Source organism: Curtobacterium sp. MCJR17_020, assembly GCF_003234365.2.
GTDB lineage: Bacteria > Actinomycetota > Actinomycetes > Actinomycetales > Microbacteriaceae > Curtobacterium.
Genome location: NZ_CP126260.1, coordinates 906767 through 964437, shown reverse-complemented (window position 1 = coordinate 964437; position 57671 = coordinate 906767). Strand labels below are relative to the sequence as shown.

Below are 57671 nucleotides of genomic sequence, written 5' to 3'. Positions count from 1 at the left end.
TGAACGGGATGATGTCGATCTCGTGGATCACCGAGTCGTGGATGAGCATCGACTCGCTGAAGTTCGGCGGCGTGGTCGGGTTGCGGTGCGCGTGGTGCAGCGCGAGCAGGGCACCGTTGGCCCCGGACTCCCGCAGCGCGCGCAGCTCCTGGTAGCCCTTGTCGAAGCGGCGCATGAAGCCGACCTGGATCTTCGGACGGACGGACGTCGCCTGCTCGAGCTCGACGATCCGCAACGAGTCCTCGGCCGAGGTCGTGAGCGGCTTCTCGCACAGGACGGCGAGACCGCGCTCGATCGCCGGCACCAGGACCGGCTCGTGCAGGAAGCCGGGCGTCGCGACGATGACGGCGTCGATCGGGGTGGCGTCGAGCGCCTCCTCGAACGATGCCGCGGTGATCGCGCCGGGCGCCTTCGCCGCGGCGGCGGTCGCGCGGCCGGTGTCGGGGTCGACGATCGCGACGACGTCCGCGCCGGCGATGGTCGAGGTGATGCGACGGATGTGGTCGCTGCCCATGGCGCCCGCGCCGACGACGGCGACGCGGAGGTTGTCAGTGGTGCTCATGGCGGTGCTCCTGGGGTAGATGACGCTGCGTGGACGGCTGTTGGGGCCGGTCAGGACACGCGGGCGGCGGACGTGGAACCGAAGATGTGCTGGAAGGTGCGCTCGGCGATCGGGCCGGGGGCGTCGACCGAGCAGCCGTACATGTCCTGCTCGACGATGCCGAAGACGTCCGGGTTGATCATCGCGACGGCCTCGATGATCGGGCCGAGCTCGGGGGTACCGTGCGGCGGCTCGGTCATGATCCCCTGCGACACGGCGGTGGCGAACGGCACGTCGTTCTTCAGCACGTCGAACAGCAGGTCGGTGTCGACCTGCTTGAGGTGCAGGTAGCCGATGCGCTCCGGGTGCGCGGCGATGAGCTTGAGGTTGTCGCCGCCGTAGTACGCGAAGTGGCCGGTGTCGAGGCAGAGGTTCGTGTACGCCGGATCCGTCTCCGACAGGAACCGCACGGTCTCCTTGTAGGTGCCGACGTGGCTGTCCGCGTGCGTGTGGAACTGCTGGTGGACGCCGTACTCCTCGAGCAGCGCCTTGCCGAGCTGGTCGTGGCCCTTGCCGAGGCGGTCCCACTGCTCGTCGGTCAGGGTGCGCGACTCGAGGACCTCTTCCGTGGCGTCCGAGCGCCACAGGTCCGGGATCGTCACGAGGTGCTGGGCGCCGAGCTTCGCCGCCAGACCCGCGACCGCCACGGCCTGGTCCCAGGCACGCTGGAACTGGTCCTCGCCCTTGTGGAAGCCGGTGAACACCGTGCCGGCGGAGAGCTTCAGCCCGCGCGACTCGAGCTCGTCCGACAGCTGCGACGGGTCGGTCGGCAGGTAGCCGTACGGTCCGAGCTCGATCCACTCGTACCCGGCGGCGGCCGCTTCGTCGAGGAAGCGCTTCCACGGCACCTGGTTGGGGTCGTCGGGGAACCAGACGCCCCACGAGTCGGGGGCGGTGCCGATCCGGATGGCGTCGGTTGCGGTGGCGGTGTCGGTCATGACGTCGTCGTCTGCTCTCTGGGTGTGGTGCGTGTGGTGGACGGTGGTGCTCAGCCGAGCAGCGGGCGCTGGGCGGCGACCTGCTGCTCGTACTCGGCGCGGGCGGTCTGCGTGCTCGACAGCGTCGAGGTCTGCGCGACCGGCACGTCCCACCAGCCGTCGCCCTCGGGGGCGTAGACCAGCGGGTCCGAGTTGATGTGCACGAGGGTGGTGTGGTCGTTCGCCTTCGCCTGACGCAGCGCGGCCTTGAGGTCCTCGATGCTGTCCGGGCCGGGCTGGACCTCGATCACGTCGACGCCGTACGACCGCGCGTTCGCCGCGAGGTCGACGGGCAGCGGGTCGCCGTTGTCGAACGACTGCGTCTCGTCCAGGTAGCGGTACTTCGTGCCGTAGCGCTCGGACCCGACGGTCTCGGACAGGTGCCCGATCGACGCGTACCCGTGGTTCTGGATGAGCACGACGATGATCTTGATGCCCTCGGCCACGGCGGTGACGAGCTCGGTGTGCAGCATGAGGTAGCTGCCGTCGCCGACCATGACGATCGCGTCGCGGTCCGGGGCGCCACGACGGACGCCGATGCCGCCGGCGATCTCGTAGCCCATGCACGAGAACGCGTACTCGACGTGGTAGCCGAGGGCGTCCTGCACGCGCCAGAGTTTGTGCAGGTCGCCGGGCAGCGAGCCGGCCGCCTGGATGACGACGTCGCGCGGGTCGGACACCGCCTGCACGGCGCCGATGATCTCCGGCTGACCGGGCAGGTCGGCGCCGGACGGCGCGAACGCGCCGTCGACGGCTGCGTCCCACGCCGCCTTCAGCGACGCGATCTCCGCAGCGTAGGCGGCGTCGACGACGAACGCGGGCTCTGCGGGTGACGACCCGGACGACGCGAGCGCCGCGGTCAACGCGACCAGGGCCTCCCGGGCATCCGCGATCAGCGGCAGCTGCGAACCGTGCTTGTACGCGTCGAACGCGGCCACGTTGACGTTCACGAACGTGACGTCCGGGTTCTGGAACGCGGTCCGCGACGCGGTCGTGAAGTCGCTGTAGCGCGTGCCGATCCCGATCACGACGTCCGCCTGCGCGGCGACCGCGTTCGCGGCGGCCGTGCCGGTCGCGCCGATGCCACCGAGGTACTGCGGGTGGTCCCAGACGAGCGAGCCACCGCCGGCCTGCGAGGTGCCGACCGGGATGCCGGTGGCCTCGACGAAGGCCGCGAGCTCGCGCTCCGCGCCGGAGTACAGCACGCCACCGCCCGCGACGATCACCGGACGCTGCGCGCCCCGGATGGCGGCGACCGCACGCGCCAGCGGCCCGTGCTCGGGCAGCGGCCGACGGATGTGCCACTCGCGCGGCTGCAGGAACGCGACGGGGACGTCGAACTCCTCGGCCTGCACGTCCTCGGGCAGAGCGATCGTCACGGCACCGGTCTCGGCCGGGTCGGTGAGCACGCGCATCGCGGCGAGGGCGATCGAGAACAGCTGCTCGGGGCGCTCGACGCGGTCGAAGTAGCGCGACAGCGGACGGAACGCGTCCGTCACCTGGATCGAGGTGTCGTGCGGCAGCTCGATCTGCTGGAGCACCGGGTCGGTGGTCCGCGTCGCGAACGTGTCCGACGGCAGGAGCAGCGCGGGCAGCCGGTTCGTCGTCGCGAGCGCCGCGGCGGTGAGCATGTTCGCGGCGCCCGGGCCGACCGACGCCGTCGCGGCGAAGGTCGCACGGCGGCGGTGCATGCGGGCGAAGCCGACGGCCTCGTGCACCATCGCCTGCTCGTTGCGGGCCTGGTGGTACGGCAGCAGGCCGGGCTGTTCGACGTGGAGCTGCTTGATGGCCTGTCCGACGCCGGCGACGTTGCCGTGCCCGAAGATGCCGAAGATCCCCGGGATGGTGCATTCGCGGACGTCGCCGTCGACGGTCCACTGGTTCGCCAGGAACTCGACGAGTGCCTGGCCGACGGTCATCCGGCGCGTGGTGGTGGTCACGCCTGCTTCCTTTCGTAGGGCAGGCGCGGGTCGAGCTGCTCGCTCTCCCACACCTGGCGGACCCAGCCGTGCGCCGGGTCGTCGGTGATGTTCCAGACGCGCTCCGGGTCGGGCCCGGCCATCACGTTCAGGTAGTACATGTCGTAGCCCGGAGCAGCGACGGCGGGGCCGTGCCAGCCGTGCGGCACCAGCGCGACGTCGCCGGTGCGCACTTCGCGGAACTCGTCGATCGGACGGTCGTCCGATGCGTACGTGCGGTGCAGCGCGAACGGGTCGGCGGTGGTCGGAGCCGAGACGCCGCGGGCCACCGCGGACTCGTAGTAGTAGATCTCCTCGAGGTTCGACTCCTGGCCCGGCACGTTCGTGTCGTGCTTGTGCGGCGGGTACGACGACCAGTTGCCGGCCGGCGTGATCACCTCGCACACGATGAACTTGTCGGCATCGAGTGCGGCCGGGGTGCCGAAGTTGTGCACCTGGCGGCTGGACTGCCCGGCACCGCGGAGCTCCACCGGCACGTCCTGCCGGGCCACGTACGTGGTCGGCTTGACGGTGTCGGTGGGCGCCTCGGCGACCGCGAACCGGCCTGCGCCGGTGATCGTCGCCGCGGTGCCGGACCCCAGGTACAGGACGTCGGTGGGGCCCTCGAAGACGCTCGCGCGCCCCTGCAGGGCCTGCTCGCCGTCACCGGCGGCGCCCGCGTGGGTCACGTGGAACGACCCGGCGAGCGGCACGACGATGCGTTCCACGGCGTCGGCCGGGAGGCGCAACTCGCGCGTACCGGTCGGGTCACCGTCCGTCAGGGTGCCGGTCCGGAGCCCGGTGTGCGCCCATCCTGCGATGCGACCGTCGACGACGTCGGTCCAGCCGGCCTCCGGCCGGCTCCCCTTCGGGATGAACCACTGGTCGTGCTCGTGCTGTTCGTTCGCCATGCTGCGGCTCAGTTGTTCGACGGGAAGCCGAGGTTGATGCCGCCGTGCGACGGGTCGAGCCAGCGGCTCGTGATCGCCTTCTGGCGGGTGAAGAAGCTCACGCCGTCGGCGCCGTACGCCTTGTGGTCACCGAACAGCGAGTTCTTCCAGCCGCCGAACGAGAAGTACGCGACCGGCACGGGGATCGGGACGTTGATGCCGATCATGCCGACCTGCACGTCGCGCTGGAAACGACGCGCCGCCCCACCGTCGTTGGTGAAGATGGCGGTCCCGTTGCCGTACGCACCCGAGTTGATGAGCTCGAGGCCCTCGTCGTACGTGGCGACGCGGACGACGCTCAGCACCGGGCCGAAGATCTCCTCGGTGTAGACGCGGCTCGTGGTGGGGACCTGGTCGATCAGCGTCGGGCCCAGCCAGAAGCCGTTCTCGTCGCCGTCGGGTCGGACGGTGCGGCCGTCCACCACAACCACCGCACCGTCCTGCTCTGCGACCTCGATGTACGAGGCGACCTTGTCGCGGTGCTGCTTCGTGACGAGCGGGCCCATGTCGCATCCGCGACGACCGTCGCCGATGCGCAGGGTGGCCGCGCGGTCCTTGATCTTCTGGATGAGCTCGTCCGCCACGGGCTCGACGGCGACGACGACCGAGATCGCCATGCAGCGCTCACCGGCGGAGCCGAAGCCCGCGTTGATGGCGTTGTCCGCGACCAGGTCGAGGTCGGCGTCCGGCAGCACCAGCATGTGGTTCTTCGCGCCGCCCAGGGCCTGCACGCGCTTGCCGTGCTTCGTGCCGGTCTCGTAGACGTACTGCGCGATCGGCGTGGACCCGACGAACGAGATCGACTCGACGTCGGGGCTCGTGAGCAGGCCGTCGACCGAGAGCTTGTCGCCGTTGAGGACGTTGAAGACACCGTCGGGCAGACCGGCCTCGGAGAACTTCTCGGCGAGCCAGATGGCGGCGCTCGGGTCCTTCTCGGACGGCTTCAGCACGACGGTGTTGCCCGCGGCGATCGCGATCGGCAGGAACCACAGCGGCACCATCGCCGGGAAGTTGAAGGGGCTGATGATGCCCACGACGCCGAGCGGCTGCCGGATCGAGTACACGTCGATGCCGGTCGAGACCTGGTCGGAGAACTCGCCCTTGAGCAGGCTCGGGATGTTCGTCGCGAGCTCCACGACCTCCTGCCCACGGGCGATCTCACCCAGGGCGTCGTCGATGACCTTGCCGTGCTCGCTCGTGATGATCTCGGCGAGCTCGCCCTTGTCGCGGTTCAGGATCTCGCGGAACGAGAAGAGGATCTGCTGGCGCTTGGTGAGCGACAGGTTGCTCCACGCCGGGAACGCCGCCTTGGCACTCGCGATGGCGGCCTGGATCTCGTCCTCGTTCGCCAGGGCGACCTGCTTCGTCGCGACGCCCAGGGCCGGGTCGTACACGGGGGCGCTGTTGCCCGACGCGGACTCGACGTGCTTGCCGCCGATCCAGTGGCCGACGGTGGTGGTGGCGGTCTCCGTGGTGGTCATGCGTTGCTTCCTTCGAGTGTGGTGGCTTCTTCGTGCGTGGTGCCGGCGTTCGCGGTGCCGGCGCTCCCGGTGTGGACGAGGCCGGCGGCCACGTCGACCGCGGTGGCGACGTCGCCGTCCGGCGGGTAGAGCAGGGTCCGGCCGACGACCAGACCGCGCACGCCGGGGAGTGCGAGGGCGTCGGCCCACTTGGCGTACGTCTCGAGCGGCTTGCTCGACGGGTCGCCACCGAGCAGGAGCGTCGGCAGCGTCGTCGCCGCCATCACCCGCTCCATGTCGTCGACGACCGGGATCTTCAACCAGCTGTAGGCGCTGGACTCCCCCAAGCCCGCGGCGATCGCCATCGAGGTGATGACGGCGTCGGCGGTCAGGTCGTTCACGACCCGGCCGTCCTGCCACGCGGACATGAACGGCTCGAGCATGATCGGCAGCTGGAGTGCGGCGGCCTCGCTGACGGCGCGGGCCGTGGCCTCGAGCGTCGGGGCCGTGCCCGCGTCCTCGAGCGCGATGCGCACCAGGAGCTTGGCGAAGTCGAGCCCGGAGTCCTTGATCGCCTGCGCCGAGTAGGCGGTGTAGCGGTCGTCCATCTCGAACGTCGCGCCGCGCAGCCCGCCGCGGTTCATCGACCCGACGACGACCTTGCCGTCGAGGGCGCCGAGCAGTGCCAGGTCCTCGAGGATGTCGGGCGTCCCGAGCACCCCGTCGACGCCGGGGCGACCGAGCGCCGTGACGAGCCGCTCGAGCAGGTCGTAGCGGTCGGCCATGGCGGACTCGTCGTTCCGGACCGCCAGGGCACCGCGTGCCGGGTGGTCGGCGGCGACGATGAAGAGCTTGCCGTCGTCGGCGAGCAGGGAGCGCTTGTGCCGAGCGTCGAGCACGGACCGCACCAGTTCGGGCTGTCCGGCGCGGATGTCCCGGAGGCGCTGGAAGTCAGCGGGGCTGATCTCAGGCATGGGTCTTCTCCTCGGTGTTGGTCGCACCCGTGCTCGTGTGCGTCGTTCCCTCGGCGGGGTTGTCGGTCAGGAACTGCTCGATCTCGTCGCTCGTGGGCATCGCCGTCGAGCACTCGAACCGGGTCGCGACGATGGCGCCGGCGGCGTTGCAGAAGGCGAGGATCCGCTCGAGGCCCCAGCCCTGCAGCAGGCCGTGGGTCAGCGCGCCGCCGAAGCCGTCACCGGAGCCGAGCCCGTTGACGACGTCGATGTGGTGCGGGCGGAACTCGACGAACTCGTCGCGGGTCTTCGCCAGCACGCCCTTGGGGCCCTGCTTGACGATGGCGACCTCGACCCCGCGCTCGAGCAGGGCGTCGGCAGCGCGGACCGGGTCGGTCTCACCGACGGCAACCTCGCACTCCTCGCGGTTGCCGACGGCGACCGTGGCGTGTTCGAGGGCGACGGCGACCTCGCGCGTCGCGGCCTCGGGGCTCGACCAGAACATCGAGCGGTAGTCCAGGTCCAAGACGGTGTGCAGTGCTGTCGGGGCGTCGGCGGCGCTCCGCGCCTGGAACGCGGTGTGGTGTGCGCTGCGGCTCGGCTCTTCGCTCAGGCCGGTCACCGTGGTCCAGAAGATCTTCGCCCGCTCGATCTCGTGCAGCGGCAGGGACTTCGCCGTGATCATCAGGTCCGGCGCCTTCGGGGCCCGGTAGAAGTACAGCGGGAAGTCGTCCGGCGGGAAGATCTCGCAGAACGCGACGGGGGTGTTCAGCCCCTCGACCGTCTCGACGAAGGCGTTCGCGACGCCGAACTCCGGCAGGGTGCGGGCGATGTACCGGCCGAACGGGTCGTTGCCGGTGCGGGTGATGATCGCGGCGTCCGCGCCGTGGCGAGCGGCGGCGATGGCGACGTTGGTCGCGCTGCCGCCGACGGACTTCGAGAACGTCGTGACGTCTTCGAGCGGGCCGGTCTGCTGCGGGTAGATGTCGACGCTGACGCGTCCCATCGTGATCACGTCGTAGGCGTGGGGAGCGGGGTTCGTCATGCGACGTGGTGGACCTTCCGTGCGGCTTCATCGGCGGACGTTCACGACTGTACACCCTGTTTGCCCTAATGTCATGACATGGGATTCGAGGCCTGCTGCGCTGGTCCCGTGTTGCCGGTCACGCCGGTTCTGCGGGCGCGTCGGTGTGCCGGGAGGCGCGGTGTCGGTGGGTCCTGCCAAGGTCACGACATGCAGATCCTCGCCCTGGTCATCGGTCTCGTGATCGGCATCGCCGTCGGTGCGGTGGTCGCCTGGTCGCTCGCACGGTCGCGCGCCGGCGTCGACGCCGCAGCGGCGCGCGCGAGCGCCGAGGCGCTCCGCACGCGGCTCGACGAGGTCCGCCGCGACGCCGAGGAGCGCCTCGACGCACAGGACGCCCAGTACCGCCGCCAGGTCGACTCCCTCGAACGCCGCGCCGCCGAGCTCGAGCACCTCGTGCAGCGCATGCACGGCGCCGACTCCGCCCGGAACCAGAACGAGTCGAAGGTGCTGTCCGCGCTCAGCCCCGTCGCGCAGACCCTCGACGTGATGCGCACGAAGATCGCCGAGCTCGAGCAGTCCCGCAGCGAGCAGTACGGCGCCCTGTCCGCGCAGCTGCGGTCGGCCGCCGAGTCCGAGGAACGTCTGCGTGCCACGGCCGACACCCTGGCCAGCGCCCTGTCGTCGAACAGCACCCGCGGGGTGTGGGGCGAGACGCAGCTGCGCAACGTGGTCGAGGCCGCCGGGTTGCTCGAGCGGGTCGACTTCGACGTGCAGTCGTCGGTCATCACCTCGGCCGGCACAGCCCGACCCGACATGGTCGTGCACCTGCCCGGCGGCAAGACCATCGCCGTCGACGCCAAGGTGCCGTTCAGCGCCTACCTGCAGGCCGCCGAGATCCCGGCGACCGCCACCGGAGCCGAGGGGGCCCGCCGCGACGCGCTCATCGGGCAGCACGTCAAGGCGCTCCGCGCGCACGTCGACGCCCTGGCCGCGCGCGAGTACTGGACCGGCTACGACGCCTCCCCCGAGCTCACCGTCGCCTTCATCCCGTCCGAGTCGCTCATCTCGAGCGCCCTCGCCGCCGACCCCGGCCTGCTCGACCACGCCTTCCGCAAGCGCATCGCACTCGCTTCTCCCGTGACCCTGTGGTCCGTGTTGAAGACGGTCGCGTTCTCGTGGCAGCAGGACGTCGTCTCCCAAGAGGCGCACGAGCTCTTTCGCGTCTCGCGCGAGCTCTACGGCCGGCTGTCCACTATGGCGGGGCACGTCGACAAGCTCGGTCGTTCGATCCGGGGCTCCGTCGTCGACTACAACCGGTTCGTGGGCTCGCTCGAACGGCAGGTGCTGCCGAGCGCCCGTCGGTTGTCGCTGCTCGACGAGTCGAAGGTGATCGCGGACCCGGCGTCGATCGAGGACGAGCCGCGGTTGCTCACGGCGCCGGAGCTGGTGGGGGCGGTCGACGAGGACTGACCGTCACCCCGTGGATCAGGCCTCGGCAGCTGCGGTGATGTAGCGCGGCGGGATGACCAACGCCAGCGTGACGCGGTCGTGGCCTTCCGAGAACTCGATGCCTTCCCGGTGCGCGCGACCCGCATCGACCCGCAGCAGGACGGGAGCGGGAGACTTGCGTCGACCCGCTTGCATCGCCAGCTCTCGATCAGTCGTCAGATGCGCGTACTGGCGCCCCATGGGCAAGAGACCATCGCGCAGGATCGACTCAGCCGCCGCGGGAGAAGTCGCGTGCCAGAGCACCGGTCGCGGCACGATCGTTGGCTTCACGATGCGCTCGTCGGTCGAGTGGCCGTACTGTGCGCGGATCAGGTCACCCTCCACCGCGAAGCGCTGCTTGTCAGACTCGGCGACGATGCGGCGCAAGTCCTCCACCGTTGCGTCCACGCCCGACCGCGCCAAGGCTCCGGCGAGATCTGCGAGCGGGACGCTCCCGTCGGCGCCGAGCTCCAGCCCGTACGCACCCGGTTCGTGCCGCAACGCGTGCGACATCGCCTTGCTGATCGACGTGTCCTTTCGGGGCATGCCTCAGTCCTCTTCCTGCTCCGCGAGCCACACTGCTCGGTGCTCCTCCATTTCCTCCCACCAGACGTCGAACGACGTCCACTGACCCCGGTACTCCGTCCCGGGGGAAGCGAACGTGTGGATGATCAGGACAGGAGGGTTGCCCGAACGGTCGCCACCGTCGAAACAGAACACGTCGTCCGTGTCCTGGTGCTTCGCGAAGGGCACGAGGGAACGGGTCGGATACTGCTCCCCAACGATGTCAGCCCAGTTCTTTGTCTGGCTCTCGTACTCAGACGTCCACATGAAGGGATCGATGTCGGGAAGCGGGTCTTGTGCAAGGGCACGTTGGAAGCGCTCGGGGTACTGGAATCCCTCGGGCGCGATCAAGCGCGCCTCGACTTGCCGTTCCTCGACGGTTGTTAGTCGACGTTCCCTCACTGTGGTGCTCCGGTGAGCTTCGGGAGGTCGTGAGACCCAGCTGGATTCGCTTTCGACCAATTCGTGCCTTGCGACTTTATCCGAACCTCAGCGGCCTCGCCCCACGTTCTGGGCTCGGCGTGACCACGCTTCGTGAAGCGTTCAACCTCTCTTGCGGTCAACGGTTCGTGGTGTTCGTGTGCGCGCGCCTGCACTGGCGTTTCGGTCTCCCGCGCGGCTCTGATCCGAGTGTTGTCCATGCTGGTGCTCGCGCCGTCCGGCATCTCCACCACGTCGACCGGGTCTCCGCGCCAACCGCCGTCGCGCATGCTGCTGGTGATGTCGTCGTAGTTGTACGGCTCACCGGTGGTGCGGTCGATCTTGTTGAAGGAGACAGACTTCTGCGAGAACCGAACAGCACCAGGTTCGAACGGCCGAACGACTCGCTGCAGTGGCGTGAACAGCTTTCCCAGCTTGGACGTCGCATTGAAGGCATTGACCTGTTTCGCGATCACGTCACGTCCACGTGCGAATCGACTACCGACGTGCAACAGTGAGGTCGCCCGTCCACCCTTACTCGCCATCCGCATCGCCCGAGCCGTCACCCCTAGGCCACCTGCTAGTGGGACGCAGTCGAGCAAGGAGAACGCGAGGTCCCACCCGTCGGCTTCGCCCTTGCTCATCTTGTACAACGTGTCCGCCAACACCACGAGCGCGATCGCCGCGATGATCAACGTCCACGGCCCCGGGATGATCATCGCGATGATCCCGCCGACCGCGACGACGACCTTCGCGACCGAGACGATGGTCTCCCACGCCTCGGACCCGAAGATCTTGTCCCACGTGGACTGCTTCCCCAGCCCCGCGTCGGCCGCTTCACCGATCTTGGTGGCGGTGCGCTGCTCCGCGTCCTGCCAGTCGCCCTTCGCGTCGGCGACGAGCCGCTTCGCCGCGTCGATCCGGGACTGCGCCGCCGCGATGTCGCCCTGTGCCGAGGACACGGAGCCCTGCGCGACGGAGGCGTTGTCGGACGCTGCCCGCAACTGCGCCGGCGACGGCACGTCCACCCCGTCCGGCACCTCGGAGCCGGCCGGGTACTTCTCCGCGACCTTCGACAGGTCGGACGATGCCGACTGGTAGTGCGACAGGGTCGACTGCGCGTCGGCGAGCCGGTCCTGCGCCGCGGCGAGGTCCCCGGAGGCGTCCTTCGCGTCCGCGAGCGCACCATCAGCCCGGTACTGGGTGTCGTCGACGGTGTCCGCCCACCCCGACAGGGCGGTCGCGGCGAGTTCGTAGGAGTCGACGAGCTTGGTCAGGTCCGACGGGGTGTCCTCGATCGCGTCGACGAACACGTCGGCCGCTTCACCCTCCCAGTCGGTCAGCCACCCGGAACCCTTGACGGACTTCAGCCGGGTCGAGGCGTCATCGGCCGCGTCGGAGATGCGCTGGTACTCCCGCGACATCATCCGCAACGTCGACGGATCACCCTTGACCGGGTCATCACCCTGATCGACGACATCCCACCCCGACGGCCGCCCCATCATTCCTCCCCAGGTCCGATCTCTCGCCCTGTTCTCCACAGGCGCGCGAATGTGACCATATCAGGGGACATCGACGTGGACGCGTGCCCCCGACGCGGCCGCGGCGTCAGAGGGCTGCGCGGATGGCACCGAGCTCGGGGAACCCTCGGAGCCGGTACCGGGCGGGGCGGACGTCGAGCTCGTCGATCAGGTCGGACGCCAACTCCCGGAGCCGACCGAAGGGCACGGGCTGCGTCTGGCCGTCGAGTGTGACGAGCACCACGGTGTCGACCGCGGCGACGATCGTCTCGACGTCCTGGGTCCACGACGAGTACGAGAAGGCCGGGGAGTCCTCGGCGAGCCGCGCAACCGACACCGCAGCGACGTGCACTTCCTCGCCCCGGCGATCGAACGACGCCTGCAGGTCGTCCTGCTGCAGGTTCGCGGCCGTCGACGTCCACAGCGCTCGGATCGTCCGCAGTTCCCCGTCGAGCGACGGGTGCTCGAACCGTACCCACCCGTCAGCGCGCAGCACCACGGGCGGTCCGCTCAGGACCTCGCCCTCGTCGTCGGCCAGGATCTGCTGGGCGACACCGGCCGCGACTCGGAGCCCGTCCTCGTCCTGGTCTCCCGTGACGATGAACGTCGTCGGCGCCACCGGGAAGACCACTGCGCTGCCGCGGAACTCGATGCCCTGGAACGTCTGCGGTGCGAGCACGAGCACGACGGCGAGGTCAGGGTCCTGGATGACGATCGTGCCGGGCTGGATCACCGCGACGTCACCGCCGGCCTGCTCCTGCGCAGCAGCAACGGCCGCACGCAGGACGTCCTCGTCCGTCCACCCCATCTCGGCGAGCGCCGACGTGGTGAGGACCGAGCCGTCGTCATCGGCGAGGATCACCCCGAGGTCAGGCGCCACCGGCACGACGTGCGGCAGGCGGTCGTCCGTGCCGTCCGCTTGCGCACGCAGGGTGCGGATGCCTGCGGTGTCCAGTCCGACGATCCGTGCTGTTGTCGCAGTCATGCGTCGAGCCTACGCAACGGCGTGTGCAACGGGGCGCCACCGGAAGACCGGCGACGCCCCGAAGCAGCAGACGAGCGTCCGGCCTAGAACCACTTCTCCGCACGGTGGTCCGCCTGGATGCGACGGATGGTGTTCGAGCGCGACCGCAGCACGAGCGAGTCGGTGTGGATGACACCGCGCGAGCGACGGACACCGTCGACCAGGACGCCGTCGGTGACGCCGGTGGCGACGAAGAACGTGTTGTCACCCGTGACCAGGTCGTCCTGGTCGAGGACCTTGTCCAGGTCGTGACCGGCGGCGATGGCGCGCTCGCGCTCCTCGTCGTCCTTCGGCTGCAGCTTGCCGAGGATGACGCCGCCGAGCGCCTTGATCGCGCAGGCCGTGATGATGCCCTCGGGGGTGCCACCGACACCGACGCACATGTCGATCGTCGAGCCGGGCAGGGCCGCGGCGATGCCACCGGCGACGTCACCGTCGAGCAGCAGACGCGTCCCGGCACCGGTCGCACGGATCGCGCGGATCAGCTCGTCGTGGCGGGGACGGTCGAGCACGGCCACGACCATGTCCTCGAGGTCCTTGCCCTTGGCCTTCGCAAGCGCACGGATGTTCTCACCGATCGGCTTCTCGAGGTCCAGGACCCCGCGGCCCTCGGGCCCGGCGGCGATCTTGTCCATGTAGAACACGGCGGAGGGGTCGTACATCGAACCGCGGTCCGAGACGGCCATGACGGAGATGGCGTTCTGGCGGCCGGCTGCGGTGAGCGAGGTGCCGTCGATCGGGTCGACCGCGATGTCGCAGGCTGGGCCGTGGCCGTTGCCGACGTGCTCGCCGTTGTAGAGCATCGGGGCGTTGTCCTTCTCGCCCTCACCGATGACGACGACGCCGTCGAAGTTCACGGTGCCGAGGAACTTGCGCATCGCGTCGACGGCGGCACCGTCGGCGAGGTTCTTCTCACCGCGCCCGACCCACGGCTGCGCACGGATCGCGGCGGCCTCCGTCGCACGCACGAGCTCGAGGGCCAGGTTGCGGTCGGGCTGGAGGAACAGGGAGCCGGTTTCCGTAGAGGGAGTCACGACCCGAGCTTACCGACCGCCGTCGAGTCACACTCCAGTCCGGCTGACTACGATCGGCGGGGACATCACCGAAGTCGAAGGAGATCCACGTGCCCATCGCAACGCCGGAACAGTACGCCGAGATGATCGAACGCGCGAAGGCGGGCAAGTTCGCGTACCCCGCGGTCAACGTGTCCTCGTCGCAGACCATCAACGCGGTCCTCCAGGGCCTGCAGGAGTCCGGCTCGGACGGCATCCTCCAGGTCACGACGGGCGGTGCCGACTACTTCGCCGGCCAGACGATCAAGAACCGTGCCGCCGGTGCCCTCGCGATGGCGAAGTTCGCCCACGAGGTCGCGAAGAACTACGACATCACGGTCGCGCTGCACACCGACCACTGCCCGAAGGACGCCCTCGACGGCTTCGTCCTGCCGCTCATCGCAGCGAGCGAGGAAGAGGTCCGCGCCGGCCGCAACCCGATCTTCCAGTCGCACATGTGGGACGGCTCGGCCGTGCCGCTCGACGAGAACATCGAGATCGCCAAGACAATGATCGAGAAGACGCGGAACATCAACGCGATCCTCGAGGTCGAGATCGGCGTCGTCGGCGGCGAAGAGGACGGCGTCGAGCACGAGGGCACGAACGACGCCCTGTACACGACCCCGAACGACGTCGAGAAGGTGGTCGACGCACTCGGCCTGGGCGACAAGGGCCGCTGGATCGCCGCGCTCACCTTCGGCAACGTGCACGGTGTCTACAAGCCGGGGGGCGTCAAGCTCCGCCCCGAGCTCCTCGGCGAGATCCAGGCCTCGGTCGCGGCCAAGCACGGCACGGGCGAGAACCCGCTCGACCTCGTCTTCCACGGTGGCTCCGGCTCGACCGACGACGAGATCCACGAGGCCGTCCGCAACGGCGTCATCAAGATGAACATCGACACGGACACGCAGTACGCGTTCACGCGCTCGATCGCCGACTCGATGTTCCGGAACTACGAGGGCGTCCTGAAGATCGACGGCGAAGTCGGTAACAAGAAGCAGTACGACCCCCGCGCCTGGGGCAAGGTCGCCGAGTCCGCCATGGCGGCTCGCGTGGGCGAGGCCGCGAAGGTGCTCGGCTCCGCCGGTCACACCAAGGGCTGACACCGGGAGCAGCTGCCAGGAGGAACGGGGCGCGTCCGACGGACGTGCCCCGTTCTGCGTCCGGTCGCCTCCACCGCATGCCACGATGGGCGGGTGACCGTCGACGCCATCGCCTCCGAGTTCGCCCAGTTCGTCACCGAGTCGCCCACCGCGTTCCATGCGGCAGTGGCTGCGCGCGACCGCCTCGTCGCAGCCGGGTTCACCGGGCTGTCCGAGCTCGACGCCTGGCCGACCGAACCCGGCGCGTACGTGGTGGTCCGCGACGGCGCGGTCATCGCGTGGCGCCTGCCGGAGGGTGCAACGGCGACGACGCCGTTCCGGATCCTCGGCGCACACACCGACTCCCCCGGGTTCCGCATCAAGCCGAACCCCGGAGTCCGCACCGGCGGGTGGGAGCAGCTGAACGTCGAGGTCTACGGCGGCGCGCTCCTGTCCACGTGGTTCGACCGCGACCTGCGCATCGCCGGCCGGGTCGTCGACGCCGACGGCAGCGTCCGGCTGGTGAGCACCGACGCCGTCGCCCGCATCCCGAACCTCGCGATCCACCTCGACCGCGGGGTGAACGACGGCAAGGAGATCGACCGCCAGCGCCACACCCTGCCGATCGTCGGCGTGGACGGCGACGCCGGAGGGACCTCGGTCGTGGAGTGGTTGCGCGCTCGACTCGGAGCCGATGCCGTGTCGTGGGACCTCTTCCTCGCCGACACCCAGGCCCCCGCCCGCATCGGCATCGACCGCGAGTTCCTCGCGTCGGGCCGGATGGACAACCTGACGAGCGTGCACGCCGGACTCCGCGGCATCGTGGACGCCCCGGTCGACGGCGACCACATCCCCGTGTTCGCGGCGTTCGACCACGAGGAGATCGGTTCCTCGACCCCGTCCGGTGCCGGTGGCCCGTTCCTCGAGGACGTCCTCGGCCGCGTGCAGGAGGGCCTCGGCACCACCCGCTCCGAGGCCGCCCGGGCGTTCCGCGCCTCGTGGCTGCTGTCGAGCGACGCCGGCCACCTGGTGCACCCGAACCAGCCCGAGAAGCACGACCCGACGAACCGTCCGCGCCCCGGTGCCGGTCCGCTGCTGAAGATCAGCGCGAACCAGCGCTACATGACCGAGGCGAAGGGCGAGGCCGTCTGGGCCGCCGCGTGCGACACGGCTGGGGTGCCATGGCAGCCGTTCGTCAACGTGAACACGATCCCCGGTGGCTCGACCATCGGCCCGATCGCGGCGACCCGGCTCGGGATCCCGACGATCGACATCGGCGTCGGACTGCTGTCGATGCACTCGATCCGCGAGCTCGTGCACGTCGAGGACCTGGCCTCACTGCACGGCGCCGTCGCGGCGTTCCTGGCCGGCTGAACCCTGGCCGGCTGACCCCCCCGGCTGAACCCTGGCCGGCGTCCACGGGCTGGGGTGGTCACGACTCCCCGCGCGCGCAGGGCCGAGTGGTCACGAACTGTCGGTCGCGCCGGTGCCGGACGACACTTCGTGACCGCTCGACGGCGGGGCCGCGGGGTGTTGCGACCACTCGACGCGCGGATGCCGGCGCCGCGAGCAGCCCGGCGGTCAGGCGGTCAGGCGGTCAGGCGGTCAGGCGGTCAGGCGGTCAGGCGGTCAGGAGACCAGGAGGTCAGGCGCCGGCCTGGCGCATCATGAACTCGACGAACTGCGGGTCCTGGAACACCACGACGACGAACGCGATGGTGCTCACGAACGTGGCCACGACCGCGCCGACGATCGGCACCCAGAACGTGCGCTTGCGTGCCCGGAGCCGGCGGATCGACCACCACGCCACGAGCGCGAAGACCACGACGTTCGTGATCGCACCGATGATCGCGGCACCGCTCAGTGCACTCGGGTCGTTCAGCGCCGTGTACTGCGTCTCGAGGGTCCGACGCACCGTCGACGCGACGTTGGTCACCGCGAGGGACTGCACCACGGAGATGAGTCCGAAGGCGAGCAGCCCGACCGTCAGGACGAAGTCGGCGGGCGTGCGGCCGAACCGACTCGTCGACGCGGAACGCTGCGGCCCGCCCGTGGTCGGGTCTCCGGCTGCGCCGGGTCGGCCTGGAGGCACGGTACCGGTCGGCGCTCCGGCACCCGACCGGTACGCGGTCGCGCCGTCCTGCCCGGCCTGGCTCGCCGCCTGCTGGCGACGGTCGCGCTCCTGCTGCTCGCGCTCCTGACGTTCCTGCTCGGCCAGGACCGGGTTGACCCATCCCTCGGGTGCGTACTCGCCGTACGCGGGGGCGGGTCGGCCGTTGACCCGGCCGCTCGCGGCACCGGCGGCCGTCGTCGGGGACGTGCCCCGGGCCTCCTGGCCGGCCGCTGCCGTGTCGTCGACGTGACCCGGCTCGCGCTGCGGCACCGAGCCCCAGCCGTCCGCGCCGCTCATGCCCGACGCCCGCCGAGCGCGCGCGTCGGGTTGCCCGACGCGTCGGTGCGGAGCTCCTTGGGGAGCGAGAACATCAGGTCTTCGTGTGCGGTCACGACTTCTTCCACGGCGCCGTACCCGGCGTCGGCGAGTTGTTCGAGGACCTCGGCGACGAGCTCTTCGGGGACGGACGCTCCGCTCGTGACGCCGACGGTGGCGACACCGTCGAGCCACTCCTGGCGGATCTCCTCGGCGTAGTCGACGCGGTGCGCGGCCTTCGCGCCGTGCTCCAGGGCGACCTCGACCAGACGGACGCTGTTCGACGAGTTCGCGGAGCCGACGACGATCACCAGGTCGGTGCCCGGGGCGACCTTCTTGATCGCGACCTGGCGGTTCTGGGTGGCGTAGCAGATGTCGTCGGACGGCGGGTTCGCGATCGTGGGGTACTTCTCGCGCAGCAGGCGGACGGTCTCCATCGTCTCGTCGACGCTCAGCGTGGTCTGCGACAGCCAGACGAGGTTGTCGGGGTCGGGGACGTCGAGCGCGGCGACGTCGTCCGGCCCGTTGACCAGGATCGTGCGGTCGGGGGCGTGTCCCATCGTGCCCTCGACCTCTTCGTGACCGGTGTGCCCGATCAGGATGATGGTGCGCTCCGCCTTGGCGAACCGGGTGGCCTCGCGGTGGACCTTGGTGACCAGGGGGCAGGTGGCGTCGATGGCGTGCAGGTCGCGGTCGGCAGCGCCGGCGACGACGGCCGGCGAGACGCCGTGGGCGCTGAAGACGACGTGCGAACCACGCGGGACCTCGGCGACGTCGTCGACGAACACCGCACCGCGCTGCTCGAGCGTCGACACGACGTGGACGTTGTGGACGATCTGCTTGCGGACGTAGACGGGCTCGCCGTACTGCTCGAGCGCCTTCTCGACCGCGACCACCGCTCGGTCGACCCCGGCGCAGTAGCCGCGTGGTGCCGCGAGCAGCACCTTCTTCGGACCGGCGACCGGCTCGTCACGCAGTCGCCCACGCGCCGCGTGCACACGCGGAGGGGCGAGCGGGACCGTGTGGCCGTTGGTGATCGTCACGTCCCCGATGATAGGTGAGCGGGACGCACGCGACCTGGGCGCGGGCACCGTCGGTGGAGAACCCACCGCTCGCCCGCTGTCACCGGTGTCGGGCACGATGGACGTCCCGCACGAGAAGGAGCGACATGGCGATCGAACAGGGCCCGCCGACGGCCGACAACCCGTGGCCGGTAGCGCTCCTCGGCGCGAAGCTCCGCGACTGGATCGACCGCCTCGGCACCGCGTGGATCGAGGGCGAGATCACGCAGTGGAACGTCGCGGGCGGCAACGTCTACGGCAAGCTCAAGGACGTCGAGGTCGATGCGACGGTGTCGTTCTCGATCTGGTCGAGCGTGCGGTCCCGGGTGCCGGCGGACATCAAGCAGGGCGACCGGGTCGTCGCGGCGGTCAAGCCGAACTACTGGGTCAAGGGCGGCTCGCTGACCATGCAGGTCGTCGAGATGAAGCACGTCGGCCTCGGTGACCTGCTCGAACGCCTCGAACGCCTGCGCCGCACCCTGGGCGAAGAGGGACTGTTCGACCCCGCACGCAAGAAGCGGCTGCCGTTCCTGCCGCACCGCATCGGCCTGATCACCGGCAAGGACTCCGACGCCGAGAAGGACGTCAAGCGCAACGCGCAGCTCCGGTGGCCGCAGGTCGAGTTCCGCACCGTCCACACCGCGGTGCAGGGCGAGCGCACCGTGGGCGAGGTCACGGCGGCGATCCTCGAGCTCGACGCCGACCCGACGGTCGACGTCATCATCATCGCCCGCGGTGGCGGCGACTTCCAGAACCTGCTCGGCTTCAGCGACGAAGGACTCGTCCGCGCAGCAGCAGCGGCGAGCACCCCGATCGTGTCGGCCATCGGGCACGAGGCCGACCGTCCCATCCTCGACGAGGTCGCGGACCTCCGCGCCTCGACCCCCACCGACGCCGCCAAGCGCGTCGTGCCCGACGTCGCGGAAGAGCTCGCGAACGTCCGGCAGGCCCGTGCCCGCATCGGCCTGCGGTTGTCGCAGACGCTCGCGGTCGAGGCCGACCGGATCGCCGCACTCCGGTCGCGCCCGGCGCTCGCGTCGACGGCGTGGCTCGTCGACACCCGTGCGGAAGAGGTCGCTCGTGACCTCTCCCGGTCGCGGGAGCTGCTCGACCGTCGGCTCGAGCGGGGCCACTCCGAGGTCGGGCACCTGACCGCCAGGCTCCGTGCGCTGTCGCCGCGCGACACCCTGCGCCGCGGCTACGCGATCGTGCAGCGGGCCGACGGCGGCGTGGTGCGGTCGTCCGACGACCTGACCGGGCAGACGCCGGTGCACGTCACGCTCGGCGCGGGGACGGCGACCGGAACGCTCGAACCGGACGGGCCGGGTCCGGACGGGTCGGGTTCAGCCGGGTCGGGTTCGGACGGGTCGGGTTCGGACGGGTCGGGTTCGGCCGCCTGACGCGTCGGGGTCGCCGACGGCCTGGTCATCACCAGCCGCGGTCGCGCAGCCAGGTCGTCGCCAGCGTGCTCCACGCCTCGGCCGGCCCGAGGCCCTCGGCGAGCCCGATGCCGTGCACCCCGCGCTCGAACACGTGCAGGTCGAACGGCACCCCGTGCCGCGCCAGCGCGTGAGCGTAGGACAGCGAGTGCGTCACCGGCACGTGCTCGTCCTCGGCCGTGTGCCACAGGAAGGTCGGCGGGGTCCGGTCGTCGACGAGCAGGTCCGCGTCCACCGCGGACCGCTCGCGGACGCTCGCGCCCGGTCCGAGCAGGTTGTCGGCGCTGCCGACGTGCGGGTGGTCCGTCATCGACGTCACCGGGTAGCAGAGCACCGTCAGGTCGGGTCGGTCGTCGACGTCCGACACGGCGCGCTCGGCCGGCGTCGGTGCGTTCGACACGAGGGCCGCCAGGTGCCCGCCTGCCGACGAACCGATCACGACGATCCGCGGGTCGGACGGGAGGCCCGCCCAGCGTCCGGCACGCAGGTCGCGGACGAGCGCGCGGGTCGCCACCACGGCGTCCGGGTGGCGGTGCGGGGCGAGCGGGTACGCGAACACGACCGCGTCGATGCCGATCCCGTTCAGCCAGCGGGCGTACCCCTCCCCCTCGTGCGGAGCGTGCATGCCGTACCCGCCCCCGGGCAGGACGACCGCGAGCGAGGGGCGGTCCGGCAGCCCGTCGCGCTCCGCGCTCGGTCCGTCCGGTGCCGGGTACCAGTCCACGCCCTCGGGGAGATCCGTCATGGCGCGACCCTACCGGCCGGTGTTCTCCCCAGGCGCAGCGGGCACGTCGGTCAGTCGGTGGACCCTCGGTAGGATCGAGTCGTGCCATCCCAGCAGGAACCCGAGCAGACCGACGTCCAGTCGCTGAGCTACGAAGCGGCCCGCGACGAACTCGTGCGCGTCGTGAGCGAGCTCGAACAGGGCTCCGCGACCCTCGAGCGCTCGCTGTCGCTCTGGGAGCGCGGCGAAGCCCTGGCCGCCCGCTGCGAAGAGTGGCTCGTCGGCGCCCGGGCTCGGCTCGACGCGGCCCGTGCGGCCAGCAGCGCCGAGGACGGCTCCGCCCGATGACCGACGCGAACGGTCGCCCGATCGTCGCCGAGCTCGGCCGACCCGAGACGGCAGAGGAGACCTGGGCACGCAAGGACGCCGCACGGACCGCTCGCCGCCAGCACCAGACGGCCTTCAACCTCGTGATCGCGCTCATCGCGTCGCTCGGCATCGTGCTGTTCCTCGTCGCCGTGGTCGTGCGTCCGAACACCACGGTCGACCGCACCGTGGACTACCAGCAGATCGCGGCCGACGCCCACGTCGGCGACGTCACCCTCGCCGCCCCCGACCTGCCGAGCGGCTTCACGTCGAACCGCGCCGACTTCTCCGACAAGACCTCGGACGACGTCGACGTCTGGACCGTCGGGTTCGTGACGCCGGACAAGCAGTACCTCAGCCTGCAGCAGGGCGTGGACGCCAACGGCTCGTGGGTGTCGAACCAGCTCGACCAGCGCCCGTCGACCGGCACGCGCGTCATCGACGGCACGAAGTGGACCGTCTACGACCGACGGGCCGAGGGCTCCGACGCCGGCAACCACGCGTACTCGCTCGTGTCGACGTTCGGCACCAACACGATCGTGCTCTCCGGCACCGCCGACGACTCGTCGTACCGCACCGTGGCCACGGCCGTGACGAAGCAGTTCTCCCAGTAGCGACCGCCGGACGAATCCTGCCGGCCACCCCGCAGCCCGACCACTCGAACTGATCCGACCCGATCCGAGGAGCCCCATGCCCGACCGCGCCGCCTCCACCCCGTCCGACGCCCTGCGCCTGCTCGTCGACGGCAACGCCCGCTTCGCCGCCGACAAGCGCCGCATGGGCCGCACGGACCCCGACCGCCGCACCGAGCTCCAGGGGTCGCAGGCGCCGTTCGCGACCGTCCTCGGCTGCTCCGACTCGCGCGTGCCGTTCGAGCACGTGTTCGACGCGGGCATCGGTGACCTCTTCGCCATCCGCAACGCCGGGCAGATCGTCGACGACGTCGTGCTCGGGTCGATCGAGTTCGCGGTCGTCGCGCTCGGCACCCCGCTCGTCGTCGTCCTGCGCCACACCCGGTGCGGTGCCGTCGCCGCCGCTCGCTCGGGTGAGCCGGTCCCCGCGCCGCACCTGCAGGCCCTGGTCGACGCCATCGCCCCGAGCGTCGAGAAGGTCCGTGCCACCGACGCCGAGCTCCCGCAGGAGGCGATCGGCGCCGCCCACCTCGAGGCCACGCTCCGCCAGGTGCTCGAGCGCTCCGGTGCCGTCTCCGACGCGATCGCCGAGGGCCGGCTGGCCGTCGTCGGCGCGACCTACGACCTCGGCACGGGCGAGGTCACCATCGACACGGTGGTCGGCAACGCCTGACGCCCCCTCGGCGCCGCACCCGCACGTCCCACATCCGTCGCACCGGTACAGTCGAACGAGACGCCCGGCGCCGGTTCCGTGACCCACGGAGACCTCGTGCGCCGGCGCAGTCCCCCGACGCGACCGCGTCCGGCGAGCACCCCAGGAAGGACCACGACGACGTGACCGACACCACCGAGACCGAGTTCCGCATCGAGCACGACACCATGGGCGAGGTGCGGGTGCCGAAGTCGGCGTTGTACCGCGCCCAGACCCAGCGCGCGGTCGAGAACTTCCCCATCTCGGGCACCGGGCTCGAGTCGGCCCAGATCGTGGCGCTCGCCCGCATCAAGCGCGCCGCGGCCATCGTGAACGGCGACCTCGGCATCGTCGAGCCCGCCGTCGCCGATGCCATCGCCGGCGCCGCAGACCTGATCATCGGTGGGCAGCACCACGACCAGTTCCCCGTCGACGTGTACCAGACCGGCAGCGGCACCTCGTCGAACATGAACATGAACGAGGTCCTGGCCACGCTGGCGTCGGACATCGGCGGCACCGCGGTGCACCCGAACGACCACGTCAACGCCTCGCAGTCGTCGAACGACGTGTTCCCGACCTCGGTGCACGTCGCCGTGACCGAAGCCCTGCTGCGCTCGCTCGTCCCGGCGCTCGAGCACCTCGCCGAGTCCCTCGAGGCCAAGGCCACACTGTGGGCCGACGCCGTGAAGTCCGGCCGCACGCACCTGATGGACGCCACCCCGGTCACCCTCGGCCAGGAGTTCGGCGGCTACGCACGCCAGATCCGCCTGGGCATCGAGCGGGTCACCGCGACGCTCCCCCGCGTCGCCGAGGTCCCGCTCGGCGGCACCGCCGTCGGCACCGGCATCAACACCCCGAAGGGCTTCCCGCAGCGGGTCATCGCCCAGCTCGCGAGCGACACCGACCTGCCGATCACCGAGGCCGTCGACCACTTCGAGGCCCAGGGCGCGCGCGACGCACTGGTCGAGGCCTCCGGGGCGCTCAAGGTGCTCGCGGTCAGCCTGACGAAGATCAACAACGACCTGCGCTGGATGGGGTCCGGCCCGAACACCGGGCTCGGCGAACTGCACATCCCCGACCTGCAGCCGGGCTCGTCGATCATGCCCGGCAAGGTCAACCCGGTCATCCCCGAGGCCACCCTGATGGTGGGCGCGCGGGTCATCGGCAACGACGCCACCATCGCCTGGGCCGGTGCGTCCGGTGCGTTCGAGCTCAACGTCGCGATCCCCGTGATGGGGACGGCGCTGCTCGAGTCGATCCGCCTGCTGGCGAACAGCTCGCGGGTGCTGGCCGACAAGACCATCGACGGGCTGCAGGCGAACCTCGAGCGCGCCCGGGCCTTCGCCGAGTCGTCGCCGTCGATCGTCACCCCGCTCAACCGGGTCATCGGCTACGAGGCCGCCGCCAAGGTCGCGAAGTACGCCGTCGCCGAGGGCATCACCGTCCGCCAGGCCGTCGTGGCGCTCGGACACGTCGAGCGTGGCGAGGTCACCGAGGAGCAGCTCGACGCGGCACTGGACGTCCTGTCCATGACCCACCCGAACTGAGCTCCTGCCGCGGGCAAGTCTCGCGGTGAGCGACAGTTCTCGCGCCGGTGCGCGCGAGAACTGTCGCTCAGGCCGAGTCTCGGCCGACGGACCTACACCAGGTCGGGCGAGTCCAGCAGGTCCGTCACGAGGGCGGCGATCGCGGAGCGCTCCGACCGGGTCAGCGTGACGTGGGCGAACAGCGGGTGGCCCTTGAGCCGCTCGATGACGCTCGCGATGCCGTCGTGCCGTCCGACCCGCAGGTTGTCGCGCTGCGCGACGTCGTGGGTGAGCACCACGCGGGAGTTCTGCCCGATGCGGGAGAGCATCGTGAGCAGCACGTTCCGTTCGAGTGACTGGGCCTCGTCGACGATCACGAACGCGTCGTGCAGGGACCGACCGCGGATGTGCGTGAGCGGGAGTACCTCGATCAAGCCGCGTTCGACGACCTCGTCGAGGACGTTGTCGGACACCACCGACCCGAGGGTGTCGTAGACCGCCTGCGCCCACGGGTTCATCTTCTCGCCGGCGTCGCCGGGCAGGAACCCGAGGTCCTGGCCGCCCACGGCGTACAGCGGCCGGAACACCATGATCTTCTTGTGCTGCTGTCGTTCGAGGACCGCTTCGAGCCCGGCGCACAGGGCCAACGCGGACTTCCCCGTGCCGGCGCTGCCACCCAGGGACACGATGCCGATCTCGGAGTCGAGCAGGGCGTCGATCGCGAGCCGCTGCTCGGCGGACCGGCCGCGCAGCCCGAAGACCTCCCGATCGCCCCGGACCAGGGCGACGGAACCGGCCGTGTGCACGCGACCGAGGGCCGAACCGCGCTCGGAGTGGATGACGACACCGGTGTTGACCGGCACGCCGTCGAGCTGGACGGAGCGGATCTCCTCCTTCTCGTACAGGTCGGCCATCTGCTCGCCGGACACCTGCAGGTCGGCGATGCCGGTGTAGCCGGAGTCGACCGCGAGCTCGGCGCGGTACTCCTCTGCCGCCATGCCGATCGATGACGCCTTGACGCGCAGGGGCAGGTCCTTCGACACGACGACCACGTCGAGCCCGTCGTTCTGCAGGTTCGAGGCGACGGCGAGGATGCGGGAGTCGTTGTCGCCGAGCTGCAGCCCGGACGGCAGGACGGACTGGTTGGAGTGGTTCAGCTCGACGCGGAAGGAACCGCCGTCACCGAGCGCGATCGGGAAGTCGAGCCGTTCGTGTTCGATGCGCATCTCGTCCAGCAGCCGCAGGGCCTGCCGGGCGAAGTACCCGATCTCCGGGTCGTTGCGCTTCGACTCGAGTTCGCTGACGACCACCACGGGCAGGACCACCGCGTGCTCGGCGAAGCGGAACAACGCCCGCGGATCGCTGAGGAGCACCGATGTGTCGAGCACGTACGTGCGCTGGGCGACCGATGTGGACGAGTCCGCGGTGTGCTGGTGCTGGGTTCCGCGAGAGACGTTCTGAGAGGTCACGACCACTCCATCCCCGGGCCGCGAGCAGCCCGGTCCATGTCCTCGAACGCGGCCGTGGAGCGGGTCCCGAAGCACCGACTGTGGCCGCTTCGATCGGGCGCGGTGCCCGATGGGGACAACGTACGTCCGGCCTCCGACACCCCGCCAGCGACACGCGGATTCCGGCGTTACGGTCACGTGAACAACGTGACTCCGGCAGTCGACGCGGCCGGCCGCCGGACGGGAGGCCCGTGGCGGCGCCGCCACGGGCCTCCCGTCCGCCTGTTGGGCGCGCGCTACTGCAGCGTGGCGTACGAGACGCAGGCGTCCCGGAACATGTCCAGCGTCTCGTCGGTGGTCGAGGCGAACACCGACACCCGCGCGACGCCGAGCCGCGTCGTCGCGGTCACACCGTGGTTGTGCAGTGCCGCGGACAGCGCGGTGAGGCGCCCCTCGGCCGGCCGCAGCACGACGATTCCGGCGCGCTCGCGCGGGTCGCGGCTGGACTCGACCTCGAGCCCGAACTCGTCCGCGATCGCGAACACGCGCTCGACGCGCTCGGTCACGCGCTCCTGCACGGCGGCGACACCGACGGCGGTCAGCCGGTCCAGCGACACCGCGAGGCGGGCCTGCGCGATGGGGTCGATGCGGGTCATCTGGTACCCGGCGGCACCGGGGCGCACGGCGGGGACGTCCACGGGCCAGCCGGTGGTGCCGTGCGGGCCGGACAGGGCCGGACGCAGGCGGTTCAGGGCACGGTCGCTGAAGGCGGTGAAGCCCGTGCCCCAGCCGGCGTGCAGCCATTTCTGGCCGCCGGTCGCGACGACGTCCGCGATCTCGTACGGGGCGTCGACGACCCCGAAGCCCTGGATCGCGTCGAGGATCAGCAGGCGGTCGCCGATGACCTCGCGGATGCCGGCGAGGTCGGCCAGGTAGCCGGTCCGCCAGTCGACCAGCGACACCGCCACGGCCGTCACGTCGTCGGTCAGGCGCTCCTGGATGAGCGAGGGCGTCATCCACCCGGCACCGGACTCGATGACGACGGGCTGGACGCGGCCGCCGGTCGCCGAGGCGGCGCTCGCCAGTGCGAGCGGCAGCGAGGGGTACTCGTCGGCCGACACCAGCACACCGCCGGTCAGGCCGAAGGCGGTGTGCAGCAGGCCGGGAGTGGTGGCGGTCTGCGAGACGACCTGGTCCTCGCGGCGACCGACCAAGCGGGCGGCGACCGTGCGGACTCGGGCGTCCTGCTCGTCGAGGGTCTCCATGGCGCCGAAGCGCATGTGCTCCTGGATCGTGCCGAGCACGCGCTGCTCCTCGAGCACGGCGGTCTGCACGGGGCCGAACGCAGCGTGGTCGAGGTAGCCGGGGTCCTCGGAGAAGCCGGCGGCGTACTCGTCGATGTTCACAGGGGTGCACCTTTCACAGTGTCGAACCCTGAGAGCCTACTGGGACGGGGCTGCCGCGGCCGACGCGACGCGGGACGTGGCCACTGAGTGCGCGGCGCTGGCCGCGACCGTCGGTCAGCCGCCGAAGCGTCGCGAGCGGAGGCCGAAGTCGCGGACGGCGCGCAGGAAGTCGACCTCGCGCAGGTCGGGGTAGAGCGCCTCGACGAAGTAGAACTCGCTGTGCGCGCTCTGCCACAGCATGAAGTCGGACAGCCGCTGCTCGCCCGAGGTGCGGATCACGAGGTCGGGGTCGGGCTGGCCCTGCGTGTACAGGTGGTCGCCGATGAGCTCCGGGGTCAGGACCTCGGCCAGGGTGTCGATCGTGCCGCCACCCGCGCCGTGCGACTCCACGATGCTGCGCATGGCGTCGGCGATCTCGCGGCGTCCGCCGTACCCGACGGCCAGGTTGATGTGGAGTCCGGTCCGACCGGCGGTGCGCTCCTCGGCCTGCGCGAGCGCGGACACGAGCGAGTCGGGCAGGCCCTCGTTCGACCCGACGTGCTGGACGCGCCAGTCCGTGGTGCCGGCGAGGACCCCGGCCAGGTCGCCGATGATGCCGACGAGCTCGCTGAGTTCCGCTCCGGCGCGCCCGGTGAGGTTGTCGGCGGAGAGCAGGTAGAGCGTCACGACCTCGATGCCGAGCTCGTCGCACCAGGTCAGGAACTCGGGGATCTTCGCGGCGCCGGCGCGGTGGCCGTGCGCGGCGGACTCGAGCCCGAGCTGCTTCGCCCACCGACGGTTGCCGTCGACGATCATGGCGACGTGCTTCGGCTTCGCGCTGCCCTCGATCTGGCGGCGGATGCGGCTCTGGTAGGCGCGGTAGAGGATCCCTCGTCCTGCCCATCCCACCCTGCCGGTCACGCACCGAGCGTAGTGCACCGTCGGTCGGAGCGTCCCGAGTGCGGCTCCCCGAGGACTCGTGGCATCCGTTCGGGCACGGGGCTTACAGTCGGCACATGCAGGACGAGCACGAGACCGCCACCCTCCCCCACGTCCCGTTCACCGAAGAAGCCGCGACGACCACGGAGGACACCCGCCCCGCCTGGCGCGGGTGGATCCACCTCGGCGCGTTCCCGTTCGCCATCGCGATGGGCATCGTCCTCATCGCCCTGGCGGACAGCACCGCGGCGAAGGTCGGCAGTGCGGTGTTCATGGCGACGTCGCTGGCCATGTTCGGGGTCTCCGCGACGTACCACCGGTTCCCGTGGGGACCGACCGTCAAGGCGGTGCTCAAGCGCATCGACCACACGAACATCCTGCTGCTCATCGCCGGCACCTACACGCCGATCGCGATCTGCGCCCTGCCGCACACCCTGATGGTGGTCGTGCTCTGGGTGATGTGGTCCGGCGCCGCCCTCGGCATCGCGTTCCGGGTGCTGTGGATCAACGCGCCCCGGTGGCTGTACGTGCCGATCTACCTGGTGCTCGGGTGCGCGGCGCTCGGGCTGCTGCCGCAGTTCTTCGCGGCGAGCGTCCCGATGACCGTGCTCATCCTGTCCGGGGGCGTCGCCTACATCGTCGGCGCGCTGGTCTACGGCTTCAAGCGGCCGAACCCGGTGCCCACCCAGTTCGGCTTCCACGAGGTGTTCCACGCCCTGACGGTCGTGGCCTTCGGCGCGCAGTGGGTCGGCGTGCTCATCGTCGCCCTGGACCCGGTGCGCTGACGGACGGGAGGCCCGGTGCCAGCTGGCACCGGGCCTTCCGTCCGCCGTGCGGTCGCGTCAACCGCGCTCGGTGTCGTCCCCGACGTCGGCCCGGCCGTCCTCGGCCGCACGACGCTCCGACTCGTCCGTCGCCGGACCGTCGACGGCGGTGCCGTTCGCCTCCGCCTCGAGGCGCTCGCGGATCTCCGACCGGTAGCGCGTCCGCCGGATGCGCCGGGTCATGTCGACGACCAGCACGATCGTCGCGACAGCCACGAGCGCGATGGCGATGAACCCGACGACACCGGGGGTGACGTTCACGTCCGGCACGACGCTGGGGCTGGGACTGGGGGTGGCGGCGAGTGCCGCCGCGATGGAGCTCACGGGGTCGGTTCCTTGTCGGCAGGGATCCCGGCGAACAGATCGGTCTCCGGGAGCTCGGTCGGCACGCGGGCCTCCACGAGCTGGTAGTCCTCGGTCGGCCACACCGTGGCCAGGAGGTCGTTCGGCCAGTAGAAGAACGCACTGTCCGGTGCCACCTGGCTGGCATGGGCACGGAGCGCGGCGTCGCGCTGGTCGAAGTACTCGTGCACGTCGACGTGCGTGGTGGCGAGGTCGGGCCGGTCGGCGAACCGTTCGACCCATTCGCGCAGCTGCTCGATCGCGGGGCTGTCCGGGTCGCGGTCCTGCAGCGCCTCGAAGATCGTCCGGAAGCGGCGCGGGTTCATCGTGCGCTCGTAGTAGAGCTTCGCGATCGACCACGGTTCGCCGGCCGCGGGGTACGCAGCGGGGTCGGCCGCGGCGCTCCACGCGGCGACGGACACCTCGTGCGTGCGGATGTGGTCGGGGTGCGGGTAGCCACCGTTCTCGTCGTAGGTGACGAGCACGTGCGGACGGAACCGGCGGATCACCCGGACGAGCGCCTCGGTGCTGTACTCGAGCGGCACGGTCGAGAACGTGCCGGGTCGGACGGTCTCGCCCTTGTCAGCGTCGGGCAGCCCGGAGTCGTGGTAACCGAGCCACAGGTGGTCGATGCCGAGGGCCGCCTGCGCGGCGGCCATCTCACCGCGGCGGTACCCGGCCATGTCGCGGTGCGCGCGGCTCGTCGCGGGTTCGCCGAGCTGCTCGTTGAGGATGTCGCCGGCCTCTCCGCCGGTGCAGGACACGACCAGCACCTCGTGCCCCTCGGCCACGTACTTCGCCGCGGTCGCCGCCCCCTTGCTCGACTCGTCGTCGGGGTGGGCGTGGACGGCCAGCAAGCGGTACGGCACGGGACTTCCTCACGTGGGTGAGCGTGGGCGAGCGGAGGACGAGCGAGGACGGGAAGTGCACAGCGACGCGTGAACTACCCTGGGATCAGGATAATCACCCCGGGAGCCCCGAACTGTCCGAACAGCACCACACCGCCACCCTCGACGACCGCTACGGCCGCACCCCGGCCCGCGCGCGCCGCAGCAAGGCCGTCGCGATCACCGCCGCCATCGCCGTGGTCGTGGTCTTCGCCGCCTGGGTGATCTGGGCGGGTCTCGACCAGTCCGACCGCGGCCTGACCGACGACGTCGTGGGGTACGAGGTCCTCTCCCAGCACAGCACGGTCGTGCACTCGCAGGTCTCCGTCGACCCGGGCGTCCGGGCGAAGTGCGCCGTCCAGGTCCTCGACAAGAGCTACTCGATCGTCGGCTGGAAGGAGATCACCCTCGCCCCGTCCGAGCAGCGCACCCGCAGTGTCAGCACCGAGGTGACGACCACGACCCGTGGCGTCACCGGCTTGATCCACGACTGCTGGATTCCCTAGACTGTCCTGATTCGCCTCTCGAGACCGACCACTCGGCCGGTCTCGTTTTTCATGGTCGAAGGGACAGAAGATGAGCAACGACACGCAGGTCACCTGGCTGACCCAGGAGGCACACGACCGTCTCCAGGCGGAGCTCGACGAGCTGAGCGGCGAGGGCCGTGCCGAGATCGCGCGCCGCATCGAGGCCGCTCGCGAAGAGGGCGACCTCAAGGAGAACGGCGGCTACCACGCCGCCAAGGACGAGCAGGGCAAGATCGAGGCTCGTATCCGCGTCCTCACGAACCTCCTCAAGCACGCCACCGTCAGCGAAGCCGTCTTCGACGGCACGGTCGAGCCCGGCACCGTCGTCACCGCGGTCATCGCAGGCGACGAGTCGACGTTCCTGGTCGGCAGCCGCGAGATCGTCGCCGAGGGCTCCGACCTGACGGTCTACAGCCCGGTCAGCCCCGTCGGCGCGGCGATCGTCGGCCTCAAGGCCGGTGACAAGGCCACCTACACGGCGCCGAACGGCAAGGAGATCGCGGTCGAGGTCGTCAAGATCGAGCGCTACGAGCCGTAGGCAGCACCACCGACGGACAGGAGGCCCGGGGCGACACCGCCACGGGCCTCCTGTCCGTCTGTCGGTCGCGTCCACGGCCCCGCTCGCCGGGGCGCACCACGGATGCGACAGGACACGCGTCGAACGACTCGTGGATCGTCGCAGGACTAGTGCTCGAGGAGCTCCGGGCGGAAGCCGACCTCGTGCAGGCGCTGGATGACCTCCTGCGCGTGCTCGGGGCCGCGCGCCTCGATCGACAGGTCGAGGGCCACCTCGTTGATGACCAGGCCCTGTCCGTGGCGGGTGTGCAGGACCTCGACCACGTTCGCGCCGGCGTCCGAGATCACCTGGGCGACCCGGGCGAGCTGGCCCGGACGGTCCGGCAGCATGATGCGGATGCCGATGTAGCGCGACGCGGCGACAAGACCGCGGGTAATCACACGCTCCATCATGAGCGGGTCGATGTTGCCTCCGGACAGCAGCACGACGGTGCGCCCGGTGTCGCGGACCGCGCCGGACATGATCGCCGCGACGCCGACGGCTCCGGCGGCCTCGACCACGAGCTTCGCACGCTCGAGCAGCACGAGCAGGGCGCGGGCGGTGTCGTCGTCGGAGACCGTGACGATGTCGTCGACCAGGTCGCGGATGATCGGGAAGTTCAGGTCGCCGGGGCGGGCGACCGCGATGCCGTCGGCGATCGTCGGTGTCGTCGTGATCGTGACGGGCTCGCCTGCGCGGATCGACGACGGGTACGCAGCGGCGTTCTCGGCCTGCACCCCGATGACCTTGATCGGTCGTCCGAGCCGCTCGGCCATGCCCTTGACGGCGAGGGCGATGCCGGAGATGACCCCGCCGCCGCCGATCGGCACGACGACGGTGTCCACGTCGGGCACCTGGTCGATGATCTCGAGGCCGAGGGTTCCCTGGCCGGCGATGACGGCGGGGTGGTCGAACGGCGGGATGAAGACCGCGCCGGTGTGCGCGGCGAAGTCCTTGGCGGCGCTCAGGGCTTCTTCCACCGAGTGGCCCCGCAGGACGACCTCGGCGCCGTAGTGGCGGGTGGCCTGCAGCTTCGGCAGCGCGACGCCGACCGGGGTGAAGATCGTCGCCGGGATGCCGAGCTCGCGGGCGGCGAGAGCGACCCCCTGGGCGTGGTTGCCGGCGCTGGCTGCGACGACGCCCTTGGAGCGCTGTTCCTCGGACAGGGTCGACAGGCGGTTGTACGCACCGCGGACCTTGTAGGCGCCGGTGCGCTGCAGGTTCTCGCACTTCAGGTGCACCGGCGAACCGAGCAGCTCGGCCAGGAACTGCGAGGTCTCCATCGGGGTGACGCGCGCGACGCCCGAGATGGTCTCCCGCGCCGTCTCGATGTCCGCGAGGGTGGGGATCGCGGCGAGCGTGTGCTGGGGGGCGCTGGTGTCGGTCACTCCCCCATCATCGTCGTTCCGGGCGTCCGCGGCGAACCCGTGACACGAGGGATCGTCGAGCGTCAGCCTGCCGTCCCCTTGACCGCGGTCGGCTGCTCGTCGGTGCCGGGCTTCGGGACGTCACCGCGGCGCGCGCGCAGCTTGAGGATCTTGCGCCGACGCTTGGTCCGGACGTTCTCGTCGTGCGCGTCCTGCTTGGCCTCGCGCACGTGGTCGGAGTCCATCGTCTTCCACCGACCGCTCGAGATGGTCGTGACCATCGAGTTGACGGTGGCGATGAGCGGGACGGCGAAGAACGCGCCCGCGATGCCGGCCAGACCCGAGGCCGCGGTGACCCCGAGGACGACGGCGAGCGGGTGCACCTTGACGGCGTTGCCCATGACGAGCGGCTGCAGGATGTGTCCTTCGACCTGCTGCACGACGAGGATCACGCCGAGCATGATGACCGCCGCCAGCGGGCCGTTGAACACGAGTGCGACGAACACCGCCAGGAACCCGGTGACGATCGCGCCGACGACCGGGATGAACGACCCGAGGAACACGAAGACCGCGATCGGCACGACGAGCGGCAGCTGCAGGAAGAACGCACCGAGGCCGATGCCGACGGCGTCGACGAACGCGACGAAGATCTGCACCCGGATGAAGCTCGTCAACGTCGTCCAGCCGGCGACACCGGCGCCGTCGATCGCGCTGCGGGCGTTCTTCGGGAAGAGCCGGACCGTCCAGCGCCAGACGTTCTTGCCGTCGATGAGCAGGAAGATCACGGTGAAGATGACGATGAACAGGCCCGTGAGGATGTGCGTCAGCGACGACCCCGCGCTGGCCACCCCGGACAGGATCGAGCCGGAGTTGCTCTGCAGCCAGTCGGTCGCCTGGTTGAGGTAGGAGTTCAGGTCCTTCTGGCTGATCCCGAGCCCGGAGCTGAGCACGAAGTCGCGGATGTTGTCGTACTGCGACAGGGTGCGGTCGCGGAGCGATGGGTACGCGGCGGCGATCTGGTCGACGACGAGCCAGATGAGCGCCCCGACGGCGGCGAGTCCACCGACCAGGCTGACGATGACGGCGAGCCACTTCGGCACGTGGTGGCGCTGCATCCAGTTCGACAGCGGGACCAGGAGCGCGGCGACGACGATGCCGATGAGGAACGGGATGAGGATCTCGCTGAACAGCGTCACCAGGTAGATGACCACCGCGACGACGCCGACCACGACGAGGATGCGCCACGACCACGCACCCGCGATCCGCATGCCGGGCGGCACCGCGTCATCGACGACGACGGGATCCGTGTGCGGTGTCTTCTTTCCCCAGGCCATGGGCCGATCCTATCGATGCGCTCGTCGTCGCGTTCCAGATACGGCATACGTTCCGACGCCGCGCTGTCGGCGGGGTTCGGTAGCGTCGGCACATGGTCAGGTCCTCGCTCTCCGCCGCCGAAGCCCGCCGCGTCGCCCTCGCCGCGCAGGGGTTCGGTCGGCCACCGGCGACGGAGGTCTCGACGCGTGCGGTGAACGCTGCGTTCGCCCGACTCGGGCTGCTGCAGATCGACTCGGTGAACGTGTTCGAGCGCAGCCACTACCTGCCGCTCTTCGCACGGCTGGGGGCGTACGACCGGCCCACGCTCGACCGTCTGACCCTCGGTCGATCCGGGCCCTACACCGAGTACTGGGCGCACGAAGCCGCCCTCATCCCGCGCGACGACCTGCGGCTGTTCCGCTGGCGGATGGACGCCCTGCGGGAGCGCGACGCCGGTCCGACCCGGATCGACGGCGTCACCCGCACCGCCGGGGTCCGACGCGAGCTGCACGCGCTCCTGCGTGCCGAGGGGCCGATGCGGGCCAGCGCGGTCGAGCACGAGTCGAACGTCCGCCGTGGTCCGTGGTGGGGCTGGAGCGACGTGAAACTCGGGCTCGAGCAGATGTTCCGCTGGGGCGAGGCCGTGAGCGCCGGACGGTCGGGCTTCGAGCGCGTGTACGCCCTGCCCGAGCAGGTCCTGCCGGCCGGCTTCCTCGAGACGGCACCGCCGCGCGCCGCCGCAGTGCTCGAACTCGTCCGGCACGCCACCCGCGCCCTCGGTGTCGGCACCCGGGCGGACATCGCCGACTACTACCGACTGCGGTCGGACGACACCGCCGTCGCCCTCGCGGAGCTCACCGCTGCCGGCGAGCTCCTGCCCGTGCGGGTCGAGGGCTGGGGTGAGCGGGCCTGGCTCCACCCCGATGCCCGGGTGCCCCGGCAGCTGACCGCCGACGCGGTGCTCAGCCCGTTCGACCCGGTCGTGTGGTTCCGCCGGCGGGCGGAGCGGATGTACGGGTTCCACTACCGGATCGAGATCTACACACCGGCACCGAAGCGGGTGTTCGGGTACTACGTGCTGCCCGTGCTGCAGGACGACCGCCTCGTCGGCCGGATCGACCTGAAGAGCGACCGGCAGCGCAGCGTGCTGCGGGTCCGGACCGCGTGGCAGGAGGCCGGCGAGCACCTCGATGCCGAGCGGCTGGCCGAGACCCTCCGACGCACCGCCGCCTGGCAGGGACTCGACGAGGTCGAGGTCACCGATCGGGGCACCGCCGCGGCCGCGGTCGCCGGGGCGCTCGGCCTCCCGCTGGTCCCACACGAAGCCGTCGACGACGCCGATGCCCCGGAACCCACGGAGCAGCTCGACGCCGTCGAGGCCTGACCGGGCGTCAGAAACGGTCGGCGTTCGCCCGCAAGCGTGCGATGCGGTCCGGCAGCGGCGGGTGCGTCGAGAACAGCCGGTCCATCACGCCGGGGCGCATCGGGTCGGCGATCCACAGGTGGGCCATCGACGAGTTCTGCGTCTGCATCGGTCGGCCGTACGCGCCGAGCTTCTCGAGCGCCCGGGCGAGGCCCTCGGGGTGGCGGGTCGTCATCGCACCGGTGGCGTCGGCGAGGTACTCGCGCTGCCGGGACACCGCGGCCTGCACGCCCGCCGCGGCGATCGGCGCCACGACGACGGCCACGATGCCGGCGATGAGCAGCACCGGGTTCGCGCCGCCGCCGTTGTCCGAGTTGCGGTTCCGACCGCCGGACAGCCCGCTGAAGATCGAGATGCGCAGGAGCACGTCGGCGATCAGGCCGACGGCGACCACCAGCCCGAACACCATCGTCGACACCCGGATGTCGTAGTTGCGGACGTGCCCGAGTTCGTGGGCCATCACGCCCTGGAGCTCCTGGTCGTCCATGATCTGGAGCAGCCCGGTCGTCGCCGCGACCACGGCGTGCTCCGGGTCGCGCCCGGTGGCGAAGGCGTTCGGCGACGGGTCCTGGATGACGTAGACCCGGGGCATCGGCATGCCGGTCGAGATCGCGAGGTTCTCGACCGTCCGCCAGAGCCGTGGTTCGGAGGTGCGGTCGATCTCGATGCCGCCGGCGATGGCGGTCGCCTGCCGAGCGGCGAAGAAGTACTGCAGCACCGCGTAGCCCAGGGCGACCGCGAGCACGATGACGCCGATCGAGACGTTCCCCGCAAGGTAGCCGCCCAGGAACCCGAGCGCGCCGATGATCAGCAGGAAGACCAGGACGATGACGACGGTGTTGCGCTTGTTCCGCGCGATGGCGCTGTACACGGCAGCTGCGAGGCTGGGGTCAGAACTGGACGCGCGGCGGCTCGGCGATGGCTGCCGGCTCGGCGGTCTCGAAGAACGTCGCCTCGGCGAAGCCCCGCCGCTTGGCGAACGTGGAGTTCGGGAAGACCCGGATCTTCGTGTTCAGCTCGCGCACGCCGCCGTTGTAGAAGCGCCGGGCGGACTGGATCTTGTCCTCGGTGTCGACGAGCTCCGTCTGCAACTGCAGGAAGTTCTGGCTCGACTGCAGCTGCGGGTACCCCTCGGCGACCGCGAACACGCTCTTCAGCGCCTTCTGCATGTGCCCCTCGGCCGCGGAGGCCGTGCCGGCGTCACCGGCCGTCAAGGTCTCGGAGCGCGCCTTGGTGACGTCGTCGAAGACGGCCTTCTCGTGGGTGGCGTACCCCTTGACCGTGTCGACGATGGTCGGGATCAGGTCGGCGCGCCGCTTCAGCTGCACCGAGATGTCGCTCCAGGCCTCGTCCACGCGGACCTTGAGCGTGACGAGCGAGTTGTACGTCACCCAGAGGTAGATCCCGATGATGACCAGGATCACCACCACCACTCCGACGACGATCAGCGTCGTGACGAGTCCGGTGTCCATGCGTGGGTGCTCCTTCTCGCGTTCGGATCCGCGGTGCTGCGTGGCCTGAACGGCCGTCGTGAAGTCTACCGACGCGTCCGCAGTGCTCGCGTCGACCGCCAGGGTTCACGGGCGATTCCCGAGTCACGCACACCGGGCGTTCGGGCTGCGGGGCGAACACGACCGGATGCGGGACATCATCCGCGAGGTGTATTGACCCAGCGGCCCACATCACGTGGGATGGAGCCGGTGAGCACGCGAGGGGACAACGTGGACGACCGGGCCGTCGGGGGCGACGGCCCTCGTCGTCGTACCCGGTTCGTCGCGCTCGCCTCGGCCACAGCGGTCCTCGCCGCGGCGCTGCTGGCGGCGGCAGCCGCCCCCGCGTTCGCCGGTGCCGCGAACCCCGGACAGTCGAACTCCGCGGAGACCGAACGCGTCAGCGCCGCCAGCACCGCGACCCCCGCACCGGGCGAACTCGTGGGTCCGCCGAGCAGCGGTCGGCCCGGCACCCCCACGCCCCCGCCCGCGTCCACCGGGAGACCGCCCGTCGCACCGACCATCGCCGACCCGGGGGACGTGACGAGCAGCACCGCCCGGTTCCACGGCACCGGGACCCCGGCGCACGTCGTCCGCGTCGCCGGCCCCGCGTCGACCGGTTCGACCGGGTGCTCGGCCCAGGTGCAGGCGAACGGTTCGTGGTCGTGCCTCGGTACGGTGCGGTCGGGTCCGCAGCAGGTCTTCACGGTGCGGGACGTCACCGCGCCGAGCCAGCCGCCCGCGAGTGCCCCGGCCTCCGACGTCATCGTGCCGCCGACCATCGCGTCCGACCACCCGACCAGCGGCGCGCTCTCCGGCACGGGCTTCCCCGGTTCCACCGTGGTGCTGTCGGTCTCCGGATCGTCGACGCAGCAGACCGCCCCGGTCGGCCCGGACGGTCGGTGGGTGACCTCGCTCGCGCTGCGGTCCGACGCGACCGTCACCGTGACCGCCTCGCAGACCGCCAGCACCGCGCGCGGCTACCGCTCCGACCTGCGCAGTGCGTCCTCGGCCCCGGTGCGGATCACGGTCGACCGCACAGCACCGGCGGCCCCGCGGATCACCGCACCCGACGACGGCGACCGCGTCGGTTCGCGCGCCACGGTCGTCCGCGGCACCGGCGAACCCGGTGCCGACGTGACCGTCTACGTCGACCGCGCACCCGTCTGCCGGGCCGAGGTCACTGCGAACGGTTCCTGGTCCTGCTCCACCGCGGGGTCGCAGCTGCGCGCCGGCGGACACGACCTCACCGCGACGCAGCACGACGCCGCCGGCAACTACTCACGGTCGTCCGCTGCCGTGCAGGTCACGGTGTGGTCGACCTCGGGCACCCCGAACGGAACCCCCGGCATCCCCAGCACCCCCGGCACCGGCGGGGACGCACCGACCAACGGCACCGGCTCTACCGGCACCGGCACCACGACCGCACCGGGTGACGGCCAGACCCCCGGCGACACGGGGACCCCGGCCGGCACCGGGAACGCGGGCGGCAGCGAGAACGGCACCGGCGACGACGGCCCCGGATCAGCGGCAGCGCCCGGTGACGGCACCGAGCCGACCGGCACGAGCATCCCCGGGGCCGCGGGCTCCGGCGGCGGGCACACCGACTGGTCGGGCCCCGCGGGCGACTGGACCGCCGCCACCGCCTACGACCGCACCGTTCCGACGATCCAGGCCGCGTTCTCGTGGCGGACCGTCCTGATCGCCACGGCCGTCGCCGCCGGGTTCCTCCTGCTGATCGCCGCACCCCTCGCGCTGGTCGCCGCCGCTGCCCGCGGGCGCATCCGCTCGCCCTTCGCCGGACTGCTCGGGCGGAACCGCCCGCGCTCGGACCGCTCCGGGTCGGACGACGTGCTGCCGACGTGGGTGTCGATCACGGTCGCGGTGGCCGTCGCCGCCCTGTGCACGCTGCTCGGCGTGGGCGTCTCGCTCGAGGCCCGCTACGTCCGCCTCGCCATCGCCGTGCTGCTCGGCACCGCGGTGCTCACGGCGGCCGTGGTGCTCGTGACCCGGTGGGCAGCCGGGCCCGACCACCGTGCGGTGGGCTTCCGGGTGTCCCCGTGGCTGGTGCTCGCGGCGCTCGTGGCGTGCGGGATCACGCGGGCCGCGGATCTCTCCCCGGCCCTGATCGTCGGGGTGGTGCTCGTGCCGTCGGGACGCCCCGACCTGGACACCGCCGCACTGCGCCTCGGCTCCGGGATCGCCGCCGGTGCCCGGAGCGCGACCTGGCGGACGGTCGCGCTGCTCGGACTCGCGACCGCGGGGTGGGTGCTCCACAGCCTGACCGCGGGCGGGGGCTTCTGGTCCGCGTTGACGTCGGAGTTCGCCATCACCCTGTGCGTCGGCGGGGTCGGTGCCGTCGTCGCGACACTGCTGCCGTTCGCCGGGTCCGCCGGCAGTGCGGTCCTGACGGCCTCGCGTGGCCGGTACGTAGCACTGGCGGTCGTCGCGGTCGCGCTCACCGCCGCGGTCTACTCGGGTCCCTCGGGGACCCACGCGTCGCCGGTGCTGCTCGGCGCGGTCGGCGCGGCCTGCGTGGCGGGCGCGATCGGGGCCTGGTTCTGGGCGCGCACCGCGCGACCGGACGCGGCCGCCTGACCCGCACCGGGCCTCCCGTCCGCCGTCCCCGCGCGGCGGATACAGTGACGATCGGTGCGTGACGCGCCGTTCGACCGCCCCAGGGAGCGATGATGACCGAGACCCGATCCGACTACGACCCGACGCGGTTCCGCGAGGTGTTCGAGGGCAGCTACACGTACGCGAACGGCTTCGCGCGGAACACCCACCGCTTCGCGGACCGGCCCGCGCTGCGCGACCCGGACACGGGTCGGTCGTGGACCTACACGGAACTCGGGGTCGTCGTCGACCACATCGGCGGGTGGCTCCTCCGGCACGGTGTCGGTCGCGGTTCGGTCGTGATGGTCGAGCTGTTCAACTCGCCCGAGTTCGCGATGCTCTACCTGGCGTGCCACCGCATCGGCGCGGTGTTCTCGCCCACGAACTTCCGGCTCGCGCCCGACGAGGTCGCCTTCATCATCGAGGACTCCGCGCCCGTGGTGCTGGTGCACGACGCGGCGCGCGGCGACGACATCGCCCGAGCGCTCGAGACCGCGCCGCACCGTCCCGACCACGTCATCGTCGTCGGTGGTGACGACCACGCCGCACGCGACGGCCAAGACGCGCACGCCACACGCGACGCCCGCGTCGCGTTCACCGCACTCCTCGCCGCCGACCCCGTCACGCCCGCCGAACTCGCCGCGACCGAACCCCGCAGCACCTACGACGAGACCACTCGGCTCTACACCTCCGGCACCACCGGGCGACCGAAGCCGGTGCCCCTGCCGAGCCTGGTCGAGGTGCTCAGCGCCCACGACGTCGTGATGCACTTCCCCCTCAGCCCCTTCGACAAGACGCTCAACATGTCGCCGCTGTTCCACCGTGGCGGCCTGTACTCGGGTGGCCCGAACCCGGTGTTCTACGTCGGCGCCGAGCTCACGACCCTGCGGCACTTCGACGCCGAGCGGGTGCTCGACCTGGTCGAGTCCGAGCGGCTGACGTTCCTGATCGGTGCGCCGCCGAACCTGGTGCAGCTCGCGAACGCGCAAGAGGGGCGACCACGCGACCTGTCGTCCCTGCACGGCATCGTCACGATGGGTGCACCGCTCGACCGTGCCGCTGCACTCCGCTACCAGGAGCTCCTGTCCCCGCGGATCTTCAACGGCTACGGCACGACCGAGACCTTCTGGAACACGTTCCTGCGTCCCGAGGACTTCCCCGACGGCGCCGGCTCCACCGGCCGCGCGTCGACGGACGACGACGTCGCCGTCGTGCGCGTGTACGAGGACCGCCTGGCGGACCCGAGTGACACCGTGCCGAAGGACGGCGCCGAGATCGGCGAGTTCGCGGTCCGGACCGTGAAGTCCGGCTACTCGTACCGCAACCCGGGCCTCGAGGCGGAGAAGTTCGCGAACGGCTGGTTCTACCCCGGCGACCTCGCGACGTGGGACGAGCACGAGCGGGTCACGATCGTCGGCCGCAAGGACGACATGATCATCTCCGGCGGCGAGAACGTGCACCCCGTCCAGGTCGAGGCCGCGCTGCAGGAGCACCCGGGGGTCGCCGACTCGATCGTCGTCGGGATCCCGGACGAGCGTTGGGGCGAGGTCGTCACGGCGTACGTGGTCCGTGCAGCGGGACGGCTGCCGGAAGACGACGTCGCAGCCGCCGCCGTGCTCGAGGAGTGGACGGGCTCGCACCCCGGGCTCGCCCGCTACAAGCGGCCGAGGCGGTACCGGTTCGTCGACGAGCTGCCGTACAACGCGACGGGCAAGAAGGTGCACTACCTCGCCAAGGCGACGGCAGCGGAGGACCAGGCGGTGGGCCGGCTGCTCGAGCCGTAGCGGGCTCTGCACGTGCGCGGCGTCGGACGGGAGGCCCGTGGCGGCCCCGCCCCGCGCCTCCAGGCCGTCAGCTGGTCGCGTCCACCCCGCGGCTCGGCGCGTTCCGGGCGAACAGGCCCGGCAGCAGCCCGCCGATCTTCGTCCCGATGCACAGGCTGACGAAGGTCGCCAGGGGTGTCGCGAGGGACTCGGGGTCGAACGTGGCCACCGCCACCAGCCCGACGGTCCCGGGGACGAGCAGCAGGAACGCCGGGAAGAACGACACGGTCGCCGGGATCGCCGGCACGAGCCGCTCGAGCAACCGGGTCGCGACGAACAGCAGCGCCGCCGTCGCACCGGTCGCGACGACGCTCCCCCACACCGGCGTCGTCCCGCTCACCAGGGCGTACGCGGTGACCATGACCGCCACCGACACGAGCGTCAGCCGCCAGCCCGAGCGGAACACCAGGCCGAGGCCGACCGCCAGGACCACCACGGCGACCCACGACACCCAGTAGGACGGCACGGACTCCCACCCGGCCAGGTCCGTGCCGACGCCGGCGACCTCGCCGACGAGCGCCGCTGAGGACGGGTCGACGTGCAGCCCGGTCAGGGCGCTGCCCGAGGCGATGCCGGCCGCCATGAAGCCGAGCATGATGAGCCCCTGGACCAGCCGCGAGGACCCGGTCACGATGTCCGCTGCGGTCAGCTCGAGCAGGGCGTTGGTGATGAGGGCACCGGGGACGAACACCGCCACCGGGGCGCACACGGCGAACAGCGGGACCTGCTCGAACCCGGCACCCGCGGCGACGAGTCCGACGATGGCCGTCGACACGAAGGCCGCCAGGAACGGGATGATCGCGACGGCCTCGCGGAAGCGCCGGAGCAGCAGGCCGATGACCCCGACGAGCGCACCGACCAGGAGCGCGAGCAGGATCGCCCACCACGGGCACCGGAACACGACGGCGAGCCCGGCGGACGTCAGCGCGTTGCCGAGGATCCACGGCAGTGCGGGCGGCGGGACGGTGCCGGCCCGCATGGCCCGGACCCGCGCGGGGATCTCGGCGAGGGCGATGGAGCCGCTCTCCAACCCGAGCACGACCCGGTTCGCCCGTGCAGCCTGTCGCGACGACAGCTCGACGCCCTCGGCGTTCACGATCGTCGCCGCACCGGTCGAGACCTCGCTCACCATCACGAGCGCCGGCAGCACCCCGATCGCCAGGGTCGGACCGACCCCGGCGGCGTCGCGGGCCTTCTCGAGCGCCGAGCGGACGTCGGTGACGGAGCTGCCCGCGTCGAGCAGCAGCGCACCGAGCGTGCCGAGGAGCATGCCGACGGGGACGGTCTCGCCGTCGACGACCTCGACGTGGGCCTCGGGCCGACGGAGGGCGTTCTGCAGGTTCGCGAGTGCGCTTCCGAGTCCGACCACGCAGGCGATGTTAGCGATCGAGCGTGGCCTCGATGACCACGTTGTCGACCGAGGCGGAACCGTCCGGCCGCTGCAGGCACGTGATGAGCAGGAGCCGGCCGGGCTCGTCCGCCCAGACGTCGGCGTCGGCGGCCACGGTCGCCTTCGTGATCCGCTCGGAGCCGGTCACCGTCCACCGCGCGTCGCCGATCCGGACGCTGCTGCCGACCGCGACCTCGGAGCGTTGCCCGTCGACGTCGATGAGCAGGTTGCCCGGACCGATCGCACCGTTCCGCAGCGAGTGCATGACGACGAACACGGTGCCGTCCGCGCGGTCCGCCAGCGGGACCCCCACGTTGCGGACCCGGTAGGCCTCGCTGAACCCCGGCGGCGTGATCTGCCCGTCGACGGCGTCCAGTTCGCCGAGCGGCACGTCGAGCCCGACCGACGGCACCACGAGCTGGACGCCGGTGTCGGCGACGGCGTTCGACGCAGACGCCGCCGTCCCCGACTCGCCCGGGTCGAGCGTGACCTGCTCGCCGTCGAGCGACGTGCCGGTGATCGCCGTCGGCGATGCGGCTCCGGTGGTCGCCGTGACCACACCGACCACGCCGACCACGAGGGTCGCCGCGGCGAGCACGGCGATCGTCCAGAGCAGCGCGCCGCCGCGATGGCGGGGCCGCCCCCTGCAGGGCGTGGTGCGTGGGGTGGTCACGATGGGTTCCGTGGATGGTGACGAATGTGTCGGACGGGAGGCGCGCCTCCCCTCCGACACCTGGGTGCCGGGATCCGCGTGGCGGGGTCGACCGCCCCGCGGATCCCGGTGCGTCAGTCCTGCTGGGTGACGCGGCGGCGGTACGCGATGAACGCGACCGAGCCGAGGGCGACGACGGCGACGGCCGACAGCCCGATCCACGGCAGGGCCGAGGTGCCGGAGACGGTGCCTCCGGTGTTCACGGCTGCGCCGGTGGTGACGGCCGTGGTGGTGTCGACCGGGTCGACGACGACGGTGCCGTCAGCGGTGACCGTGATGGCGAGCGAGACCACGGCGGTGCCGTCCGACGACTCCACCGCGATGGTGTGCGCGCCGGCCGGGGTGTCCGCTGGGATCACGACCGAGGTCGCGAAGGCCCCGTCGGCGTCCGTGGTCACGGTGCCGAGGACGACGGGGTCGCTGTGCAGGACGATCGAGTACTTCGTCGCTGTCGGCAGGCCCTCGGCGCGCAGCGGCACCGAATCGCCGACAGTGAAGGTGGTGGTGCCGCCGGTGCTGATCGACGGTGCCGGGGTGGTCGGCGCGGTGGTGGGCTCCGTGGTCGGGCCCGCCGTCGGGCCGGTCGTGGGCTCCGGCGTGCCGGGCTCGCTCGGCTCGGTCGTCGGCTCCGGCGTGCCGGGCTCGCTCGGCTCGGTCGTCGGCTCCGGCGTGCCGGGCTCGCTCGGCTCGGTCGTCGGCTCCGGGGTCACCGGGGTGGTCGGCTCCGGCGTCGGGGCCTCGGCCGCCGTGTAGGCGATCGAGATCGGCTGCGGCTTCTTGGCCGCGGCGTCGTTCGCGCCGGACGTGTACCAGTACGAGCTCTGACCGGTCTCGTTCTGGAAGTCGACGAAGTCCGCCGGCCACGAACCCCAGTCGGCGTTCGTCTTGTTCAGGCTCGTCGCCGACGCGGGCTCGACGCCCTGCCAGTCCGGGCTCACGGTGATGCCCGTGCTCGTGACGTCGACGTCGGTGAGGGTGGCGAGGTGCACCGTGCGCGGGGTGAGCGGCGCCCAGCTGCCCCCGTCGCGCGAGGCCGCGTAGCCCGAGACCGTGGCGGTGAGCTCACCCGTGCCGTCCGCTGCGACGTGCAGTTCCGGGTCCTCGGCGGACCAGTACGTCAAGCCACCGTAGAACGCGACCGTGAAGCCGCCGTCCCACGCGATGTCCGCGGTGCCGGCTGCGGCGTCGACGGTGCCGGTACCCTCGGCCAGGGTCAGGACGCCGCGGGTGCTCGTCGCCGGGGTGACGGTGGTGCCGTCGCCGGTCTGGCACTTCGTGGCGAAGGTCGGGGTCGAGGTGCCGCCCGCGGTCGTCGGGTAGGCGATCGAGACGTTGCCGGCCGAAGCGGCGTAGCCGGGCGACGGGTTGGTCGCGGTCCACGGAGCCGAGGCTCCCGAGTTGCCGGCGACCCCGGCGGACAGGAAGTTGCAGCCGCCGAAGTAGGCGCCGGCGTTGGCCTCGTTGCTGAGGCTCCAGGACAGCGACGCGTCGGTGACGTCGGCGGAGGCGGCGTTCGCGGGGGCGGCGCCGAGCGCGGCGGCAGCGGCGATCGTCGCGCCGAGGGCGACGGCGGTCGCGCCGGCGGCCAGACGCCGGGCGCGAGGAGAGGACAGGTGCATTCGGGTGGTCTCCAAGTTTGGGTAGCCTTACCTAACTCCCTGAGCATAGGGACAGGGGTTAGGTTAGGCAACCCTAAGTCGAGCTCCGCCGGACATGGTCACGCGCAGTCGCTCTCGCGAGACGCGCTTCGGTACCCCCGGTGGGACTCGAACCCACAACTCGGCGATTTTAAGTCGCATGCCTCTACCGATTGGGCCACGGGGGCGGGCCGCAACAGCCTACCGATGCGCGAGAGGCGGCCACCCCGAAGGGTGACCGCCTCTCGCGGACTGCTGCTGGGACTACTTGGCGTCGGCCGGGGCCTTCACGGGCTCGGCCTCGTTCGAGACGTCCTTGGCGGGCTCGCCGTACGCCGGGCCAGCGGCACCAGCGGGCTTGCCCTCTTCCGGAGCCGGAGCGGCGGCCGGAGCGGCCGGGGCCTCGGCCGCAGGCTTCGGACGGGACGCGAAGGCCTCGAACGCAGCGCGCGGGGTCTCACGGTCGTCGAGCGACGCGATGTCGCGGCCCAGGAAGAAGCCGCCGACCCAGTCGCCGATGACACGCCACTTGCGCTCCCACGACGGCATGGCCATGCCGTGGTAGCCGCGGTGCGCGCCCCACGCCAGGAAGCCCTTCATGGCGAACTTGCCGGACTGGAACACGCCGATGCCGAGACCGAGGCCCGCGACGGCGCCGAGGTTCTCGTGCTTGTAGTCGGTCGTGGCCTCGCCACGGATGGTCGCGACCAGGTTCTTCGCGAGCTGCTTCGCCTGACGGACGGCGTGCTGGGCGTTCGGCACGCAGAAGCCGCCGACGCCCCCACCGGTGAGGTCCGGCACGGCTGCGACGTCGCCACAGGCCCACGCGTCCGCGATCACACCGTTGTCGTCGACGACACGCAGGTCGGGCTGCACGCGGATGCGACCGCGCTGCTCGAGCGGGAAGTCGGTCCCCTTGACCATCGGGTTCGCCATGACACCGGCGGTCCAGATGATGAGGTCGGACTCGATCTTCTCGATCGCGCCGTCGCTCGTCTTGAGCTCGCAGACGCCACCGACAGCCGAGGCCAGCTGGGTCTCGAGGTGCACGTTCGCACCGCGCTGCGCGAGGTTCTTGAGCACCCAGTGCGAGGTCTCGAGCGAGACCTCGGGCATGATGCGGCCCATCGCCTCGACCAGGTGGAAGCGCGTCTCGTCGAAGGAGAGCTGCGGGTAGCTCTTCAGCAGGTCGGTGACGAAGGAGCGGAGCTCGGCGAAGACCTCGATGCCGGCGAAGCCACCACCGACCACGACGACGGTCAGCAGGCGGTCGCGCTCGGGACCGGCCGGCAGGTTCGCCGCCTTGTGGAAGTTCGTGAGGATCTTGTCGCGGATCGCCGCGGCTTCCTCGATCGTCTTGAGGCCGATGGCCTCGTCCGCGACACCCGGGATCGGGAACGTGCGGGACACCGCGCCGGCGGTCATGACGATCTGGTCGTAGGACTCCTCCCACGCCTCGCCCTCGGTCGGGGTGATCGTGGCGGTCTTCGTCGCGTGGTCGACCTCGGTGACCTTCGCGGTGACGACGCGGGTGTTCTTGAGGTGGCGGCGGTGCGAGACGACCGCGTGGCGCGGCTCGATCGAACCGGCGGCGACCTCGGGCAGGAACGGCTGGTACGTCATGTACGGCAGCGGGTCCACCATGACGACCTCGGCTTCGCCCTGGCGAAGGTGCTTCTCGAGCTTCCATGCGGTGTAGAAACCGGCGTAACCGCCGCCGACGACGAGGATCTTGGGCACGGGGGATGATCTCCTTGGATGGGGGTTTCGGAGTCGAGTCAGACTTCGCCGCCACCCGCCCCGACTCCAGCGTCTGCACCGTCATCATACGCCCGGCACTCACACCGGGAGGGCGACCAGTCCGCGCGCTCGAGCGCGAGGTCACCGATGGGGTTGACGCCGGGTCCGGCGGCGAGGGCGTGACCGACGAGGGCGTGCAGGCACTTCACACGGGTGGGCATGCCACCGGCGCTGATGCCGACGATCTCGTCGACGTGCTCGATCGACTCGCGATCGGCCAGGTAGGACTCGTGGGCCGCGAGGTACGCGGCCGCGGTGGTGTCGTCCTCGAGCAGTGCTGCCAGCTCCGGCATCACCTGGTTGGCCTCGAGGGTGCTGACCGCGGCGGTGGCCGCGGGGTGGCACAGGTAGTAGAACGTCGGGAACGGGGTGCCGTTCGACAGTCGGGGCTTCGTGGAGACGACCGTGGGGTTGCCACAGACGCACCGTGCCGCGATCCCGATGACGTCGCGTGCCGGTCGGCCGAGCTGCGCCGACACGACCTGGACGTCGCGGTCGGAGGGCGGGTCGAAGGGAGGGGTCGTCACGGGAACGTGAGCCTACCGGAGACCCGGTACCCCGCGCACCGTCGTGCCGGACGGGTCCGGCACGGAGCTACTTGCTCTCGCCGGTCCCCGAGACGTCCGGGGCCACGAGGTCCGCGGCGGTCTCGTCGGTGAGCCCCGACTGCAGCACGGAGGAGAGCATCGCCTGCACCCAGTCCACCTTCGGCGTCTGGACCTTCGTGCTGACGGGCGTGCCGGAGTCCGTCGTCGGCGTGGTCTCGGCCTTCCGGTCCTCGGCCCCCATCACGAGGTAGCTCTCCTCGCCCGGGTACACGTAGAGCAGGCGATCGCGCGCCTGCGCCTCGATGTAGGCGGGGTCGTCCCAGCGGGCGACGTCCTTCTTCTTCTGCGTGACGTCGGCCTTCTGGCTCGCGACCTCACGCTGCTGCTGGGCGATCTGTTCCTGCTGCTGGATGAGCGTGCGGAGCGACGGGGCGAGCACCACGACGAAGAGCACGATGATCGCGAGCATCAGCAGGCTGAACCCGGAGAAGTGGATCGAGCGGTACCACGGCTGCGCCGACGTGCTGCCGTCGGGCATCGCCACGGGGACGCGGCGGACGCGGGGCTTCTGGCTGGGCACGTCCCGACGATAACCCGACCGACGCGCTGGGAGCTCCCGGCACGCGGCCGTTCGGTGGCCTCTCAGCGACTCGCGTCGTCCGATCGATGCTGCCGGGAGGCACGGCTCCGGTCCGCACCGTCCGGCCCGCGCCGGGAGTGGTCACGACACACCGCCCGGCGTGCGTCCGGCGGTCACGTCCTGTCGGCCAAGCCCGGGCCAGCCGACGACTCGTGACCACTCGACGCAGCGCGCGCGGCAGGTACTGACCCCGGCACGGAGGGACGCGATCGAGGTCCGCACACGACGAGACGCCGTCCTCTCGGGAGAGGACGGCGTCTCGGTGGTGCCGGTACTGCTGGCCCGGGTGGTTACAGGGCAGCGGCGCGCGGGAAGGCCGAGCGACCGGCGTACACCGCGGCGTCGCCGAGCTCTTCCTCGATGCGGAGCAGCTGGTTGTACTTCGCGACGCGGTCCGAGCGGGCCGGTGCGCCGGTCTTGATCTGACCACCGTCGACCGCGACCGCGATGTCCGCGATCGTGGTGTCCTCGGTCTCGCCGGAGCGGTGCGACAGGATCGAGGTGAGGCCGTGACGGTGCGCGAGCGAGACCGCGTCGAGGGTCTCGGTGAGCGTGCCGATCTGGTTGACCTTCACCAGGATCGAGTTCGCGGCCTTCTCGTCGATGCCCCGCTGCAGACGCTTCGGGTTGGTGACGAACAGGTCGTCGCCGACGATCTGGACCTTGTCGCCGAGCTCGGCGGTCAGGTGCGACCAGCCTTCCCAGTCGTCCTCGGCCAGCGGGTCCTCGATGGTGACGAGCGGGTAGTTCGCGACGAGGTCGGCGAAGTACGCGGTGAACTCCTGGCTCGAGAGCTGCTTGCCCTCGAACGAGTACTTGCCGTCGTGGAAGAACTCGGTCGATGCAACGTCGAGGCCGACGGCGATGTCCTTGCCCGGGGTGTAGCCGGCCTTCTCGATCGCGGTCAGCAGGAAGTCGAGCGCCGCACGGTTGGACGCGAGCTCCGGAGCGAAGCCGCCCTCGTCGCCGAGGCCGGTCGCGAGGCCCTGCTTCTTCAGCTCGCCCTTGAGGGCGTGGTAGGTCTCGACGCCCCAACGGAGCGCCTCGGAGAACGACTCGGCGCCGTAGGGCACGAGGAAGAACTCCTGGATGTCGACGTTGGTGTCCGCGTGGGCACCGCCGTTGACGACGTTCATCAGCGGAACGGGCAGCGTGTGCGCGTTCGGGCCGCCGAGGTAGCGGAACAGCGGCAGGTCGGCCGAGTCGGCAGCGGCACGGGCCACGGCGAGCGAGGCACCGAGGATCGAGTTCGCGCCGAGGCGGGACTTGTTCTCGGTTCCGTCGAGCTCGATGAGCGCGGCGTCGACGAGGCGCTGGTCCGTGGCGTCGAAGCCCTCGAGCGCCGGGCCGATCTCGTCGAGGACGGCGTCGACGGCCTTCAGCACGCCCTTGCCGCCGTAGCGCGAGGCATCGCCGTCGCGGAGTTCGTACGCCTCGAACGCGCCGGTGGAGGCACCGGAGGGGACGAGCGCGCGGGACACGACGCCGTCGTCGAGGAGGACCTCGACCTCGACCGTCGGGTTGCCTCGGGAATCGAGGACTTCGCGTGCGCCTACGGCATCGATCAGGGCCACGGGGTACTCCCTACACATTGGTTGTGGTGTTTGCGGGACCGATCCTAGCGAGCCGAGGTGAACACGACGTCGACCGTGACGCCCGGTGTGGACAACTCAGTCGAGCGGGCGGAACTCCACACCCTCGAGCGACCTCGTGTCGGCGCCGACGGTCGCGAAGGCGGAGAACCCCTGCGCGGCCAGACCGGCGAGCAGGTTCTTCGTGTTCTTGGTGCGCCGTTCGAGCCGCACACGCCGGTGCGATCCGAGCGCCTCGGTCTTGAGGGCCGCGAGCCGGACCGGGTCGACATCCTTGTCGTAGACGAGCACCACGGCGTCCGACTCGGCGGACTCCGGGAGTGTCACGAGGTCGACCAGGCGCTCGAAGCCCAGCGAGAAGCCGACCGCGGGCACGTCCTGCCCGAGGAACCGACCGATCATGCCGTCGTACCGACCGCCGCCGCCCAGGCTGTAGCCGAAGTCGGGGTGCGCGACCTCGAAGATCGTGCCGGTGTAGTAGCCCATGCCGCGCACGAGCGTCGGGTCGAAGCGCAGGTCGACACCGGGCAGCGCTTCCCGCAGACGCAGCAGGTCGGCGAACGCGTCGGCGTCGAGCCACGCAGCTCCCTCGACCGTGGTCCAGTTCGCGGACTCGAGCGAACGGATGGTGTCCTCGAGCCCCGGCAGCTCCTGTCCGACGGTGCTGCGGAGCTCAGCGGCGACGCCCTCGGGGCCGATCTTGTCGAGCTTGTCGATCGTGATGAGCGCGCGGTCGGCGGCGGCCGGGTCCGCGATGCCCCACGACGCCAGCAAGGTCAGCAGGATCCGCCGGTCGTTGATGCGGATCGTGGTGCCGGTCACCCCGAGCGCGTCGAGCGCTGCGGTCGTGGCGCGGATGAGCTCGATCTCGGCCAGCTGCCCGGGCTCCCCCAGTATGTCGATGTCGCACTGCACGAACTGGCGGTAGCGCCCCTTCTGCGGACGCTCGGCGCGCCAGACCGGCGCGATCTGCACCGATCGGAACACCGAGGGCAGCTCGGCGCGGTGCGAGGCGTAGAAGCGGGCGAGCGGCACGGTCAGGTCGAACCGGAGCCCGAGGTCGGCGAGGTCGAGCGGCGCCTGGGCCGACTGCAGGTCCTCGGTGCTGAGCCCGCGCTTCATGACCGCGAACGCCAGCTTCTCGTTGTCACCGCCGAGCCCGGAGTGCAGCCGTGCAGCGTCCTCGACCACGGGCGTCTCGATCTCGTCGAACCCGTGCCGGGAGTAGACGTCGCGGACGACACCGAGCACGTGCTCGCGTCGGGCCTTGTCCGCCGGGAGGAAGTCGCGCATGCCACGGGGTGCCGTCACGGTCGTCGCCATGGCGTCAAGTCTGGCAGATGCGCATCGACGAGTTGCGCGGCATGCGTCCTACTGGCATACTGCATTCAGTACCTCGGTTCGGAGCGTGCCTGATCCACTCTCCGGACCGATCGCGTGGGCACCGTGCTGCAGTGTGTCCCGCGACTCGAGCGGGTTCTGCGTGCACACCTCTCCCTGGGGGTGTGCCCACCCGCTCACGGGCGCCCTCCTTTTTCGGGTTAGGAGGGCGCCCTTCTCGTTTGCCGCGCACTCACTCCGCCGCGCGGCCGGCTTCCTCGAGCGCAGCGACCGCCGTGCGGAGACTCGCGACCGGGTCGATCCCGTCCCGCACCGCTCCGGCGACTGCTGCCAGCATCGCGATCCCCCACGCCGGGTCCACCGCCCCCGCACCGTCGGCCGGTGCCGGCGACCCGACCGATGCCCGAGCGGTCCCCGCTCCGGGTGCCGCAGCCGACGTGGCGGACGTGCCACGGGCCTCCCGGTCAGCAGCCGAGCCGGACGCGACGGGCGCGGCGGCCAGGACCGACGCGACGGCCGCGTCGGCCGCACCGTGCTCGTCCAGGCGCTCCAGCAGCTTGACGGCCCGCTCCAGTGGCGGCATCGCGCGCGGGACGCCGTCGAGGGCGCTCGTCCGGGCCGACTTCTCCGCAGCCTTCGCCGCGCGCCACACCCGGACCACGTCGTCGACGGTGTCCGCGGTCTCGTCGCCGAACACGTGCGGGTGTCGACGGACCATCTTGTCGCGGACCCCGGCGGCGACGTCCTCGAGGGTGAACTCCCCCGCACGTTCGGCGATCCCGGCGTGCAGGACGACCTGGTACAGGACGTCGCCGAGCTCCTCGCGGACGTCGTCCGGGTCGCCGTCGTCGATGGCGTCGACGAGTTCGTAGGACTCCTCGACCGCGTAGCGCGCGAGCGTGGCGTGGGTCTGCGCACGGTTCCAGACGCAGCCTCCGTCCTCGGCGAGCAGGCGGTCGACGACGGTCACGAGGTCCGGTACGGCGGTCATCGCGCCATCGTCTCACCCACGTATGCTGGTCGTGGTGTGTCGGGAAGTCTGGTCGACGGACAACCACCCGACCCCTCGAGACGGAGATCCATGTCGTCCCTCGTCCGCTCCCCCCGCTTCAGCGCCATCGCGCTCCTGACCGCCGCCGTGCTCGGCCTGGTCGTCGCGAACTCCCCCGTCGGCCCCGGCCTCGAACTTCTGCTCGACGCGCATCCGCCCCTGGGCGCCGTCGGCCTCGACCTGTCGATCGCGCACTGGGTCAGTGACGGTCTGCTGGCGGTCTTCTTCCTGCTCGTGGCGATCGAGCTGAAGCAGGAACTCGTCGACGGCGAGTTGTCGAACCCGAAGACCGCGATCGTGCCGGCCATCGCGGCGGTCGGCGGCGTGCTCGTCCCGGCGGGCATCTTCCTGCTCGTCACCGCGGGCACCCCGTACACGCACGGCTGGCCGATCCCGACGGCGACCGACATCGCGTTCGCCCTCGGTGTCCTGGCGATGTTCGGTCGTGGGCTGCCGAGCGGCATCCGGGTGTTCCTGCTCGCACTCGCGGTGCTCGACGACCTCATCGCGATCATCATCATCGCCGTCGTGTTCGCGCACGACACCGACTTCCTGGCCCTCGGCGGTGCGGTCGTCGCGCTCGCGGTGTTCTGGGTGCTCGGTCGGATGCTCCGGCCCGGGCGCCGCGGTCAGACGCTCCTGATCGTGGCCATGGTCCTGGTCGGGCTCGTCACCTGGTGGCTCGTCCACCACTCCGGCGTGCACGCCACGATCGCCGGCGTCGCGCTCGGGCTCGTGCTCCCCCGCCGTCCGGGCCACACCCTGCACGAGAACGTCGAGCCGTGGTCGAACGCGATCGTGCTGCCGGTGTTCGCGTTCGTCTCGGCCGCGGTGGTCATCCCCGCCGTCGGCATCGGCGAGCTCTCCCCCACGTTCTGGGCGGTCGTCATCGCGCTGCCGGTCGGCAAGGTCATCGGCATCACGCTCTTCGGCGTCGTCGCCACACGACTCTTCCGCTCACCGGGGCGGTCATCGTTGTCGTTCTTCTCGATCATCACCGTCGGGGTGCTCGGTGGGATCGGGTTCACGGTCTCGCTGCTCATGAACGAGCTCGCGTTCGCCCGGAGCGAGGAGGTCCTCGACGAGGGCGTGCTCGCCGTGCTCGTCGGCTCCGGCATCGCGATCGTCGCGTCGGCGATCGTGGTCACGCTGCGGGCGCGGGCGTACCGCGGGCGGCGTGAGCTGTCCGAGGCCGAGGCGACCGAGTAGCGGGCCGCGGTCCGACTCGGAACGACGTTCTCGTTGTCGTACGACATCGAGGACGTCGTTCCGGGTCGAAGTTCGCCGCCCCTTACGCGGCCGGCGCCTCCGCCGGCGCCGTCGCGCCGTAGACCGCGGTCAGGATGCTCTCGACCCACTGGATCAGGGCGTCGTCCGGCAGCGCCTGGTCGTGCGGCCGCGGCATCGGGATGCTCGCCGCGTTCTGCTGCGGGAACCACTTCGCGCCCGGGAACATCCGCTTGAGCCGCACCTGGGACGAGTCGGCGAGCTCCTTGCCCGCCACGCGCAGGTTCGACCCCATGACCACCACGTCGGACAGCCCGACCTGCTGCGCCATGCGACGCAGGCGGGAGACCTCGACCAGCGTCTGCACGGCCTGCGGCGGCTGCCCGTACCGGTCGGTGAGCTCGTCGAGCACCATGTCGATGGCGTCCCGCTGCGCCGTCGGGGCCGAGGCCGCTGACAGCTTCTGGTACGCCTCGAGCCGGAGCCGCTCGGACTCGACGTAGTCCTCGGGGATGTGCGCGTCCACCGGGATCTCGAGCCGCAGCTCGGTCTGCCCCTCGGCCACGTCACCGCGGAACTGCGAGACGGCCTCGCCGATCATCCGGAGGTACAGGTCGAACCCGACGCCCGCGATGTGCCCGGACTGCTCGCCACCGAGCAGGTTGCCGGCGCCGCGGATCTCGAGGTCCTTCATGGCGACCTGCATGCCCGCGCCGAGCTCGTTGTTCGCCGCGATCGTCTCGAGGCGGTCCTGTGCGGTCTCGGACAGGGGCTTCTCGGAGTCGTACAGGAAGTACGCGTACCCGCGCTCGCGACCACGGCCGACACGACCGCGCAGCTGGTGGAGCTGCGACAGCCCGTACTTGTCGGCCTTGTCGATGATGAGCGTGTTCGCGTTCGCGATGTCGAGCCCGGTCTCGATGATCGTCGTCGACACCAGGACGTCGAAGCGGCGCTCCCAGAAGTCGACCATGACCTGCTCGAGGGTGCTCTCCGACATCTGCCCGTGCGCGACGGCGATGCGGGCGTCGGGCACGATCTCGGCCAGGTGCGCGGCGACGCCCTGGATGTCCCGCACACGGTTGTGCACGTAGAACACCTGACCCTCGCGCAGCAGTTCGCGGCGGATCGCGGCGGCCACCTGCAGGTCGGACTGCGGCCCCACGAAGGTCAGGATGGGGTGCCGGTCCTCGGGCGGGGTGGCGAGGGTCGACATCTCGCGGATGCCGGTGACGGCCATCTCGAGCGACCGCGGGATCGGGGTCGCCGACATCGCCAGGACGTCGACGTTCGTCTTGAACTTCTTCAGCTGGTCCTTGTGCTCGACGCCGAACCGCTGTTCCTCGTCGATGATGACGAGCCCGACGTCCTTGAAGGTGATGCCCTGCGACAGGATCCGGTGGGTCGCGATGACGATGTCGACCGTGCCGTCGGCGAGGCCGGCGATGGTCTCCTTCGACTCCTTCTCTGACTGGAACCGGCTCAGGGCGCGCAGGTGCACGGGGAACCCGGCGAAGCGCTCCTGGAACGTCTCCATGTGCTGGCGGACGAGCAGCGTCGTCGGCACGAGCATGACGACCTGCTTGCCGTCCTGCACCGCCTTGAACGCGGCACGGATCGCGACCTCGGTCTTGCCGTAGCCGACGTCGCCCGACAGCAGGCGGTCCATCGGGATCGGCCGCTCCATGTCGCGCTTGATCTCGTCGATGGTGGTGAGCTGGTCGGCGGTCTCGGCGAACGGGAACGCCTCTTCCAGCTCGCGCTGCCACGGGGTGTCCGGGCCGAACGCGTGCCCCTTCGACGCCATCCGCGCCGAGTACAGCTTCACCAGGTCGACGGCGATGTCGCGGACGGCCTTGCGGGCCTTCGACTTGGCAGCGGACCAGTCCGAGCCGCCCATCTTCGACAGGGTCGGGGACTCGCCGCCGACGTACCGCGACAGCTGGTCGAGCTGGTCGGTGGGCACGAAGAGCTTGTCGCCGGGGTAGTTCCGCTTCGACGGCGCGTACTCGAGCACGAGGTACTCGCGCTGCGTCTTCACCGCGTTGCGGCCGCCGGAGCTGACCTCGCGGCTCACCAGTTCCACGAACTTGCCGATGCCGTGGGTCGCGTGCACGACGACGTCGCCCGGCTTGAGCTGCAGCGGGTCGACCACGTTCTTGCGACGGCTCGCGAGCTTCTTGACGGTGCGCGCGCCCTGCTGGACGCTCCGGCCGTAGAACTCCGCTTCGCTGAGCACGACGATGCGCGGATCCGGGATGGCGAAGCCGTGCTCGACGGTGGCCGTCGTGACGATGGCGACACCCGGTTCGGGAGGCGCGGGCAGGGCTTCGGCACGGGCTGCGACCCCGGCGTCGGCGAGGACCTGCACCGCCCGCTCGACCAGACCCTGGCCCTGGGCGGTCACCACGACCGCCCACCCGTCATCGGTGAGCGCCTTGACGTGCGCGATCGCGCCGTCGGCGCTGCCCGCGAAGCTCGGCACGGCCTCGGCGCGGACGCGGATGTACTCGCCGGCCTCGTTCGCCGCCTCGGCGTCGGTGAGGACACGGGCGCCGTCGCCTTCGTCGAGACCGGAGTCGAACGGTGACACCGTCCACCAGGTGCGCTGCCCACGGGTGTTCTTGAGCTGCTGCACCGTCAGGAAGTTGCCGGCGTCGAGGTCGATCGGTGCCTGGGCCCCGGCGACCGCGGCGCTCCACGCGGCCTGCAGGAACTCGGTGTTCGTCTCGGCCAGGCTGTTCGCGCGACCGTTCACCCGCTCGGGCGAGAACACCGCGATGGTGGCGTCTTCGGGCAGGTACGAGGTCATCGGGACGAGGTCCTGCACGAGCGCGGGGGCGAGGGACTCCATGCCCTCGACCGGGATCCCCTCGGCGATCTTCGCGAGCATCTGCGACAGGTTCGGGAACTCGTGGAGCATCTCGCGCGCCCGCTGCCGGACGTCGTCGCTGAGCAGGAGTTCGCGCGAGGCCGTGAGTTCGACCGAGCCGAGGTCGTCCTCGGTCGTGCGCTGGTCGGCGACCGAGAACGCCTTGACGGCCTCGATCTCGTCGCCGAAGAAGTCGACGCGGACGGGGTGGTCCGCGGTGGGCGGGAAGACGTCGAGGATGCCGCCGCGCACCGCGAACTCACCGCGCCGCGTGACGAGGTCGACGCGGGCGTAGGCCATGTCGACGAGCTTCGCGGCGATGGCGGCCAGGTCGTTGCCGCGCGAGTCGGTGCGCAGCACGACGGGCGCGAGCGAGGTCAGGTTGGCGGCGATCGGCTGCAGCGCTGCGCGGACGCTCGCCACGACGATGGTGGTGCGGCGGTCGTCGGCGTCGGCGGCGGACCAGGACGCGAGCCTGCGGAGCGTCGCGATGCGGGTGCCGACGGTCTGGGCACTCGGGCTGAGGCGTTCGTGCGGCAGGGTCTCCCACGCCGGGAACTCGAGGACGTCGGCGTCGGGGACGTAGCTGCCGAGGGCGTCGCGGACGGCTTCGGCCTCGCGCCCCGTCGCCGTGATCACGAGCACGCACTGCGGCCCGTTCCGCTCGGCGATCAGTGCTCCGAGCAGCGGGACCCGCAGGCCGTCGACGACCGAGAAGTCGGCGTCACGAGGCGCGGCGCGGAGCACGCGATCGAACGCGGAGGCGCGCGAGAGCGCAGGGATGATGCCCGAGATCGTCACTCAGGAGATGGTACCGGCCCCCACCGACACCGCCCGCGTGGTGCGCGACGGGCGAACACGGCCGGGATCGGTCAGCGCGATCAGGACGGTGCGTGCACCCGCTGCTGCGCGGCGACGAGTCCGACCTCGGCGATCGCCTCGACCGCGTCCGCGGCGTCGGCCAGCAGGACGGGCAGCGACTTCTTCTCGGCTGCGGAGAAGTCACGCAGCACGTAGTCGGCGGGGTCCTGACGACCGGGCGGACGACCGATGCCGACCCGCACGCGCGTGAACTCGTTCGTGCCGGTGGCCTTGATGATGTCGCGCAGCCCGTTGTGCCCGCCGTGACCCCCGCTGCCCTTGAGGCGGACGGTGTCGAACGGCAGGTCGAGCTCGTCGTGCACGACGACGAGGTCGGCCGGGGTGGCGCTGTAGAACCCGAGGACCGACGAGACCGGTCCGCCCGAGGTGTTCATGAACGAGCCCGGCTTCGCCAGCACCAGGCGCGGACCGCCGGGTACCAGGCGCCCCTCGGCGACCTGGTTCGGCGTCTTGTGCTTCTTGAACCGCGCACCCATGCGGGCGGCGAGTTCGTCGAGGACCATCTGGCCGACGTTGTGCCGGTTGCCGGCGTAGTCGGGCCCGGGGTTCCCGAGTCCGACCACGACCAACGTTCGATCCGCCACAGCGTCGACCAGATGTCTTCGAAGGGGTGTTACTCGGAGTCGACCGGCTCGGAGCCGCCCTCGGCACCGGCTTCGGCACCGGCCTCGGCCGAGGCCTCGTCCGCAGCGTCGTCGTCAGCGGTGCCACGCGGGGTGACGATCGCGACGACCAGCGCCTCGGCGTCGGTCTCGAGCTCGGCGCCCTCGGGGAGCTCGAGCTGGGCGGCGTGGATCTGCACGCCGTCCTCGAGGCCCTCGACGTTGACGACGACGTGCTCCGGGATGTCGGTCGCGAGGACCAGCAGGGAGACGGTGTTCAGGTCCTGCACGTGGATCGTGCCGGAGAACGACTCGCCCTCGATGACGACGGGCACGTCGACCGTGACCTTCTCGCCGCGGCGCAGGACCACGAGGTCGATGTGCTCGATGATCTGGCGCACCGGGTCACGCTGGACGTCCTTGACGAGGGCGAGCTGGGCCGCACCCTCGATGTCGAGGTCGACGACCGCGTTGGCGGTACGGACGAGCAGCATGG

At 71.0% G+C, this 57671-nt stretch carries 51 protein-coding genes and 1 tRNA gene (2 of these 52 running past the window's edge); 15 read left to right on the top strand and 37 right to left on the bottom strand.

Features of this window, described 5'->3' with window-relative positions; all coding sequences use genetic code 11:
* The 7 genes in view from DEJ14_RS04640 to iolC are tightly spaced (at most 50 nt apart) and all read right to left on the bottom strand, a layout consistent with a single transcriptional unit that may run on beyond the window.
* Nucleotides 1–562 carry the 5' portion of a Gfo/Idh/MocA family protein gene (locus DEJ14_RS04640; RefSeq protein ID WP_111084936.1) on the bottom strand. Its footprint begins 470 nt before the window's first position, so only the first 562 of its 1032 coding nucleotides appear in the window; its start codon is at nucleotides 560–562; its stop codon lies off the left edge, out of view.
* Between the two features lie 50 nt (nucleotides 563–612).
* Complete coding sequence (locus tag DEJ14_RS04635; RefSeq protein WP_111084935.1) at nucleotides 613–1539, bottom strand: sugar phosphate isomerase/epimerase family protein; 927 nt, start codon at nucleotides 1537–1539, stop codon at nucleotides 613–615.
* A 50-nt stretch (nucleotides 1540–1589) separates the two neighbouring features.
* The gene (gene iolD, locus DEJ14_RS04630; RefSeq protein WP_181437484.1) at nucleotides 1590–3497 is read right to left on the bottom strand and encodes a 3D-(3,5/4)-trihydroxycyclohexane-1,2-dione acylhydrolase (decyclizing); all 1908 of its coding nucleotides are present in this window, start codon (nucleotides 3495–3497) and stop codon (nucleotides 1590–1592) included.
* A 17-nt stretch (nucleotides 3498–3514) separates the two neighbouring features.
* Nucleotides 3515–4447 (bottom strand): 5-deoxy-glucuronate isomerase, encoded by a 933-nt coding sequence (iolB, locus tag DEJ14_RS04625; RefSeq protein WP_111084933.1) that lies wholly within the window; start codon nucleotides 4445–4447, stop codon nucleotides 3515–3517.
* 8 nt (nucleotides 4448–4455) lie between these two features.
* A complete protein-coding gene (locus DEJ14_RS04620; protein ID WP_181437477.1) occupies nucleotides 4456–5967 on the bottom strand; it encodes a CoA-acylating methylmalonate-semialdehyde dehydrogenase in 1512 nt (503 codons plus the stop codon).
* Nucleotides 5964–6920: a class I fructose-bisphosphate aldolase gene (locus DEJ14_RS04615; RefSeq protein WP_220036410.1), complete on the bottom strand. Its 957-nt coding sequence runs from the start codon at nucleotides 6918–6920 to the stop codon at nucleotides 5964–5966. The genes DEJ14_RS04620 and DEJ14_RS04615 overlap by 4 nt, the downstream gene beginning before the upstream one ends.
* Nucleotides 6913–7944, bottom strand: a complete 1032-nt coding sequence (gene iolC / locus DEJ14_RS04610) for a 5-dehydro-2-deoxygluconokinase (protein ID WP_111084932.1) — start codon at nucleotides 7942–7944, stop codon at nucleotides 6913–6915. Before iolC ends, DEJ14_RS04615 begins: the two co-directional genes overlap by 8 nt.
* Nucleotides 7945–8133: 189 nt before the next feature.
* Between iolC and DEJ14_RS04605 the strand changes: the two genes are divergently transcribed.
* Complete coding sequence (locus tag DEJ14_RS04605) at nucleotides 8134–9396, top strand: DNA recombination protein RmuC (RefSeq protein ID WP_111084931.1); 1263 nt, start codon at nucleotides 8134–8136, stop codon at nucleotides 9394–9396.
* Nucleotides 9397–9411: 15 nt separating this feature from the next.
* Here the strand turns inward: DEJ14_RS04605 and DEJ14_RS04600 are convergent, their stop codons facing one another.
* The 5 genes from DEJ14_RS04600 to glpX form a co-directional block, all read right to left on the bottom strand.
* On the bottom strand, nucleotides 9412–9960 hold the full coding sequence (locus tag DEJ14_RS04600; RefSeq protein WP_111084930.1) for an RNA 2'-phosphotransferase: 549 nt from the start codon (nucleotides 9958–9960) through the stop codon (nucleotides 9412–9414).
* Between the two features lie 3 nt (nucleotides 9961–9963).
* Nucleotides 9964–10329: an SMI1/KNR4 family protein gene (locus DEJ14_RS04595; RefSeq protein ID WP_146249715.1), complete on the bottom strand. Its 366-nt coding sequence runs from the start codon at nucleotides 10327–10329 to the stop codon at nucleotides 9964–9966.
* Between the two features lie 47 nt (nucleotides 10330–10376).
* A complete protein-coding gene (locus DEJ14_RS04590) occupies nucleotides 10377–11900 on the bottom strand; it encodes a putative T7SS-secreted protein (protein ID WP_284180332.1) in 1524 nt (507 codons plus the stop codon).
* A gap of 106 nt (nucleotides 11901–12006) precedes the next feature.
* On the bottom strand, nucleotides 12007–12903 hold the full coding sequence (locus DEJ14_RS04585; protein WP_111084798.1) for a hypothetical protein: 897 nt from the start codon (nucleotides 12901–12903) through the stop codon (nucleotides 12007–12009).
* An 83-nt stretch (nucleotides 12904–12986) separates the two neighbouring features.
* On the bottom strand, nucleotides 12987–13976 hold the full coding sequence (gene glpX / locus DEJ14_RS04580; protein ID WP_111084799.1) for a class II fructose-bisphosphatase: 990 nt from the start codon (nucleotides 13974–13976) through the stop codon (nucleotides 12987–12989).
* 89 nt (nucleotides 13977–14065) lie between these two features.
* On the opposite strand from glpX, the gene fbaA reads away from it, so the two are divergent.
* Together fbaA and DEJ14_RS04570 are read left to right on the top strand one after the other, a co-directional pair.
* The gene (gene fbaA / locus DEJ14_RS04575) at nucleotides 14066–15094 is read left to right on the top strand and encodes a class II fructose-bisphosphate aldolase (protein WP_111084800.1); all 1029 of its coding nucleotides are present in this window, start codon (nucleotides 14066–14068) and stop codon (nucleotides 15092–15094) included.
* A gap of 93 nt (nucleotides 15095–15187) precedes the next feature.
* Entirely contained in the window at nucleotides 15188–16447 is a 1260-nt protein-coding gene (locus DEJ14_RS04570; protein WP_111084801.1) for a M18 family aminopeptidase, read from the top strand.
* Between the two features lie 271 nt (nucleotides 16448–16718).
* Here the strand turns inward: DEJ14_RS04570 and DEJ14_RS04565 are convergent, their stop codons facing one another.
* Complete coding sequence (locus tag DEJ14_RS04565) at nucleotides 16719–17483, bottom strand: DUF6264 family protein (RefSeq protein ID WP_111084802.1); 765 nt, start codon at nucleotides 17481–17483, stop codon at nucleotides 16719–16721.
* A complete protein-coding gene (locus DEJ14_RS04560) occupies nucleotides 17480–18544 on the bottom strand; it encodes a 4-hydroxy-3-methylbut-2-enyl diphosphate reductase (RefSeq protein ID WP_374102062.1) in 1065 nt (354 codons plus the stop codon). The genes DEJ14_RS04565 and DEJ14_RS04560 overlap by 4 nt, the downstream gene beginning before the upstream one ends.
* Before the next feature lie 125 nt (nucleotides 18545–18669).
* Here DEJ14_RS04560 and xseA point away from each other — a divergent pair, with 125 nt between their 5' ends.
* Nucleotides 18670–19962, top strand: coding sequence for an exodeoxyribonuclease VII large subunit (gene xseA / locus DEJ14_RS04555; protein ID WP_111084803.1), 1293 nt, complete (start codon nucleotides 18670–18672; stop codon nucleotides 19960–19962).
* 28 nt (nucleotides 19963–19990) lie between these two features.
* Here xseA and DEJ14_RS04550 read toward each other — a convergent pair whose 3' ends face one another.
* Nucleotides 19991–20746, bottom strand: a complete 756-nt coding sequence (locus DEJ14_RS04550) for an alpha/beta hydrolase (protein ID WP_111084804.1) — start codon at nucleotides 20744–20746, stop codon at nucleotides 19991–19993.
* Nucleotides 20747–20827: 81 nt separating this feature from the next.
* On the opposite strand from DEJ14_RS04550, the gene DEJ14_RS04545 reads away from it, so the two are divergent.
* The 4 genes from DEJ14_RS04545 to DEJ14_RS04530 all read left to right on the top strand — a co-directional run bounded on the left by DEJ14_RS04545 (nucleotide 20828) and on the right by DEJ14_RS04530 (nucleotide 23961).
* Entirely contained in the window at nucleotides 20828–21073 is a 246-nt protein-coding gene (locus tag DEJ14_RS04545) for an exodeoxyribonuclease VII small subunit (RefSeq protein ID WP_111084805.1), read from the top strand.
* Nucleotides 21070–21705, top strand: coding sequence for a DUF4245 domain-containing protein (locus DEJ14_RS04540; protein ID WP_111084806.1), 636 nt, complete (start codon nucleotides 21070–21072; stop codon nucleotides 21703–21705). The genes DEJ14_RS04545 and DEJ14_RS04540 overlap by 4 nt, the downstream gene beginning before the upstream one ends.
* A 76-nt stretch (nucleotides 21706–21781) precedes the next feature.
* Nucleotides 21782–22396, top strand: a complete 615-nt coding sequence (locus DEJ14_RS04535; protein WP_111084807.1) for a carbonic anhydrase — start codon at nucleotides 21782–21784, stop codon at nucleotides 22394–22396.
* Between the two features lie 161 nt (nucleotides 22397–22557).
* Nucleotides 22558–23961: a class II fumarate hydratase gene (locus DEJ14_RS04530; RefSeq protein ID WP_111084808.1), complete on the top strand. Its 1404-nt coding sequence runs from the start codon at nucleotides 22558–22560 to the stop codon at nucleotides 23959–23961.
* Between the two features lie 92 nt (nucleotides 23962–24053).
* Here DEJ14_RS04530 and phoH2 read toward each other — a convergent pair whose 3' ends face one another.
* The 3 genes from phoH2 to DEJ14_RS04515 form a co-directional block, all read right to left on the bottom strand.
* The gene (gene phoH2, locus DEJ14_RS04525) at nucleotides 24054–25415 is read right to left on the bottom strand and encodes an RNA 5'-3' helicase PhoH2 (protein ID WP_181437469.1); all 1362 of its coding nucleotides are present in this window, start codon (nucleotides 25413–25415) and stop codon (nucleotides 24054–24056) included.
* A gap of 269 nt (nucleotides 25416–25684) precedes the next feature.
* Nucleotides 25685–26794 (bottom strand): aminotransferase class V-fold PLP-dependent enzyme, encoded by a 1110-nt coding sequence (locus tag DEJ14_RS04520; RefSeq protein ID WP_111084809.1) that lies wholly within the window; start codon nucleotides 26792–26794, stop codon nucleotides 25685–25687.
* Between the two features lie 114 nt (nucleotides 26795–26908).
* Nucleotides 26909–27694 (bottom strand): isoprenyl transferase, encoded by a 786-nt coding sequence (locus DEJ14_RS04515; RefSeq protein WP_111084810.1) that lies wholly within the window; start codon nucleotides 27692–27694, stop codon nucleotides 26909–26911.
* A gap of 95 nt (nucleotides 27695–27789) precedes the next feature.
* Between DEJ14_RS04515 and trhA the strand changes: the two genes are divergently transcribed.
* Nucleotides 27790–28497, top strand: coding sequence for a PAQR family membrane homeostasis protein TrhA (trhA, locus tag DEJ14_RS04510; RefSeq protein ID WP_111084811.1), 708 nt, complete (start codon nucleotides 27790–27792; stop codon nucleotides 28495–28497).
* A gap of 57 nt (nucleotides 28498–28554) precedes the next feature.
* Here the strand turns inward: trhA and DEJ14_RS04505 are convergent, their stop codons facing one another.
* Together DEJ14_RS04505 and mca are read right to left on the bottom strand one after the other, a co-directional pair.
* The gene (locus DEJ14_RS04505) at nucleotides 28555–28860 is read right to left on the bottom strand and encodes a hypothetical protein (RefSeq protein ID WP_111084812.1); all 306 of its coding nucleotides are present in this window, start codon (nucleotides 28858–28860) and stop codon (nucleotides 28555–28557) included.
* On the bottom strand, nucleotides 28857–29747 hold the full coding sequence (gene mca / locus DEJ14_RS04500) for a mycothiol conjugate amidase Mca (protein ID WP_111084813.1): 891 nt from the start codon (nucleotides 29745–29747) through the stop codon (nucleotides 28857–28859). Before mca ends, DEJ14_RS04505 begins: the two co-directional genes overlap by 4 nt.
* A 23-nt stretch (nucleotides 29748–29770) precedes the next feature.
* Here mca and DEJ14_RS04495 point away from each other — a divergent pair, with 23 nt between their 5' ends.
* Nucleotides 29771–30271 carry a DUF4307 domain-containing protein gene (locus DEJ14_RS04495; RefSeq protein WP_159574203.1) on the top strand — a complete coding sequence of 167 codons (501 nt, stop codon included), beginning with the start codon at nucleotides 29771–29773 and terminating at the stop codon, nucleotides 30269–30271.
* Nucleotides 30272–30341: 70 nt separating this feature from the next.
* The gene (gene greA, locus DEJ14_RS04490) at nucleotides 30342–30830 is read left to right on the top strand and encodes a transcription elongation factor GreA (protein ID WP_111084815.1); all 489 of its coding nucleotides are present in this window, start codon (nucleotides 30342–30344) and stop codon (nucleotides 30828–30830) included.
* 146 nt (nucleotides 30831–30976) lie between these two features.
* Here the strand turns inward: greA and ilvA are convergent, their stop codons facing one another.
* Both ilvA and DEJ14_RS04480 read right to left on the bottom strand, forming a co-directional pair.
* Nucleotides 30977–32236: a threonine ammonia-lyase gene (ilvA, locus tag DEJ14_RS04485; protein WP_111084816.1), complete on the bottom strand. Its 1260-nt coding sequence runs from the start codon at nucleotides 32234–32236 to the stop codon at nucleotides 30977–30979.
* A 62-nt stretch (nucleotides 32237–32298) separates the two neighbouring features.
* Nucleotides 32299–33549, bottom strand: coding sequence for an AI-2E family transporter (locus DEJ14_RS04480; protein WP_111084817.1), 1251 nt, complete (start codon nucleotides 33547–33549; stop codon nucleotides 32299–32301).
* 92 nt (nucleotides 33550–33641) lie between these two features.
* Here DEJ14_RS04480 and DEJ14_RS04475 point away from each other — a divergent pair, with 92 nt between their 5' ends.
* Nucleotides 33642–34913: a winged helix-turn-helix domain-containing protein gene (locus tag DEJ14_RS04475; RefSeq protein ID WP_111084818.1), complete on the top strand. Its 1272-nt coding sequence runs from the start codon at nucleotides 33642–33644 to the stop codon at nucleotides 34911–34913.
* Nucleotides 34914–34920: 7 nt separating this feature from the next.
* Here DEJ14_RS04475 and DEJ14_RS04470 read toward each other — a convergent pair whose 3' ends face one another.
* Nucleotides 34921–35823 (bottom strand): M48 family metalloprotease, encoded by a 903-nt coding sequence (locus DEJ14_RS04470; protein WP_111084819.1) that lies wholly within the window; start codon nucleotides 35821–35823, stop codon nucleotides 34921–34923.
* A gap of 19 nt (nucleotides 35824–35842) precedes the next feature.
* Nucleotides 35843–36424 (bottom strand): LemA family protein, encoded by a 582-nt coding sequence (locus tag DEJ14_RS04465; protein ID WP_111084820.1) that lies wholly within the window; start codon nucleotides 36422–36424, stop codon nucleotides 35843–35845.
* A 228-nt stretch (nucleotides 36425–36652) separates the two neighbouring features.
* Between DEJ14_RS04465 and DEJ14_RS04460 the strand changes: the two genes are divergently transcribed.
* Together DEJ14_RS04460 and DEJ14_RS04455 are read left to right on the top strand one after the other, a co-directional pair.
* Nucleotides 36653–39040 carry an Ig-like domain-containing protein gene (locus DEJ14_RS04460; RefSeq protein WP_146249713.1) on the top strand — a complete coding sequence of 796 codons (2388 nt, stop codon included), beginning with the start codon at nucleotides 36653–36655 and terminating at the stop codon, nucleotides 39038–39040.
* A 92-nt stretch (nucleotides 39041–39132) separates the two neighbouring features.
* Complete coding sequence (locus tag DEJ14_RS04455; RefSeq protein ID WP_111084906.1) at nucleotides 39133–40842, top strand: class I adenylate-forming enzyme family protein; 1710 nt, start codon at nucleotides 39133–39135, stop codon at nucleotides 40840–40842.
* Between the two features lie 67 nt (nucleotides 40843–40909).
* On the opposite strand, the gene DEJ14_RS04450 is transcribed toward DEJ14_RS04455, so the two are convergent.
* From DEJ14_RS04450 to DEJ14_RS04405, 10 genes are all read right to left on the bottom strand, one after another.
* Nucleotides 40910–42250, bottom strand: coding sequence for a threonine/serine exporter family protein (locus DEJ14_RS04450; protein WP_111084821.1), 1341 nt, complete (start codon nucleotides 42248–42250; stop codon nucleotides 40910–40912).
* A 10-nt stretch (nucleotides 42251–42260) separates the two neighbouring features.
* A complete protein-coding gene (locus DEJ14_RS04445) occupies nucleotides 42261–42944 on the bottom strand; it encodes a class F sortase (protein WP_220036403.1) in 684 nt (227 codons plus the stop codon).
* A gap of 113 nt (nucleotides 42945–43057) precedes the next feature.
* Nucleotides 43058–44617 (bottom strand): hypothetical protein, encoded by a 1560-nt coding sequence (locus DEJ14_RS04440; protein WP_181437470.1) that lies wholly within the window; start codon nucleotides 44615–44617, stop codon nucleotides 43058–43060.
* Nucleotides 44618–44734: 117 nt separating this feature from the next.
* Nucleotides 44735–44808: transfer RNA gene (locus DEJ14_RS04435), tRNA-Leu, on the bottom strand.
* A 76-nt stretch (nucleotides 44809–44884) separates the two neighbouring features.
* Nucleotides 44885–46360 (bottom strand): NAD(P)/FAD-dependent oxidoreductase, encoded by a 1476-nt coding sequence (locus DEJ14_RS04430; RefSeq protein ID WP_111084822.1) that lies wholly within the window; start codon nucleotides 46358–46360, stop codon nucleotides 44885–44887.
* Between the two features lie 38 nt (nucleotides 46361–46398).
* The gene (locus DEJ14_RS04425) at nucleotides 46399–46947 is read right to left on the bottom strand and encodes a DUF501 domain-containing protein (RefSeq protein WP_111084823.1); all 549 of its coding nucleotides are present in this window, start codon (nucleotides 46945–46947) and stop codon (nucleotides 46399–46401) included.
* Between the two features lie 67 nt (nucleotides 46948–47014).
* Nucleotides 47015–47548: an FtsB family cell division protein gene (locus DEJ14_RS04420; protein ID WP_111084824.1), complete on the bottom strand. Its 534-nt coding sequence runs from the start codon at nucleotides 47546–47548 to the stop codon at nucleotides 47015–47017.
* Nucleotides 47549–47898: 350 nt separating this feature from the next.
* Nucleotides 47899–49182, bottom strand: a complete 1284-nt coding sequence (eno, locus tag DEJ14_RS04415) for a phosphopyruvate hydratase (RefSeq protein WP_111084825.1) — start codon at nucleotides 49180–49182, stop codon at nucleotides 47899–47901.
* Nucleotides 49183–49278: 96 nt separating this feature from the next.
* Nucleotides 49279–50523, bottom strand: coding sequence for a histidine--tRNA ligase (hisS, locus tag DEJ14_RS04410; protein ID WP_111084826.1), 1245 nt, complete (start codon nucleotides 50521–50523; stop codon nucleotides 49279–49281).
* A gap of 250 nt (nucleotides 50524–50773) precedes the next feature.
* Complete coding sequence (locus DEJ14_RS04405) at nucleotides 50774–51532, bottom strand: MazG family protein (RefSeq protein ID WP_111084827.1); 759 nt, start codon at nucleotides 51530–51532, stop codon at nucleotides 50774–50776.
* Between the two features lie 90 nt (nucleotides 51533–51622).
* On the opposite strand from DEJ14_RS04405, the gene nhaA reads away from it, so the two are divergent.
* Complete coding sequence (gene nhaA, locus DEJ14_RS04400) at nucleotides 51623–52801, top strand: Na+/H+ antiporter NhaA (protein ID WP_111084828.1); 1179 nt, start codon at nucleotides 51623–51625, stop codon at nucleotides 52799–52801.
* A gap of 82 nt (nucleotides 52802–52883) precedes the next feature.
* Here the strand turns inward: nhaA and mfd are convergent, their stop codons facing one another.
* From mfd to DEJ14_RS04385, 3 genes are all read right to left on the bottom strand, one after another.
* Nucleotides 52884–56492: a transcription-repair coupling factor gene (mfd, locus tag DEJ14_RS04395; RefSeq protein WP_111084829.1), complete on the bottom strand. Its 3609-nt coding sequence runs from the start codon at nucleotides 56490–56492 to the stop codon at nucleotides 52884–52886.
* Nucleotides 56493–56572: 80 nt separating this feature from the next.
* Entirely contained in the window at nucleotides 56573–57157 is a 585-nt protein-coding gene (gene pth, locus DEJ14_RS04390; RefSeq protein ID WP_111084830.1) for an aminoacyl-tRNA hydrolase, read from the bottom strand.
* A 29-nt stretch (nucleotides 57158–57186) separates the two neighbouring features.
* On the bottom strand, nucleotides 57187–57671 hold the 3' portion of the coding sequence (locus DEJ14_RS04385) for a 50S ribosomal protein L25/general stress protein Ctc (protein WP_111084831.1). It continues 148 nt past the right edge of the window; 485 of the gene's 633 nt are visible here — the last part of the coding sequence; the start codon falls outside the window, past its right edge; the stop codon is at nucleotides 57187–57189.

Coding starts and splice junctions, on each gene's coding strand:
- DEJ14_RS04635 (WP_111084935.1), bottom strand. CDS start 1,539: ATGACCGACACCGCCACCGCAACCGACGCCATCCGGATCGGCACCGCC.
- iolD (WP_181437484.1), bottom strand. CDS start 3,497: ATGACCGTCGGCCAGGCACTCGTCGAGTTCCTGGCGAACCAGTGGACC.
- iolB (WP_111084933.1), bottom strand. CDS start 4,447: ATGGCGAACGAACAGCACGAGCACGACCAGTGGTTCATCCCGAAGGGG.
- DEJ14_RS04620 (WP_181437477.1), bottom strand. CDS start 5,967: ATGACCACCACGGAGACCGCCACCACCACCGTCGGCCACTGGATCGGC.
- DEJ14_RS04615 (WP_220036410.1), bottom strand. CDS start 6,920: ATGCCTGAGATCAGCCCCGCTGACTTCCAGCGCCTCCGGGACATCCGC.
- iolC (WP_111084932.1), bottom strand. CDS start 7,944: ATGACGAACCCCGCTCCCCACGCCTACGACGTGATCACGATGGGACGC.
- DEJ14_RS04605 (WP_111084931.1), top strand. CDS start 8,134: ATGCAGATCCTCGCCCTGGTCATCGGTCTCGTGATCGGCATCGCCGTC.
- DEJ14_RS04600 (WP_111084930.1), bottom strand. CDS start 9,960: ATGCCCCGAAAGGACACGTCGATCAGCAAGGCGATGTCGCACGCGTTG.
- DEJ14_RS04590 (WP_284180332.1), bottom strand. CDS start 11,900: ATGGGGCGGCCGTCGGGGTGGGATGTCGTCGATCAGGGTGATGACCCG.
- DEJ14_RS04585 (WP_111084798.1), bottom strand. CDS start 12,903: ATGACTGCGACAACAGCACGGATCGTCGGACTGGACACCGCAGGCATC.
- DEJ14_RS04565 (WP_111084802.1), bottom strand. CDS start 17,483: ATGAGCGGCGCGGACGGCTGGGGCTCGGTGCCGCAGCGCGAGCCGGGT.
- xseA (WP_111084803.1), top strand. CDS start 18,670: ATGGCGATCGAACAGGGCCCGCCGACGGCCGACAACCCGTGGCCGGTA.
- DEJ14_RS04550 (WP_111084804.1), bottom strand. CDS start 20,746: ATGACGGATCTCCCCGAGGGCGTGGACTGGTACCCGGCACCGGACGGA.
- DEJ14_RS04540 (WP_111084806.1), top strand. CDS start 21,070: ATGACCGACGCGAACGGTCGCCCGATCGTCGCCGAGCTCGGCCGACCC.
- DEJ14_RS04535 (WP_111084807.1), top strand. CDS start 21,782: ATGCCCGACCGCGCCGCCTCCACCCCGTCCGACGCCCTGCGCCTGCTC.
- trhA (WP_111084811.1), top strand. CDS start 27,790: ATGCAGGACGAGCACGAGACCGCCACCCTCCCCCACGTCCCGTTCACC.
- greA (WP_111084815.1), top strand. CDS start 30,342: ATGAGCAACGACACGCAGGTCACCTGGCTGACCCAGGAGGCACACGAC.
- DEJ14_RS04480 (WP_111084817.1), bottom strand. CDS start 33,549: ATGGCCTGGGGAAAGAAGACACCGCACACGGATCCCGTCGTCGTCGAT.
- DEJ14_RS04475 (WP_111084818.1), top strand. CDS start 33,642: ATGGTCAGGTCCTCGCTCTCCGCCGCCGAAGCCCGCCGCGTCGCCCTC.
- DEJ14_RS04465 (WP_111084820.1), bottom strand. CDS start 36,424: ATGGACACCGGACTCGTCACGACGCTGATCGTCGTCGGAGTGGTGGTG.
- DEJ14_RS04455 (WP_111084906.1), top strand. CDS start 39,133: ATGACCGAGACCCGATCCGACTACGACCCGACGCGGTTCCGCGAGGTG.
- hisS (WP_111084826.1), bottom strand. CDS start 50,523: ATGGCGACGACCGTGACGGCACCCCGTGGCATGCGCGACTTCCTCCCG.
- DEJ14_RS04405 (WP_111084827.1), bottom strand. CDS start 51,532: ATGACCGCCGTACCGGACCTCGTGACCGTCGTCGACCGCCTGCTCGCC.
- nhaA (WP_111084828.1), top strand. CDS start 51,623: ATGTCGTCCCTCGTCCGCTCCCCCCGCTTCAGCGCCATCGCGCTCCTG.